Genomic DNA, 57013 nt, shown 5'->3' with positions numbered 1-57013 from the left:
TCCGGGGCGCGGCGATCGCCACCAGCACGCCGACCAGGACGCACGCGATCACCGTCGCCATCTGGATCATGACGCCGTGGTCGATGAGGTAGAGCCGCGCCGTGTTGGACACCATGCCGATGAGCGCGGCGGCGAGGGCCATGCGCCAGGGAGAGTTGAACATGAGCGCGAAGCCGAGCACGCCGATGAGGCTCGCCAGCGCCATCATCGTGTAGTGCTGCGCCGGTTCGAGCGCGATCGGCTCACGCGCGGTCGCATCGAGCGCGTCAATGAGCGTGAGCCCCCACACCGACAGCGCCGCGCCGACGATCATCATCGTCGCAAACACGAGTCTCGAGATGCCCGCGGAGAAGTCCAGCTTCGCGAGGTCGAGCGCCGAGGTGATGAGCGGGAACCCGGGCAGCAGGAAGAGGGTGCATGCGATGTAGCCCGAGGCGTGCACGTCGACCGAGAGCGAGAAGATCCCGTACAGCGCGACCGAGGCGAGGTAGAGCCCGCAGGCCAGCGCCGCGGCGACCATCGTCGTGCCGAACGGGTTGAAGCCGCGATGCGCGAGCGCGCGGCGCAGGAACTGCCCGCAGGTGGCGGCGACGAGCACCGCGAGCACCTCGAGCGGCCGGGCGTTGTTGAGCACGCCGAAGGCCGCGCACGCCGCCCCCGCCGAGAGCGCGTTCACCGCGGCGGGATAGAGCGCGGGCTTGTGCTCGATCCGGTCGAGCTCGGCGTGCACCTGCTCGACGGTGAGGGTCTCGGGCAGCCCCGAGCGGAAGTCGTCGAGAAGCTTGATGCGCTCCGCGTTGACGCCGAACTTGCGCACCTCGGTGACCTCGGTGCGGAAGATCGGTCCGCGGTGCGTGGTCGCGGTGATCTCCGTGAGGGTGACGGCCGCCGTGTGCCGATCGATGCCGAGGGCGTGCGCGACCGCCGCCATGGCCTCCTTCACCCGGTAGCTGGCGGTCCCGGCCGCGAGCATCATCCGGCCCATGCGCAGGATCGCGCCGGACTGCGCGATGAGCCCGACGGGTTCGAGCGAGTGCTCGGGATCCCGCTCATGCGCGTGTGCGTCTGCCATATCGTCCCTCGTATCGATGACGCGGCGGAGCCGCGAATGCTTCCGGGGACTTCATTGTGGCAAAGGTGGGGGCGCCCGCGTCCGAGGACGCGCGCACCCCGATTCAGCGCGGAACGCCCACGCGGCGGTGCCAGTCGCGGATCCGACGCAGCCGGGTCGCGACCGCGACCGCCTCGGCCCTGGCGATCGCGAGCACGCCGCCGGCGGCCACGATGCCCGTCGCGACGGCGGCGCCGGTCGAGGCGTCCGACAACGCGACCGTCACCGCGACCGCCGCGCCCGCGGCCGCACCGATCACGGTGGCGGGCCTGCCGTTCGCGGCGCGCTCGCGCACCCACAGCTCGTCGAGGAGGTCGAGCTCGCGCTCGGACTCCATGAGCTCCTCCTCGAGGAGCGCGCACCGGCGCGGGACGCCCAGCACCGAGGCGTCGCGGAACACGCGCGTGCTCCCGGCCTCGTTGACGCGCGGCTTGAGGTGGTAGCCGTACGGGTGGACGGGGCACGCGGGGGCGCCCTCGTGACGCTCGGGCGCCCGGGCGGGAAGGCCGCTCATGCGTCGATCCTCGAGCGGTCGAGCGACGCGGCGCCCTCGATGATGAAGTCGCGGCGCGGGGCGACGTCGTTGCCCATGAGCAGCTCGAACACGCGCTCGGCGGCCGCCGCATCGGCGCTGGTGACACGACGCAGCGTGCGCTTGGTGGGATCCATGGTGGTCTCCGCGAGCTGGTCGGCGTCCATCTCCCCCAGGCCCTTGTATCGCTGGATGTCGTCCTTGTACTTGCGGCCGGCCCGCTTCAGGTCGCGCAGGGTGTCCTGCAGCTCCTTCTCGGAGTACGTGTAGAGGTACTCCTTCTCGCGGCGCGCCGAACCCGACACCTCGACCCGGTGCAGGGGCGGCACCGCGGCGAACACGCGGCCCGCGTCGACCAGCGGTCGCATGTAGCGGAAGAACAGCGTGAGCAGCAGGGTACGGATGTGCGCGCCGTCGACGTCGGCGTCGGTCATGAGGATGATCTTGCCGTACCGGGCGGCGTCGAGGTCGAACGTGCGCCCCGAGCCGGCGCCGACCACCTGGATGATCGACGCGCACTCGGCGTTGTGCAGCATGTCGGTGACCGAGGCCTTCTGCACGTTGAGGATCTTGCCGCGGATCGGCAGCAGCGCCTGGAAGTCGGAGCGGCGCGCGAGCTTCGCGGTGCCGAGAGCCGAGTCCCCCTCGACGATGAAGAGCTCGGACTGCTCGACGTCGTTCGAGCGGCAGTCCGCGAGCTTCGAGGGCAGCGACGAGGTCTCGAGCGCGTTCTTGCGGCGCGAGATCTCCTTCTGCTTGCGAGCCGCGACGCGCGCCCGCATCTCCGCGACCACCTTCTCGAGCACGGTGTTCGCCTGCGCCTTGGTGTCGCGCTTGGTCGACGTGAGGATCGCGGTGAGCTCCTGGTCGACGACCTTGGCGACGATCGCGCGCACGGGCCCCGTGCCGAGCACCTCCTTGGTCTGACCCTCGAACTGCGGCTCGGGGATGCGCACCGTGACGACGGCGGTGAGGCCCGCCATGATGTCGTCCTTCTCGATGCGCTCGGCTCCGTCCTTGCCGGTGAGCTTGAGTCGGCGCGCGTTCGTGGTGATCTGCGCGCGCAGCACCTTGACGATGCCCTGCTCGAAGCCCGCGAGGTGCGTGCCGCCCTTGGGCGTGGAGATGATGTTGACGAAGGACCGCGTCTCGGTCTCGTAGCCGGTCCCCCAGCGCAGCGCGATGTCGACCTGGCACTCGCGCTCGATCTCCTCCGAGACGAGGTGGCCGTTGGCCTTGAGCACCGGCACGGTCTCCTTGTAGGTGCCCGAGCCGGTGAGCTCCCACGTGTCGGTGACCGCGGTGTCGGTGCCGATGAACTCGACGAAGTCCTTGGCGCCGCCCTCGTAGCGGAAGGTCTCCTCGGTCACGGCCTCGGGGTCGCGCTGGTCGCGGACCACGAGCGCGAGCCCGGGCACCAGGAACGCGGTCTGACGGGCGCGCGTGACGAGGTCCTCGTAGCTGAAGGACGCGCCCTTGTTGAAGATCTGGCGGTCCGCCCAGTAGCGGATGCGCGTGCCGGTGCGCGCCTTCGCGACCTTGCCCACCACCGCGAGCTCGGAGCCCGTGACGAAGGGCTCGAAGGTCGCGTCGGGCACGGGGCCGGACGCGGGGTCCTTGAAGTAGCCGGGCTCGCCGCGCCGGAAGCCCATGTGGTGGGTCTTGCCGCCACGGTCGACCCACACGTCGAGGCGCTCGGACAGCGCGTTCACCACGGAGGCGCCCACGCCGTGCAGCCCTCCGGACGCGGCGTACGAGCCGCCGCCGAACTTGCCGCCCGCGTGCAGCTTGGTCATCACGACCTCGACGCCGGTGAGGCCCGTCTTGGGCTCGACGTCGACGGGGATGCCACGGCCCTGGTCGCGGACCTCGACGGAGTCGTCGGGGTGCAGCACGATCTCGATGCGGTCGCCGTGGCCGCCGAGCGCCTCGTCGACCGAGTTGTCGATGATCTCCCACAGGCAGTGCATGAGGCCACGGGAGTCCGTGGTGCCGATGTACATGCCGGGTCGCTTGCGCACCGCCTCGAGGCCCTCGAGGACGGACAGATGCCTAGCGGAGTAGTCGTTCGCCACGGCGGACATCTTAGTTGCGACGGCAGACGCCGCCGCGCCGCCGCCCCGATGTCGTGCGGATCCGCGGCGGACGTGGGACCGTTGTGCCTGGCAACGAAGGGGGCACGATGACCGTGGCGGCGGAGCAGCGCATCACCGCAGGCGACATGATCGCGCGCGGGCTCGTGCTCGCCGCGACGCTGCTCGCGATCCTGGGCACCGCATGGGGCACGGGCTCGTTCGGCGGCATGCCGGTGGACGAGGCCGTCGACGGCGCCCTCGCCCCCGAGTCGACCTTCGTCGCGATGCCCGCGTCGGCCGATGCGATGAGGACGGCTGTGCTCATCGGGCTCGCGCTTTTCGCGATCGCGCAGGCGCTCCCGCGTCCCGGGTCGAGCCGCCGGGTGCGCGGGGCCTCGCTGCCGTTCCTGCTCGCGATGCTCGCCACGTTCGCGTGGTCGTACACCGTCCAGCACGAGTGGCTGGCCGCCGCCGTCGTGGTCGACGGGGTGCTCCTCGCGTGCCTGGGCTGGGCCGCCGCGATCCTCGTACGGAAGCCGGCCGACTCCGTGATCGAGGGCGTCGCGATCGACGTGCCCGTGGGCCTGTACCTGGGATGGGCGACCATCTCCGCCGTCTCGCATGTCACGGCGCTCGGATCCTGGTGGCTCGGCACCCCCGCGGACGCAGGCATGCCCGCGGCCGTCGGGGTCGCCATCGGCGCAGGCTTCCTCGGCGTCGCGATGGTCAAGGACCTCGCGGTGGTCGCGACCGTCGGGTGGTCGGCGACCGTGGGCTACGTCTGGGGGCTCGCCTGGATCGCCGACGCGCGCCTCAACGGCGAGCTGGCGGCGCCGGTGGTCGGCTGGACCGCGCTGATCGCGGCGGGCGCGGTCGTGGCGACCACCGCGATCGGCACCGTCGCGGCAGCCATCCGCCGCCAGCGGTGGGAGCGGCACGTCCGCGAGCGCGACGGCCTCGAGGACTAGCGCCGCGGGCGCAGACGCTGGGCCGTCATCGCGACGTTGTCGTGCTTGATGAAGAATCCGAGGTCCTGGTACAGGTGCAGGCCGGCGGGGCTCGCGTGGAGCTCGACCACCTCGATCCCCCGCCTGTCGGTCTCGAGCAGCAGCGCCTCCATGATGGCGCGCGCGTAGCCCTTGCGCTGGTGCTGCGGCGCGGTCGACACCCACTGGATGTAGCCCATCTCGCTCGCCTCGGCGCCGGGCCGCGCGAGACGCGGCGCGACGTTCACGAGACCGCACGCGGCGAGGCCGCCCTCCGGGGCGTCGATGACCATGCCGAAGAGGTCGCGGCCCAGGCGCTCGCGCACGGTGCGCGTCGACTCCGCGGCCCACGACGGGGTCGGCTTGGTGCCCACGGCCTTGTACATGAGGGCGCCCAGGTGGACGATCTCGGCGGCGTCCTCCGGGGTGGCGGGACGGACCTCGGTCACCTCAACGCCACGCGACGGCGACGATGACGTTGACGAGGGTGAGCGCGCCGACGAGCCAGAACTGGACCACCGGGTTCTCGCGCTTGCGGCTCGACTCGGCGATGCCCGCGATCGCGAGCGCGATCAGCATCTTCACGGCGATCTTCACGTGGTCGGGCTCGTAGCCGGTCTCGTCCGCGCGGGCGAACGCCAGGCCCGCGAGCGCGAGACCCGTGACGATCTGCGCGCGTGCGCCCCACACCATCACCATCGTGAGGCGCTTGGTCTCCGCGCGCAGCTGCTCGAGCACGGGGCCGAGGATCGCGGCGAGACCCACGAAGTGGAGCACCAGCAGGGCGTAGCGCAGGGCGTTCACGGGGATCTCCTCCGGTCGTCGGGTCGAACGGCACGATGCTATCGCCCCGCGCCGCACCTTCCTTCCGCCCACCTGGAGGGATACGCTCCGGACATACCCCTGGGAGGGCACCGTGTCCGAGACCGAGCTGAGCCGTGACGAGCGGCGCTGGCAGCGCGAGCGGGAGAAGCACGACGAGTACGAGCGCCGCATGCGCGACCGGGCCCGCGAGCGCGCGCTCGACGCGGCACGTCACGAGGCGCGCAGGGCCGCGCGGTCGACCGGCCCCGTCGACTTCGACGACATCGCGACCGCGCTCGAGGCGCTTCCGGAGGCCCACCGCGAGTTCCGCCGTCACGCGCGGGGCCTCGTGGTGACCGTGGACGGCGAGCCTGCCTTCCTGTGGGCCGGCCCCGCGGGCATCGAGGTCGCACCCGCGCTCGACAGCCCGGGCACCCTGCTGCCGTGGGACCAGATCACAACGCTCACCATCGACGGCGCCGAGGTGATCCAGGAGCGCGTGACAGCGGGACGGTTCGTGGCCCTCGGCTGGGCCGCCTTCGCCTTCCCGCACCGCGAGGGCAGCGCGTACGCGCTCATCGAACGGCGGGGCGGGGAGCCGCTGCTGTGCGAGGCGCCGCTCACGACCACCGGTGATCTGCGCGCCCTGGTCCTCCCGCATCGTACGCGCGCCGAGTCCGCTGGAGGCCGCCCCGACATGCTCGCGGTCGAGGCCCTCGAGCGGCTCGCCGCGCTGCACGCCTCGGGCGCGCTCACGGATGCCGAGTTCACGGCCGCGAAGGCGAAGGTCCTCGGCGGCTGACGCTCCGCCGTCGCCGAGAGACGCACCTTCCGCCCGTCGCGCCACGGTGCGACGATGACCCCATGGTGTCCGAAGCGCCGCGCCGGACCGGGCCGACACCGCCCGGGTCCTGGTCGCGCCGCCGCGACACCTGGGCCGCCGGGCCCGGTCGGGTCACCGGGCCCGCGGGGGGCCTCCCTCTGCGCGAGTCCCCCGTGCTCGTCGCGCGGGAGCGGGAGCTCTCGACGCTCGTGGACGCGCTCGACGCGGGAGCGGACGGCGCCCCGTCGGCCGTGATCGTGCGCGGGGAGGCCGGCATCGGCAAGTCGCGCCTGGTCCGCGAGCTGCTCGACCGCGCGAGGGCGATGCCGGACACCGTGATCGCCACCGGAACCTGCGTCGAGTCGGGACCGGTGGGAGCGCCGTACGGTGCGGTGCGTCGGCTGCTCCACGAGCTCGCGCTCGAGGTCGGGGTCGACGCGCTGGGCGACGCCGCGGGCAGCCCGCGGGTGCGCGCGACCCTCGCACGGCTGGTGCCCGAGCTCGACGACGGCGCCGACGCGCCGCCCGCCACGGGCGTCGACTACGTCGCCGAGGCCGTCGAGCGCGTCCTCGAGCGCCTGTCCGTCGACCACCACCTGGTGCTGGTGCTCGAGGACCTCCACTGGGCGGACGATGCGACGAGGGGCCTGGTGCGCACGCTGGGCGCGACGCTCCGCGGCAGCCGCCTCACGCTCCTCCTCACGTACCGCGCCGACGACGTCCGCACCGGCCATCCCCTGCGCGCGACGGTCGCCGAGCTCGAGCGCAACCGCGCGATCAGCACCGTCGACGTCGGCAGGCTCGACAGGCACGAGGTCGCCGAGCAGATACGCCGGCTCACCGGGGCGGAGCCGGACGCCGCCACCGTGCACGCGATCGAGGAGCGTTCCGAGGGCGTCCCGCTCTTCGTCGAGGAGCTGGTCCTCTCCCCCGATGCGCGGCTCACCGGCACCCTCGAGGACATCGTGCTCGCGCGGTACGAGCGGCTGGGCACCGCGGCGCGCGCCGTGGCCCGCCTCCTCAGCGTCGCCGCCGACGGCGTCGACGAGGAGCTGCTCGCACGCGCCTGGGCCGGGAGGCCCGCCGACTTCAGGAGGGGCCTCGAGGAGGCCCTCGGCGCGGGCGCGATTCGGGCCGACGGCACCGCGCTCGCGTTCCACCATGCGCTGCTGCGCGAGGCGGTCCAGGCGACGCTCATGCCTCGGGAGCGCGCGACCGCGCATGCGCGGCTCGCGCTCCTGCTCCAGGGGCTCGTCGACGACGGACGCCGCGACCTCGCGGCCGGCGCCGCACACCATTGGCGGGCGGCCGGCGAACCCGGTCGCGCGTTCGACGCGACGGTGCTGGCGCTCGCCGGCGCACGCGCGCAGTACGCGATGGCCTCCGCCGCGCGGCTCGGCGAGCAGCTGCTCGAGCTGTGGGACGAGGTCCCCGACCCCGAGGCGCGCGCCGACGCGTCGGCGCTCGCGATCCGCTGCCGGATCGCCGAGGACCTGCGCGACTCCGGCCAGATGCATGCCGCGATGCGGGCGATCGACGCGGCGCTCGCGACCGCTCCCGAGCGCGGGGCCGAGCTCGAGCGGGCGCGCCTGCACGCCGCCGCGATGTCCCTCGCCTCCGAGCATGTGGGCGCGGCGGCCGCCGCCGTGCACGTCGAGCCCATCGAGACGCTGCTGCGCGGCCGCACCGACGCGGCGGCGCTGCCCTACCTGGTGCAGGCGCGGGCGCTCAGCGCCCACCTCGTCGATCGCGTCACGGCCATGCGTGTCTCCGACGAGGTGGTCGACCTCGCGGCGACCTCCGGGGACCCGTCGATCCTCTCGATGGCGCTGTGCAAGCGCTCGACCGTCCGGGCGCGGGACGGCGAGTACGAGGCCGCGCTCGCCGATCTCGACCATGCGCTCGCGATCGACGAGGGCGCGATGCTGTGGGGCCGCTGCGCCACCGCCAACATCGTCGACACCCTCAACCGCCTCGGGCGCTACGACGACGCGGTCGAGGCCGGAGAGTCCGCGATCACCGATGCGATCGACGTCGGGCTCGAGCGCCGCATCGGCGCCCCGATCACCGCGAACGTCGCCGAGGCCCTCGTCAACGCCGGCCGCCTCGACGAGGCGCTGGTGCACGTGCGCCGCGCCTCCACGCTGCTGCGCGGGGAGTCGCCGCGGTGGGAGTGCTTCCTTCTCGAGATCGAGGCCGTGGCGGCGCTGTGGGACGGCCACCTCGACCGCGCGGCGGAGCTGCTGGCGGCGGAGGCGCCGCTGCTCCCGGATCCCGAGGACGACGCCGAGGGAGCGTTCAACGCGGCGGCGCTCACCGTCGACCTCGCGCTCGCCCGTCGGGCGGCCGCGCCGCCGGCGGAGGCGTCCCGGCTCCTCGACGACGCGTCTCGGGCCGCTGCGATGCTGCTCCACCCCGAGGCGGTCCGCGACCCGAGCGCGGCGGCGATGCTCCTCCTCGCGACGTGCCGCGCCATCGCGGCCGCGCGGGCCGCACGCGTCCCCGACGACGCGGCGCTGGTCGACCGCGCCGTCGCGCTGCGGGACACCCAGCCCGATCACCCCGCGACCGCCCATGTCCGCGCGCTCGTGGACGCGCTGCTCGCGGGGCCCGACGACGTCGACCGATGGCGGAGGGCGGTCGACGCGTGCGGCGCCGGCCGCTCGCCCCGCCGACTCGTCCACGAGTCGCGCCTGCGCCTCGCCCTCGCGCTGCGTCGCGCGGGCGACCGGCGCACCGCGGAGACGATGCTCGCCGAGGTCGCCAGGGACGCCGGCGCGGACGGCGCGTCGCTGGTCGGAGGCTGGGCGGCCGCCGCCCTCGTGCGCCGCGAGGAGACGCGCTCACCCCTCGACTCGCTCACGAGCCGCGAGCAGGAGGTCCTCGCACTCGTCGCGGGCGGCCTCACCAACCCGCAGATCGGAGCACGTCTGCACATCGCCCCCAAGACCGCGAGCGTGCACGTGTCCGCGATCCTCGCCAAGGTCGGGGCCGCCAACCGGGCCGAGGCCGCCGCGTGGTTCTCGGAGCACGGCAGGCGCTGACCGCGCGCGCCCCGGCTTCCTGGCGCTACCAGGCGCGCCGCCCCGCGAGCGCTTAGCGTGGGAGTCCTATGGACGCGCTCGAGGAGCTGGTCGCGACCTGGACCGACGGTCTGTGGTCGTGGGCGGTGGTGCCCGTGGTCGCCGTGCTCGGCGTGTACTTCACGGCCCGTTCGGGCGTGGTCCAGCTGCGGCTGCTGCCGCGCATGGTCAAGGGGCTCACCGACCGCACCCCCACGGACGCCGAGGGGAAGCCGCAGTCGCTGTCCGCGTTCCAGGCCTTCAGCGTCTCCGCCGCGTCGCGCGTGGGCATCGGCAACATCGCCGGCGTCGGCACCGCGATCGCCGTGGGCGGCCCCGGCGCGATCGCGTGGATGTGGCTCATGGCGCTCATCGGGGCGGCGACCAGCTTCGTCGAGGCGACGCTCGCGCAGCTGTACAAGCATCGCGACGCCTCCGGCTTCCGCGGCGGCCCGGCGTACTACGTCCAGCGTGGGCTCGGCCTGCGCTGGCTCGGCATCACGCTCGCCGTGGTGCTCATCGTCGCCGCGCCCTTCGCGGTCACGATGCTGCAGTCCTTCACCATCGCCGAGACCGTCACCGACTCCTTCACCGGGGGCGCACCCGGCTGGGTCGCACCGACCGTCACGGTGATCGTCGGCGCGCTCACGGCGGCGGTGATCTTCGGCGGCTCCCACCGCATCGCCCTGGTGACCGAGACCCTCGTGCCGCTCATGGCGTTCCTCTACCTCGGCCTCGGGGTCCTCATCGTGGTCCTGCACGCGGACGCCATCGGACCGGTGGTCTCGGCGATCGTGCACGATGCGGTGACGGGCGAGGCGGTCGCGGGCGGCGCGCTCGGCACGGTGATCCTCACGGGCGTCCAGCGCGGCATGTTCTCCAACGAGGCGGGCTTCGGCACGGCGCCCAACGCCGCCGCGAGCGCGGCGACCACGCATCCCGTCAAGCAGGGCCTCGTCCAGTCGCTGGGGGTCTACTTCGACACGCTGTTCGTGTGCTCGATCACGGCGTTCATCATCCTGGTGACGCGACCCGACCTCGAGACCGCCGAGCCGGGCGTCGCGCTCACGCATGACGCGGTGGTCGGCTCGCTCGGCGGCTGGGCCGGGATCCTGCTCTCGGTGATCGTGTTCATGCTCGCGTTCAGCACCATCCTGGGCCTGTACTTCTACGGGGAGTCGAACGTGGAGTACATCACGGGGCGCCGCACGGTGCTGGTGGGCTACCGCATCGCCGTGATCGCGCTCGTGGTGATCGGCGGGCTGGTGTCCGCGTCGCTGGTGTGGTCGCTGTCGGACCTGCTGCTCGGCTTTCTCGCGCTGCTCAACCTGCTCGCGCTCGCGCCGCTGTCGCGCCATGCCTTCGCCCTGCTCCGCGACTTCACGGCGCAGCATCGCGAGGGCCGCGACCCGGTGTTCACGCGGGACCGTCTGCCGGCGATCCCGCGGGTGGACGTGTGGGAGGACGAGGAGACCGTCACCGGGCTCCCCGGCCCCGGGACGCCGGAGGCCGAGCCGAAGATAGGGCATCCACCCGATGCCCCGCCGGGGCCTTAGGGGGCAACGTCGGTCCTGTCAGGACGCCGGAACCTCCGGCCCCGACGGGGAGGACCCTCATGAACGACTTCGGCATGAACGCCATGTACCGCCAGACCGAGCGCATGGACCTCGACCGTCGCGTCGAGGAGCGCCGCGCGCAGCTCGCCGCGATCGGCGCGGACACGCCCCGCGAGCCGCTCGCCGCGCGTCTCCGCGCCTGGCTCGCCCACCCCGTCCGCGCCGCGCGTCGCGCCTCGGCCATCCGCCGGGCGTACGCCTGACGCAGGCGCCTACCAGGCCTTCCGTCATCGAAGGCCTCGCCATCGGGGTGGCGCTCAGGCACCATGGGGGGATGAGCGCCGCCCCGATGTCCGCCGCGATGGTGGGAAGAGCCGCCGAGCTGGGCACTCTCGCGGACGCTCTCGCGGACGGCGCAGCAGGAGAGCCGCGCGCGGTGCTCGTGCGGGGCGAGGCGGGCATCGGGAAGAGCAGGCTCGTGCACGAGGCCCTGGCCCGGCCCGCGGCGGACGACGCCCCCCGGGTGACGGCGGTGAGCCACTGCATCGACCTCGGCCCGGTGGGAGCGCCGCTCGTCCCTGTGCGCCGCCTGCTGCGAGACCTGCATGCCGCGGTCGGCGACGCCGCCTTCCGTGCGGCCGCAGGCCGCGAGGTGACGCTGCACGCGCTCGCCGCCCTGGTCCCCGAGATCGGGGACGACGCGGCGGCGCCCCCGCCTGTCTCCGGCTCGGACTGGCTCGCCGACGCGGTCGAGCGTCTCGTCGAGGGCCTGACCGAGAGCACGCACGTGGTCCTCGTGGTCGAGGATATCCACTGGGCCGACGCGGCGACGCTCGCGCTGCTCCGGACGCTCGCGACCACGCTGCGCGGGTCTCGCCTCACCGTGGTCATGACCTTCAGGACCGACGACGTCGACCGCGGGCCCGCGTTGCGCGAGACCCTCGCGGAGCTGCAGCGCAGCCGCGCGGTCACCACCGTCGACATGGCACGCCTCGACCGTGCCTCGATCGCGGCGCACGCACGCCAGATCCTCGACCGCTCCCCCACCGAGGTCGAGGTCGACGTCCTCGAGCGCCGCTCCGAGGGCGTCCCGTTCTTCGTCGAGGAGCTGCTCGGGATCCCCGACGGCGAGCTGCCCCGCACGCTCCGTGAGGTGGTCCTCGCCGGGGTCGAGCGGCTCGGGCCCGAGGCGCAGGAGGTCGTGCGCGTCGCGGCCGTCGGCGGTGCGCGGCTGGACCATGCATCGCTCGCGGGCGCGTGGCACGGGACCGCGGCCGCTCTCGCGACCGGGCTGCGCGCGGCCCACGACGGCCATGTCCTCACCGCGGAGGCCGAAGGGTACGTGTTCCGCCACGCCCTCATCAGGGAGGCCGTGTACGAGCGTCTCCTGCCGCACGAGCGGGAGGAGACGCACCGGCGCTTCGCGGAGACGATGCAGGCGCGGGTCGAGCGGGGCGACGTCGCGGCGGCCGCACCGGCGGCCGCGCATTGGCTCGCGGCGCGCGACGTCCCCCGGTCCTTCGACGCGACGGTCGACGCCCTCGCGCACGCGCGGGCGTCGCTGCCCGTGGAGACCGCCGCCCGCCTGGGAGAGCGCCTCATCGAGCTCTGGCCCCAGGTGCCGGACGCCGCCGCGCGCGCCGGGACCGACGAGGCGGCGCTGCGTCTCCAGGTCGCGAAGGGCTACCACTCCGCGCACCGGCTGCGGGCGTGCCTGGCGGTCACCGCCGCCGCCCTCGCGGCCGCCCCACGCGACGACGCGGACACCCGGGTACCGCTGCTGCTCGTCGAGCTGAGCGCGGCGAGCGAGACGGAGCTGCGAGGCGACGCGGCCGTCCGCATCGATGAGATCGACCGGCTCCTCGCGGGGCGCGACGACGCGTCGACAGCCGCCTGGCGGGCCCAGGCGCGCGGATGGCGATCCGTGGTGTCCCGGGGCGCGCACCGCTCGGACGCGCTCGACGAGGCGGTGGCCCTCGCGGCGAGCACGGGCGACGACGCCGTGCTCGCCGAGGTGCTGGTGTGGCGCGCCCGCAACAGCTGGGCGATCGGCGCGGTCGCCGCGAGCATCGCCGACCTGGACCGCGTTCTCGAGCTGTGCCCCGAGCCCACCGACACGCGCCTCTTCGCGGTCAACAACCTCGTGTGCGACCTGCTCCAGGCGGGTCGCTACGACGACGCGATAGCGCTCGGCATGGCCGCCGTCGAGCAGACGGCCGATGCGGGACGCGAGCGGGCCGGCGCGCACATCCTGAGCAACACCGCCGAGGCGTTCATCAGCGCGGGTCGCGTGGAGGACGGGCTCGCGGCCGCGCGCCGCGCCGTGCGTCTCGCCCGGGGCGACTCGATCCAGGTGGTGCTCAACGCGGTGCAGATCGAGGGCCTCGGACTCATCTGGGCGGACCGGCGCGAGGATTACGAGGCGCTCCTCGCGCGCGAACCGGCGGTGGTCGAGCACGCCGAGCTGGATCTCCAATGGACGGGCGTGTGGAACATGATGCGGGTCGACGCCGCCGTGGCCGCCGCCAGGGACGCCCGCGCGGCCGAGGGGCAGCGCATCCTCGCGACCGCGCTGCCGCTGCTCGATCCGCTCGAGCGCGAGGCGGCGGAGGATGCGCCGGGCGACCTCGACGTCCTCATGGCCTCCGGAGCCGCGCTCGTGGAGGCGGCCCGCGAGGCGGGCGTCGAGCCGCGCCCGGAGCTCGCCGCCCGGCTGCGGCGGCTCGCCTCGATGCTCGACTCGGAGGAGGCGTACCTGCCGGTCACCACGCTCATCACGGCGCATCTGGCGGAGCCGGCGGATCGGGTGCGGCGATGGAACGACGCGTACGAGGCCTCCGCCGCTGGGCTCGCACCCCGCCGCTACGCCCATCTCGCGCGCCTGCGGCTCGGCGAGGCGCTGGTCGATGCGGGGCGCCGCGACGAGGCGATCGCGCACGTGCGCGGGGTCGCCGGCGAGGCTCCGTCCGACGGCGTCGACCTGGTGGCGAGGTGGGCGCGGGAGCTCCTCGCACGCCTCGGGCACGGCGATCGGAGCTCGCGCCCGGACGCCGGGCTGACCGCGCGCGAGGCCCAGGTGCTCGCGCTGGTGGCGGAGGGCCTCACCAACGTCCAGATCGGCGAGCGGCTGTTCATCTCGCGCAAGACGGCGAGCGTGCACGTCTCCGCGATCCTCGCGAAGATCGGCGCCGCGAACCGCACCGAGGCCGCCGCCTACTTCGCGGCGCTCCCTGCCCGCCACGACGAAGGCGCCCTCCCCCGCTGACGGGGAAGGGCGCCTGGCGTCGCTGCGGCGCGGGTGTCAGTCCAGGTAGTCGCGCAGCACCTGGGAGCGCGACGGGTGACGCAGCTTCGACATGGTCTTGGACTCGATCTGGCGGATGCGCTCACGGGTGACCCCGAACACGCGGCCGATCTCGTCGAGCGTCTTGGGCTGGCCGTCGGTGAGGCCGAAGCGCATGCCGACCACGCCGGCCTCGCGCTCGCTGAGCGTGTCCATGACCTTGCTCAGCTCCTCCTGGAGCAGCGTGAAGCCCACGGCATCCGCGGGGACCACGGCCTCCGAGTCCTCGATGAGGTCGCCGAACTCGCTGTCGCCGTCCTCGCCGAGCGGGGTGTGGAGCGAGATGGGCTCGCGGCCGTACTTCTGGACCTCGACCACCTTCTCGGGGGTCATGTCGAGCTCCTTGGCCAGCTCCTCCGGGGTGGGCTCGCGGCCCAGGTCCTGGAGCATCTGGCGCTGGACGCGCGCGAGCTTGTTGATGACCTCGACCATGTGCACCGGGATGCGGATGGTGCGGGCCTGGTCCGCCATCGCACGGGTGATGGCCTGGCGGATCCACCACGTCGCGTAGGTCGAGAACTTGTAGCCCTTGGTGTAGTCGAACTTCTCGACCGCGCGGATGAGGCCGAGGTTGCCCTCCTGGATCAGGTCGAGGAAGAGCATGCCACGGCCGGTGTAGCGCTTGGCGAGCGAGACCACGAGGCGCAGGTTCGCCTCGAGAAGGTGGTTCTTCGCGTGGCGCCCGTCGTTCGCGATCCACTCGAGCTCGCGGCGGAGCTTGGGGGCGAGCTTCTCTCCGGACGCGAGCTTCTCCTCGGCGAACAGGCCCGCCTCGATGCGCTTGGCGAGGTCGACCTCCTGCTCGGCGTTGAGGAGCGCGACCTTTCCGATCTGCTTGAGGTAGTCCTTGACCGGGTCGGCGGTGGCGCCGGCGGTCATGACCTGCTGGACAGGAGCGTCGTCGTCGCCGGTGCCGAGGACGAACCCGCGGTTCTCGTCCTCCTTGGCGGCGGGCTTGGTCTCGCCCTCGGTCGCCTCGTCTGCCTCGACGTCGACGTCCTCGAGCTCGCCCTCGACGGGCTCCTCGTCCGTCGCCTTCTTGGCCGGAGCCTTGGCGGGCGCCTTGGCGGCGTGCTTGGGGGCGGCCTTGCGCTTGGGGGCCGGCGAGGTCTCCTCGACGACCTCCGCGTCGTCGGCGACGGCGCTCTTGGGGGTCGCCTTGGTCGAGGCGCCGGAGGACTTGGAAGCGGCTGCGGTAGTCGTGGCCTTCTCCTTCTCGGTTGTGCCGCCCTTCGGGGGCAGCGAAGCGTCAGACGATGCTGGGGTTGCGCTGGCGGGAGCCGCCGGGCGGCGCCGCGCGTCGTCGGTGGGTGGACCTTCGGCGCGACTGCGCTGCTGTGGCGACACGGCTTCCCTCTCGACCTGTCACGGAGTGGATGGTGAGGCCCCGCTGATCGCCTCGCGCAAATCCATTAGATTGTAACGCCCATGTCAACGTCATCGTTCCCATCGGGCGGCGAGTCGTGGTCCGAATCTTGCGACCGTCCCCGATCACGTCTCCTGCGGGGCGGTCTCGATCAGCGCGAGCACCAGAAGCGCTAGACGATACTCCGGATCGTGGTCGAGCGCGATGGCGCACCACGCACGCGCGACGTCGACGGCCGACGACCACCACGCGATCACCGCCAGCGTCCCCGCCGCCGCGGCGCAGCAGCGCATCGGCGCATGCTCAAGCACGGAGAGCAGCACGCGACGGGCCTGGTCGACGCGCGGCTCACAGGGCGGCGTCGCGGGCGTGAGGCCGGCGTCGAACGCACGGGCGACGGCGCTGGAGTCGATGCCCGCGAGGGCGTCCTCGACCGCCCGCTCCGCGCCGGGGATGAGCATGAGCAGCACCGCGTCACGCACGCGCACGTCCGCGAGCGCCGCGCCGAGCGCACCGAGTTGCGCGGCCCCCGGCTCGTCCCCGTCGAGCGCCGCGCTCCAGCGGCGGGCCGAGGCGGCGCGCCATGCCGTGCGATCGCTCCCCGCGCGCTCCTCCCAGCGCCGCGCCGCGCGGGACGCGAGCCTTCGCTGCGCCGCGGGCGCCCGTGAGACGCCCGGATCCCGGCGGACCCTCACCGCACCCGGCCCGGGTGCGTCGAGCGACGGCAGCGGTCGCCCCCCGGGCGGACAGCACCGGGGGTCCTCGCAGCGCGGACAGAAGTAGCGGCCCTCCGCGACCACCCAGGGGTCGACGGTCGCGACCGTCTCCTCGAGCCCGGCGACCGCGACGTCGAGCGCCGCGCAGCCCGCCGCGGCGTCCCGTGTGTAGGCGAGGACGATCGCGCTGCGCGCCCCTTCCCGCATCGCGGCGACGGACAGCGCCTGCGCGGCGTCGGCGCCGGCATCCCCGAGGAGCTCCCGCTCGTCGAGCCGCAGGATGGCCCCGAGCTCGCCTCGCTCCCGCACGAGCACCGCGACCACCGATTCGAGCGGGGCGAAGCCGAGGAGCGTCGGGACGAGGGTGGCGAGCTGGCCGGGACCGGTGATCGTCGTCATGGCGCGATCGTGGCGCGAGCGGCGGCCTCCGACGACGACGCCGTCCGCCCGCGGTGGACCGCCGCCCGGCACGGCACGGCTGGGGACACCACCGCCCGGCACGCCCCTACGCTGAAGCCATGCATGGAACGCCCGCCGAGACCCGCACGCTCATCTCCGACAGCACCGCAGCGCTCCTGGCATGGGCGGGCCGGGCGATGGCGCCCGGCGGCGAGGCGGCATCCGAGCTCGCCGCGCAGCTCGCCGCCTCCTCCGAGGGCGGCAAGGCGTTCCGCGGACGCCTGATCCTCGCGACCTTCGACGCGTGCGGCGGCTCCGATCGCGAGGCGGCGGCCGGCGCCGCGGGCGCGCTCGAGCTGTTCCAGACCGCCGCGCTGCTGCATGACGACGTCCTCGACGACTCGGACACGCGCCGAGGGCGTCCTGCGGCCCACCGGGCCTTCGAGGCGCGGCACCGGGAGGCCGGCTGGCCCGGCGATCCGGCGGCGTACGGGCGCGCGGGCGCGATCCTCGCCGGCGACGTCGCCCTCGTGGCCGCGCTGCGCGGCGCGACCCTCGCGGCCCGCCGCGCGGGCGACGTGGTCGGGGATCTCTTCGACGAGATGGCCGCGCTGGTGACCGCGGGACAGCACCTCGACATGCGGGTCGCGGCGGCGCCTTGGGCGGACCTGGCGTCGCTCGAGCACGACATCACGGCGGTCATGCGCGCCAAGACGGCCTCGTACACCGCCGAGTTCCCCCTCGCCCTCGGGGCCGCGACCGCCGGCGCGCCCGCGGCGACCATCGAGGCGCTGCGCGCGGCGGGCCTCCCGCTCGGCTACGCGTTCCAGCTCCGCGACGATGTCCTCGGCCTCACGGGCAGCCCGGAGGTCACCGGGAAGCCGGTGGGCGACGATCTCCGCGAGGGCAAGCGCACGCTGCTCGTGTGGCACGTGCTCGCGCACGGCTCGCTGACCGAGCGGGACGCCGTGCTGGGGGTCCTCGGCGAGCAGGACGCCTCGCATGACGATCTCGAGACCGCGATCGCCGCGGTCGTGAGCTCCGGCGCGATCGCCGCGGCCGAGGAGCGCATCGCCCGGCACGCCTCCGAGGCGCGCGAGGCGCTGGTCGCGGCTCTCGACGACCCGGAGCCCGTGCTCGCGCTCGTCGACGCCGCCGTCCACCGCTCGGCCTGAGCGGCGCGACGGCGCCCGCCGCTCGCTAGAGCAGCGTCTGGGCGATGCGGCGCACGTGCGCGCGGCGGCCCTCGCGGAGCGCGGCGAGCGGCGCCATGCCGAGCTCGGGCTCGGGCGCGAGCAGCCAGTCCGCGGCCTCGGCGTCGTCCATGCCGGCGTCGCGCAGCAGCGTGAGGGTGCCGGTCAGCGTGGGCAGCACCTCGGGGCCGTGCTCACCGTCGACGATCACGTCGGCGGGGATCTGCAGGGTCTGGCGCTCGCCGCGGCGCACCGCGAAGAGGTGCCCCTCGCGGAGGAGCTCACGCACCTTGCTGGCGGTGGTGTCGAGGCGGTCGGCGAAGTCGGGCACGGTGAGCCACACGGCGTCTGTCATGCCACCAGGGTACTGACACGGCACGCAGGGCTTGCGGCCCGGGACGGCCTGGGGTTACCGTCACTTTTGTCACATCTGTCACACCGTCACCATCACTCACACTGGAGGCACGCATGGCAGCGACGTCCCCCCTGGTCCCCACGGGCACCGCCGCGACGACGGCCGCGATCGCGACCTTCTTCGGGCTCGCGACCGCCGCGCCGGCGGCCGCCGACGAGCAGCACCGCGTGCAGCCCGGCGACACGGTCTCGCATCTCGCGCACCGCTACGGCAGCACGATCCCCGCGATCGTCGCCGCCAACGACCTCGACAGCCGCGCCACCATCTATGTGGGGACCACCGTGACCGTTCCGTCGCACTCGTCCAAGAAGCGCACCTCCACGGTCACGACCCTCGCCGCGACCTACACCGTGAAGTCGGGCGACACCCTCTCCGCGATCGCGCAGCGCCACGGCACGACCGTCGCGGCCCTCGCGCGCGACAACAAGCTCGCCAACGCGTCCCTCATCTTCCCGGGACAGCGGCTCACCATCGGCGGGTCCGGCACCGCGGAGAGCACCACGTCCTCCACGAAGCGCACCGCCTCGTCCACGACGCGCACGAGCGCCACCTACACGGTCGAGGCGGGCGACACGCTGTCCGGGATCGCGCACCGCCACGGCACCACCGTGAGCGCGATCGCGAAGGCCAACTCGCTGGCGAACGCGTCCTTCATCCGCATCGGTCAGCGGCTGTCGATCCCCGGTGCCGCCAAGGCGACCCCCACCGCGAAGAAGCAGACCACGTCCACGTCCACGACCAAGAAGACGTCGGAGCGCACCGTGTACACCGTGAAGTCGGGCGACACCCTGTCCGCGATCGCGCAGCGCCACGGCACGACGGTCGCGGCCCTCGCGCGGGAGAACACCCTCGCCAACGCCTCCCTCATCCGGGTCGGCCAGCGGCTCTCGGTCCCGGGCGAGGCGTCGAAACCCCTCGTCGGCGACACGTTCGCGGGCCGCACGTACGCCTCGGACATCGTCAAGGCCGCGAACCTCAACAAGGCCAAGCTCCTCACCCGCACGGTCCCGTCGCGGGACAAGATGCAGGCCATCATCGTCGCGACGGCACGCGAGCACGGGGTGGACCCCGCGCTCGCGCAGGCGGTGTCCTACCAGGAGTCCGGCTTCGACATGCGTGCGGTCTCCCCCGCGAACGCGGTGGGCGTGATGCAGGTGATCCCCACCTCGGGCGAGTGGGCCTCCGACATGGCGGGGCGTCGCCTCGATCTGCTCGACCCGCGCGACAACGTCCTCGCGGGCATCCTCATCCTGCGCGCGCTGAACCGCACCTTCGACAAGGTGGACGATGCGATCGCGGGCTACTACCAGGGCGCCGCCGCGGTGCTCGACCACGGCTACCACTCGGACACCGTGGGCTACGTCGCCAGCGTCAAGGCCCTCATGGGGCGCTTCCGCTGAGCCGCCGCGCCGCGCGCCGACGCGGGGCGGGTGACGCGCCGCGCGAGGACCGTAGGAGCCCGGGTGGCGCGCGCCTAGAATGGGCGCTGTGTCCGACACCCTCACCGATCCCCTGCTCGGCCGCGTGATCGACGGCCGCTACGAGGTGCGCGAGCGGATCGCTGCGGGTGGCATGGCCACCGTCTACCTCGCGTTCGACCGCCGTCTCGAGCGGGACATCGCGCTCAAGGTCATGCACCGCCACCTCGAGGTGGACCCCAACTCCCGCGAGTTCGTCGCCCGCTTCCGGCGCGAGGCCAAGGCCGCCGCCCGGCTCACCCATCCCGGCATCGTGCGGGTGTACGACCAGGGCGTCGACGACGACGTCTCGTACCTCACGATGGAGTACGTCGACGGCGAGAACCTGCGCGAGGTGCTCGCGCATCACGGCACGCTGCCCCTCGGCGAGGCGCTCACCACCGTCGAGCACGTGCTCGACGCGCTCGCGTCGGCGCACCGGCTGGGCCTGGTGCATCAGGACGTCAAGCCCGAGAACGTGCTCATCGACTCGGAGGGCCGCCCGCGGGTCGCCGACTTCGGGCTCGCCCGCGCCGTCACCGAGGTCACCTCGAGCACGTCCGGCACCATCCTCGGCACGGTCGCCTACCTGGGCCCCGAGCTCATCTCGAACGGCGTCTCCGACGCGCGCACCGACGTGTACGCGGCCGGCGTGCTCCTCTACGAGCTCGTGACGGGCCGCCAGCCGCACACCGGCACCACCCCCATCCAGGTGGCGACCAAGCACGTCCACGACGACGTGCCCGCGCCCTCGAGCGTGGTCGCATGGCTGCCGCCCGAGATCGACGACCTGGTCGCCGCGCTCACCGCGCGCGACCCCGAGGTGCGCCCGCAGGACGCAGGCGCGGCCCTGCAGCTGATGCGCCGCACGCGCGGCCTGCTCGACGAGCCCACCCTCGACCGCCAGGCCGACCCGCCCTCGGGCTCGACGGCGGTGGTCGAGGACGGCGACGCCACGGCGGTCCTCGACGCGGCGTCCCCCGGCTCGACCGTAGCGCTGCCCATCGGCCTGGGGCACCCGTTCCCCGCCGTCGGCGCCGAGCTCGAGACCATCCCCGACGACGACCCCGAGGCGCGCGAGCCCCAGAGGAACGAGCGCCGCGCCGGCTGGTGGATCGCCGCCGTGCTGGTGGCGCTGCTGGTCCTCGGCGGCGGCGGCCTGTGGTGGTACAACTCGATCGGCCCCGGCGCGTACACCACGGTCCCGTCGGTGGTGAACGAGAGCGAGGCCAACGCGACGGCCATCATCAAGGGCGTCGGGCTCACCCCCGAGGTCGAGCGCACGTTCGACGACGAGGTCCCCGAGGGCTTCGTGATCTCGGCGGATCCGGGAGCGCAGGAACGCGTGCTCAACGACGCCGTGGTGACCATCACGGTGTCCGACGGGCCCCGCATGACCGACGTCCCGACCCTCGTCGGGAGCACGCAGGACGATGCCGAGGACAGCCTCAAGGAGCTCGAGCTGCCGCTGGGCGACGTGACCGAGACGTACTCCGACACCGTGCCGGAGGGCGAGGTCATGTCGACCTCCCCCGAGGCCGGCGAGACGGTCCGCCACGACACCGCGGTATCCCTCGAGGTCTCCGGCGGCCCCGCACCGATCGACTTCCCCGAAGTCACGGGGATGACCGAGGAGGAGGCGACGGCGCAGCTCGAGGACGAGTACGCGCTCACCGTCGAGGTGGTGCGGGAGCGCACCGACGCGGCGGACAAGGGCATCGTCTTCGCCCAGTCCCCCGAGGCGGGCGCCGGCGGCCACCGCCTCGACACCGTGACCATCACCGTGTCGGACGGCCCGCCGCTCGTCACCATCGAGGACTACGTGGGCATGGACTACGAGGCGGGCGTGTCCGCCGCGCGGAGCGCGGGGCTCACCGTGTCGACGTCCGGCCGCTGGGGCATCCTCAGCGCCCAGGACACCATCGTCGACCAGTCGCTCAACCCCGGACAGCAGGTCGAGCGCGGCACCACCATCGTCCTCATCTACAACTGACACGCAGAACGCCCCCGACCCGGAGCTCCGGGTCGGGGGCGTTCTGCGTGAGCCGCGTCTCGCGCTACGCGAGCTCCTCGAGCTCCTGCGGCCTGCCGGCGTTGTGCTTGGCCAGCAGGTCGGCCACGAGGAAGGCCATCTCCAGCGACTGCTGGTGGTTGAGGCGCGGGTCGACCTTGGTCTCGTAGCGCCGGGCCAGGCCCTCGTCGTCGATCTTCTCGGTGCCGCCCATCACCTCGGTGACGTCGTCGCCCGTGAGCTCCACGTGCAGGCCGCCGGGGACGGTGCCCAGCGCCTCGTGCACCTCGAAGAAGCCGGTGACCTCGTCGAGGATCGTGTCGAACTTGCGGGTCTTGTAGCCCGAGTCCGACGTGAACGTGTTGCCGTGCATGGGGTCGGTGAGCCACGTGACCGCGACGCCCGAGTCCCGCACGCCCTCGACGATGCCCGGAAGCGCGTCGCGCACCTTGTCCGCGCCCATGCGGGCGACGAACGTGAGGCGGCCCGCGACGTTCTCGGGGTTGAGGCGCTCGGCCAGCGCGACCGCATCGGCGGCCGTCGCGGTCGGGCCCAGCTTCACCGCGAGCGGGTTGTGCACCTTCGACAGGAACTCGACGTGCGCGCCGTCGAGCTGGCGGGTGCGCTCCCCGATCCACAGGAAGTGGGCCGAGCAGTCGTACGCGAGACCCGACCGCGAATCGATGCGCGTGAGCGCCCGCTCGTAGTCGAGCAGCAGCGCCTCGTGGCTCGAGAACAGCTCCACGGTGCGCAGCGCGTCGAAGTCGCCGCCGGCGGCACCCATGAAGCGCACCGCACGGTCGATCTCGCCCGCGAACTGCTCGTACTTGGCGTACGCCGGGTTGGCCGCGAAGCCCTTGTTCCACTGGTGCACGCGGCGGAGGTCCGCGAAGCCTCCCTGCGTGAACGCCCGGATGAGGTTGAGCGTCGACGCGGACACGTGGTACGCGTCGAGCAGCCGCTCCGGGTTCGGGATCCGCTCCTCCTCGGTGAAGCCCGAGGAGTTGACGATGTCGCCGCGGTACACGGGCAGCGTCACGCCGTCACGGGTCTCCGTGTCCGACGAGCGCGGCTTCGCGTACTGACCGGCCATGCGACCGATCTTCACCACCGGCGTCGAGGCGCCGTACGTGAGGATCACGGCCATCTGGAGGATGGTCTTGATCTTGTTGCGGATGCGGTCGGCCGTGGCCTCCGCGAAGATCTCGGCGCAGTCGCCTCCCTGCAGCACGAATGCCTCGCCGCGCGACGCGGCGGCGAGCTGCGCGCGCAGCCCGTCCGCCTCGCCGGCGAACACCAGAGGGGGGACCTGCGTGAGACGGTCGGTCGTGCGTCGCAGCGCAGCGGCGTCGGGCCACTGCGGCTGCTGCCTCGCCTCCTTGGAGAGGTACGAGTCGACGCCCGCCGCCGCCAGGGCAGCCTCGGTCATAGGATCACGCCTGCCCGATCGCCTCGAGGGTCTCGACGTACCACGGGGTGGCGGTGTCGAAGGGCTTGTGGCCCGCGATGCGCGGGAACGGGATCGCCTTGAGGCGGTCGCCGTCCTCCTCGTCGTGGCCGATCACGCCGGGCTCGCCGCGCAGGGCGCACTCGACCGCGTAGTCGGTCATCGACTTGATGAGGCGGAGGTCCTCGGCGTTCGCCGCGGCCGAGCGCGAGAAGTAGCCCGACTTCTGGACCATGACCTTCTCCGCGCCGAGCTTCTCCGCGAACTGCTTGGCGAACCACTGGCCGGGGTTGATCTCGTCGAGGCGCACGTGGCCGAACGGGTCGCGCTTGACCTCCTGGCCCGAGGCCTCCATCTCCGCGATGATCTCCGGCACGCCGGCGCCCTCCGACAGGAAGATGTTGACGTTGCCGATCTCGTCCATCACGGCGCGCAGGCGCGTGGCCTCGGCGTCGATGTCGAGCTTCTGCTCGGGCACGTAGACCGCGTGGATGTCCCAACGCTCCTTGGTGAGGCCGATGCCCGGGAGGAACGTGCGGGTCGCGAGGTCCTCGCGGTACTTCATCGCCGCGGCGGCGGTGAGCCAGCCGCAGGCACGGCCCATGACCTCGTGGATGATGAGCATGCGCGGGCCCGAGCGGTGCTCGCCGATGACGTTGCGGCCGAACTTCGCGGCCTCCTCGGCGGCGGTCCAGGCGCCCAGCGACTGGCGGATCGGCACCACGTCGTTGTCGATCGTCTTGGGCAGGCCCACGACGGTGAGGCCGTAGTCGTTGTCCGCGAGGTAGGCGGCCAGGTCGGCGGCCGTCGTGTTGGTGTCGTCGCCTCCGATGGTGTGGAGGACGTCGACGCCGTCGGCCTTGAGCTGCTCGGCCGCGACGGCCAGCGGGTCCTGACCCTCCTGGACGAGTCCGCGCTTCACGCAGTCCGCGACGTTGGTGAGCTTGACGCGCGAGTTGCCGATGGGCGAGCCGCCGAACTCGTGCAGCACACCCGCGTGCTTGCGCACCTCGTCGTCGATGACGGTCTTCTTGCCCTGCAGCAGGCCCCAGTAGCCGTGCTCATAGGCGATGATCTCCACCTCGGGAGCGATCTCGGTGTAGCGCTCGATCAGGCCTCCCACCGCGGAGGAGAGGCAGGGGGCGAACCCACCGGCGGTCAGGAGTGCAACGCGGCGAACCGACATGACGGACCTTTCGTTCTGTGTCTTGCGGATTTCGTGGTCATTCTAGGCGCGTGACGAGGCACGCGGAGCCGGGACGGGGGACCTACTCCCCCGTCTCCGAGGGCTGATCCTTCGCGAGCTCGCGCTTGACGAGCGCGGCGTCCCGGTCGACGTACTCCTGCCCCGACAGCTCGGCGATCGCGGCCATGATGCGGTCGGTCGCCTCGCGCAGCGCGGCGCGGTCCTCCTGGCGGCCGGCGAAGTCGGAGAGGTCGATGGGCGCGCCGATCCGCACGCCGATGGGATGGCGCTTGGGGACCTTCTGGCCGATGGGCTGCGCGATGTGGGTGTCGATCATCGCGACCGGGATCACCGGGGCGCCGGACTCGATCGCGAGGCGCGCCACGCCGGTCTTGCCCCGGTAGAGGCGTCCGTCGGGGCTGCGCGTGCCCTCGGGGTAGATGCCGAGCAGCTCGCCGCCCTGCACCACCTGGAGGCCCGTGCGCAGCGCCGCCTCGGAGGCCCGCCCGCCGCCACGGTGCACCGGGATGGTGCCCACGCCCTCCATGAAGGCCTTGGTGGCGTAGCCCTTCACGCCCTTGCCGGTGAAGTACTCCTCCTTGCCGAGGAACACCACCTTGCGCTCGATCACGACCGGCAGGAACACCGAGTCGGAGAACGAGAGGTGGTTCGACGCGAGGATCGCCCCGCCGCTCGCGGGGATGTGCTCCTCGCCCTCGACCCAGGGCTGGTAGACGCCCTTGAGCGCAGGCCCGAGGAGGACATGCTTGAACAGGCGGTAGTACGTGTCGCTCATGGTGTCCGGGGCTTCCTAGCGGTCGGCGGCGGCGATGCGGGCGAGGTCGGCGGCACCGACGATACCGGCATCGTTGCCCATCTGGGCGGCCACGATGGGGACGATGGGACGGTGGCCCCGCGCGGGCAGGTTCGCCTCGAACGCCTTGCGGGCCGGGTGGAGCAGGAGGTCGCCGGCGGCGACCACGCCGCCGCCGATGACGAAGAGCTCGGGGTCGAGCGCCGCGGCGAGCGAGGCCGATCCCTCGCCGATCCAGCGACCCAGCTCGGCCAGCAGCTCGAGACCGAGCTCGTCGCCGTCCATCGCGACCTGGGTGACCTGGGGGCCGGTGATCGCCATCGGGTCCCCGCCGGCGAGCTCGAGCAGGGCCGCGGCGCGCACGGGGCGGTCCACGGCGGCGCGGCGGGCCTCGCGCGTGAGGGCCGACCCGGAGGCGTACTGCTCCCAGCAGCCGCGCAGCCCGCAACCGCACGAGTGGCCGTTCGGGACCACCCGCAGGTGACCGAGCTCGGCCGCGAAGCCGTACGCGCCGCGCACGAGCTTGCCGTCGACCACGAGCGCGGCGCCGAGCCCGGTGCCGATGGTGAGCAGCGCCATGTGCTTGACGTCGCGCGCCGCACCGAAGGCGAACTCCGCCCACCCGGCCGCGTTCGCATCGTTCTCGACCACCACCGCGACGTCGTCGCGGCCGATGAGCGCGCCGACCTTGGCCGCCAACGGGTAGTCCCGCCACGCGATGTTCGGCGCGAAGAGCACGTTCTCCTGGTCCGAGGACACGAAGCCCGCCGCCGCGAGGCCCACGGCATGGAACTCGTGATCGGCAGCGAGCTCGGCCACGGCGTCGGCGATCGCGGCGTCGATGCTCGCGGGATCCTGCGGCTTGGTCTTCCGCTTGGTCTTGGCAACGATGGCGCCGTCCTCGTCGACCACACCGACCGCGATCTTCGTGCCGCCGATGTCTACGCCGATTGCATGCATTCTCTGTGGCCTTCCGCTACCTCGCTGGGACTCCGTCAAGGCTATCGTCTGACGCGTCCCTCCTACTGCCACAGGAGTCCTACCGATGATCCAGCCTGCTCCCACCGACCTCGCACCCAACATCGTCGCCATGATCGCGGCGCGTTGGCGCACCCGTGCCGACGAGGTGGTGATGAGGTACACCGACGACGACGACCGCTGGATCGACGTCACCGGCGCCGAGGCGCAGGCCATGGTCGACGCGGTCGCCAAGGGCCTCATCGCGCGCGGCGTCCAGCCCGGGCAGAGCGTCGGCATCATGGCGCGCACGCGCATCGAGTGGACCGTGCTCGACCTGGCGATCTGGACGGCGGGCGCGCTGCCGGTCCCCATCTACGACACCTCCTCGGCGTCGCAGATCGACTGGATCACCTCGGACGCCGAGGTCTCGCTGCTCGTCGTCGAGACCGAGGCGCACGCCGCGCTCGCCCACCAGGTCGCGAGCGACCCCGAGAGCCCGCTGCGCGACGTCCTCGTGATCGACCGGGGCTGCATGGACGACCTCCGCGCGGCCGGCGCCGGGATCCCCGACTCGGTGGTCGCCGAGCGCGCCGCGCTCGCGACGCTCGACTCCCCCGCGACCATCGTCTACACGTCGGGCACCACCGGCCGGCCCAAGGGCGCGGTGCTCACCCACTTCAACTTCGTCCGGCACACCGCCGGCATCCAGCAGCAGATCCCCGAGGTCGTCCTGCGTGAGGGCGGCAGCACGGTGCTGTTCCTCACGCTCGCGCACTCGCTCGCGCGCCTCGTCGAGGTGGTGCTGCTCGCGTCCGGCACCGTGATCGGCTTCTGCCCCGACTCGAAGAAGCTGGTGCCGTACTTCGCGAGCTTCCAGCCCACGCTGGTGCTCGCCGTGCCCCGCGTCTTCGAGAAGGTCTACAACGCCGCCGAGCAGAAGGCCGCGGCGGGCGGCAAGGTGAAGATCTTCCGCTGGGCCGCGCAGCAGTCGATCGCGTACTCGCAGGCGCTCGACACGCCCGAAGGGCCGTCGCTCGCGCTCAAGGCGAAGCACGCCCTCGCGGACCGCCTGGTGCTGGCGAAGATCCGCGCCGTGCTCGGCGGCCGCGCGGTCCACGCGATCTCGGGCTCCGCGCCGCTCGGCGACCGGCTGGGGCACTTCTACCGCGGGCTCGGCCTCCTGGTGCTCGAGGGCTACGGCCTCACCGAGGTCACCGCGGCCGCGCACGTCAACGTGGTCGAGCGCTCCAAGATCGGCTCGGTGGGACCCGCGCTGCCCGGCTTCGACGTGACGATCGCCGACGACGGCGAGATCCTCATGCGCGGCGACATGCTCTTCCAGGGCTACCACCGCAACCCCGAGGCGACGGCCGAGGCCATGCAGGACGGCTGGTTCCGCACCGGCGACATCGGGCGCCTCGACGAGGACGGCTACCTCTACATCACCGGTCGCAAGAAGGAGATCATCGTGACCGCCGGCGGCAAGAACGTCGCGCCGGCGACTCTCGAGGACCGCCTCCGCGGGTACGCGCTGGTGAGCCAGTGCGTCGTCGTCGGCGACGGCAGGCCGTTCATCGGCGCGCTCCTCACGCTCGATGCGGAGGCGCTGCCCGGGTGGCTCACCAGCCACGGCCTCCCCGACATGCCCGTGGCCGAGGCCGCGGCGCACCCGGTGGTCCGCGAGCACCTCGAGAAGGCCGTCACCAGGGCGAACGCCGCGGTCTCGCGCGCCGAGTCGATCCGGCGCTGGGAGATCCTGGCCGACGACTTCACCGTCGAGGCCGGCCACCTCACGCCGTCGCTCAAGGTCAAGAGGGCCCAGGTGCTGCGCGACTTCGCGGCGGACGTCGACGCGCTCTACGCGCCCTCCCCGCGGTAGTCCGTCCGGCATCCCTGGGGGCATGGTGCACCGCGTGCCCTATGCCCCCAGGGGTAGTGGCACCACAAGTCGGGGCTGTCCGGTTCGCACGGTCGGTCGGAATCTGGAGCCACAACCGACCCGGAGGAACACCATGCCTTACCTCATCAGCAGCACCGCAGCATCCGACACGATCCCCGCGACCGTCACCGCCGAGCCGCCCGTGATCCGCGAGAGCGTGCGACCCGCACCCGTGGGCGCCCGCTTCCCGCGCGGCGCGTGGACCCCGACCCGCATCGTCCGGGTGTACCGCCGGGCGCTGCGTCCGCTCCACCCGGTGGGCGCCCGCTTCCCGCGGCTCTCGCCCGAGCAGCGGGCGGCGCTCACGGTCGCGCTGGTGCCGGAGCTCGCCGTGCGGCCGCGACCGGTGGGCGCCCGCTTCCCCCGCTGACACGCGCGGACCTGCGTCCGCCCTCACGATGCCCGCAGCCCTCTCGGGGGCGGCGGGCATCGTCATGGTCGGCGGCATCGCGTGCCCTTTGCCCCCCGCGCGGGTGGCACCACAACTCGGGTCTGGCGGGACGAATCGGACAGGGACAGCATGATCTCGAATCCGACCCGGAGGTTCCCGACATGTCCCTGTCCACCGATGCGCCCGACCTGCCCGAGCCCGCGCTCACCACGCTCTCCAACCCCCGCCGCACGACGCTCGCGAGCGGGGTCGTCGGCACGGCGCTCAGCGCCGCGCTCGACGAGCTCACGCTCCTGCTCGACGGCGACCTCGTCCGCCCGGCGGACCCCGACTGGGACGCGGCTCGCGCCGCGTGGCAGCTCGGCGTCGACCAGCGCCCGGTCGCGGTGGTGCTCGCCCGCAGCGAGTCCGACGTCGCCCGCACGATGCGGCTCGCGACCCGCCTGGGCCTCAGGGTCGCGCCGCAGTCGTCCGGCCACGGGGCCGTGGCGCTCGGGGACCTCGACGGGGCGATCCTGCTGCGCACGAGCGCGCTCGCGTCGGTCACGCTCGACGTGTCCGCGCGGACGGTGACCGTCGGCGCGGGTGCGACCTGGGGCGACGTCGCCGACGCCGCCGCGCCGCACGGGCTCGCCGGTCTCGCCGGCTCCTCGCGCACCGTCGGGGTCGTGGGCTACTGCCTCGGGGGCGGGCTCGGCTGGCTCGGCCGTCTCCATGGCCTCGGGGCGGGCTCGATCCTCGCCGCGCGCGTGGTGCTGCCCGGCGGCGCTGTGGTGATCGCCTCCCCCTCGGAGCACGCCGACCTGTGGTGGGCGCTGCGCGGCGGCGGCGGCGCGGGCGTGGTCACGGAGCTCACGCTCCGCCTGGTCGAGGTCCCCGAGCTGGTCGCGGGCTCCCTGTGGTGGCCGCACGAGCGCGCCGCTGAGGTGCTCAAGGCCTGGGCACGCCTCCTCCCCTCCCTGCCGCGCGAGATCACCACGGTCGCGCGGGTCCTGCGCTTCCCCGACATCGCCGACCTCCCGCCCCACCTGCGCGGGGCCCGGATGGTGCTGGTGCAGGTCGCGGCGGTCGGCACGGCCGCGTTCGCGGACCGCCTGCTCGCGCCGCTGCGGGCGCTGGACCCCGTGATGGACGATCTCGCCGAGGCCGGTCCAGAGGCGCTCGGTCATCTCGCGATGGACCCGCCGGACCCGTCGGCGGGCGCTGCGGAGGGCCTGCTCCTGCGCTCGCTCGACGACTCCGCCATCGACGCCTGGATCGCCGCGCTCGACAGCGCGCCCTGCGCGGGCGTGGTGGCCGCCGACCTCCGCCAGCTCGGCGGCGCGCTCGACCCCTCCGCGGGTTCCGACGCGGCGCTCACCGGCCTCGCGGGCGCCGTCGCCGCGGTCGCGGTGGCCCCGGTCACACCGGTCGCGGATCTCGACGCCGCGGGCACGATGGTCGGGCTCGCCCTGGGCGCGCTCGCACCGTGGACCGGCGCGCAGCAGTACGCGAACTTCGTCGAGCACCCGGTCGACGAGGAGTCCCTCGTGGGCACCGCGCACGACCGGCTCGACACGATCCGGATGTCCTACGACCCCGACGGCACGGTGCTGCGTCGCCACGGCGCCGCCCGCTGACAACGGGAGACAAGGGCGCTGCGGGACTCCATTCCTCCCGCGGCGCCCGCTCACGAGGCGCGCGGCGGCTGCACCAGCCGGAGCGGTGGGACGAGGCCGCCGGCGGACAGCGCGTCGAGCGCGTGCGCCTGCTCCTCGTCCAGCTCGACGGTCGACCGGTCCGTCGGTCGCACCTCGATGGTGAGGAACGAGACGACGCAGTCGCCGCAGCTCTTCCCGCGCATCTCGCACGAGTCGCAGTCGATCAGCATGGCTGCTCCCTTCTCTCCGGCCCTGCCCTGGTGAGGGATCCGTGTCGATCCCTATGCCTCCGACGGTAGGGACGGGGTCTGACATCGCAACGTCATGCCTGGTGCGCCGGGCGCCGCAAGCCGATGTCGGAGGCGCGTCGTACCGTCGTCGGGTGACCTCCCCCGCCGAGACCGTCGAGCAGCTGCTCCACCAGCAGCGCACCCTTGAGGACGTCGGCGAGCCGCTCCACCGGACCACGTTCGTGGTGGTCGACCTCGAGACCACCGGCACGTCGCCTGATCGCGCCGGGATCACGGAGATCGGCGCGGTCAAGACGCGCGGCGGCGAGGTGATCGGCGAGTTCCAGACGCTCATCGACCCGGGCTCCCCGATCCCCCCGTTCATCGTCGCCCTCACCGGGATCACCGACGCGATGGTGGTGGCGGCCCCCCGCATCGAGGAGGTGCTGCCGTCCTTCCTCGAGTTCCTCGGGGACGCGGTGCTGGTCGCGCACAACGCGCCGTTCGACACCGGGTTCCTCCGGGCAGCGTGCCGCGCGCACGGCTACCGATGGCCCGGCAACCAGGTGGTCGACACGGTCACCCTCGCGCGGCGCGCGACCACCAAGGAGGAGGCCCCGAACAAGAAGCTGTCGACGCTCGCGCGCGTGTTCGGCACCGTGGTCGAGCCGAACCACCGTGCGCTCGAGGACGCCCGAGCGACCTCGGAGATCCTCCACCGCATGCTCGAGCGCGTCGCGGCCTTCGGCATCACGCACCGCGAGGACCTTGAGGCGCTCCGCAACCCCATGCCCGAACGCATCCGCAAGAAGGCGTCGATGGCCGACCGCGTGCCGGCCAAGCCGGGCGTCTACGTCTTCCGCGGACCACGCGGCGAACGGCTCTACGTCGGCACGTCGAAGAACCTGCGGTCGCGGGTGAAGTCCTACTTCACCACCGGCGAGCAGCGTCGCTCGGTGCGCGACATGCTCGAGCTCGCCGTCGACGTCGACACCGTCGTGTGCGCGACCGAGCTCGAGGCCAACGTGCGCGAGGTCCGCCTCATCGCCGAGCATCGTCCCCGGTACAACCGTCGTTCCGCGCGCCCCGAGCGCACCCCCTGGGTCCGGATCACGGACGAGCGCTACCCGCGGCTGGCCGTGTCACGCGCCGTCACGGGGCCCGAGGGCTCGCTCGGGCCCATGCGCTCGGCCTCCGACGCCCGGCTCGCGATCGAGGCCGTGCAGAGCGCCCTCGGGGTGAGGACCTGCACCACGCGCCTGCCGATCACCCCGCGCGCCAACGCCCGCGCATGCCTGCTCAAGGACCTCGGCGCATGCGCCGCACCATGCGTGCTCGGCGCGGAGTCCGGCTACGACGCCACCGCCGCCGCGATGCGCAGCGCGCTCCACGAGGACCCGAGCCCCGTGGTGAGCGCCCTCGCGCGTCAGATCGCGGAACGGGCCGAGGCGCTCGACTACGAGCGCGCGGCCGAGCTCCGCGACGGCGTGAGCGCCGTGGTCGACGGGGCCATGCGGGCGCAGCGGCTCGCCTCGCTCACCCGCTGCTCGATCGTCGCCGTACGCCGCGACGGCGACGTGTGGGACGTGGCCGCCTTCCGCCGCGGCACGCTCGCGGGCAGCGCACGCGTCGGCGAGAAGGTGTGGGACGCGGCCGACCGGCTCCGCGGGCTCACCGCGGCGCTCGACGTCGACGACGACGTGCTCGTCGAGGAGCGCGAGCTGGTCGCACGATGGATCGAGGACCCGCGCACACGGTTGCTCTACGTCGACGGCGAATGGTCGAGCCCCGTCGCGGGCGCGGGGCGGCACGCCCGCTGGGTCGAGGCCCGTCGGGCGGATCGCGACGCGCGGCCGCTCACCCGCCGCGAAGCGGGCTGAGCGCGACGGCCGTCAGGCCTGGGTCGCGGTGATCCAGCGGTCGAGCACGTCCGCCGCCGCTCCGGAGTCGACGGCACGCGCGGCGTGCTCGAGGCCCGCCTCGAAGCGCTCGACCAGGGTCCCGCTCGACGTGCCCGCGAGCGTCGCATCGGCCACCAGGCCGGACGCCGCGTTGAGCAGCACGGTGTCGCGCACCGCCCCGCCGCCGCCGGCGAGAACATCGCGGACCACCGCGGCGTTCTCCTCGGCCTCGCCTCCGCGCAGGTCGTCGATAGTGATGCGCGAGAGACCGAGGTCGCTGACGGGGTCGAGGCGCAGCTCGGTCACTCCCCCGCCGCGCACCTCCCAGACGGTGGCCGCACCCGTGGGCGCGAGCTCGTCGAGACCGTCGTCGCCGTGGAACACGAGCGCCTCGCGGCCCTGCGACGCGACCACGCCCGCGAGCACCGGCGCGACGCGCAGCGACGAGGAGCCGATGGCCGTCGCCTGCGGCTGGGCCGGGTTGGTCAGCGGCCCCAGGATGTTGAACGTGGTCGGGACGCCGAGCTCCTTGCGGATCGGCATCGCGAAGCGCATCGAGGGGTGGAAGACCTGCGCGAAGCAGAAGGTGATGCCCACCTCGGTCGCGAGCTCCTTCACCCGCTCGACCGGCAGGTCGAGACGCACGCCCAGCGCGGCGAGCACGTCGGCGGACCCGGACTTCGAGGTCGCGGCGCGGTTGCCGTGCTTCACCACCGTCGGGCCGGCGCCCGCGATGACGATCGACGCCATCGTGGAGATGTTGACCGTGTGCGCGCCGTCGCCTCCCGTGCCGACGATGTCGACGGTGCGCCCGGGCACCTCGAAGCGGAGCGCGTGGCTGAGCATCGCCTGCGCGAGGCCGGCGACCTCCGCGGGCGTCTCCCGCTTGACACGCAGCGCAGCAAGGAACGCGCCCATCGCGACGGGCGAGGCGGAGTCGGTGAGGACCGAGTCCATGACCGCGGCCGTCTCCTCGGACGTGAGGTCCTCGTGCTCGACGAGGCGCGCGAGCAGGTCCTGGAGCGTCGCCATCGTCCCGGGCCTCAGGCGGTCGCGGGCGCGAAGAACGAGTCGACCGCGTCGCGGACGACGAACGGGTCGAGCGGGTGCGACACGGCGGCGTCGGCCTCCGACCACGTGGCGAGCCACGCGTCGCCCGGGCGTCCCACGAGGAGCAGGATCGGCGGGCAGGCATAGAGCTCGTGCTTCATCTGGCGCGCGACGGCCATGCCGCCGACCTTCGCCGCCTCGCCGTCGAGGATCACGAGGTCGAACGTGCCGTTGTCGAGACGCTCGGTCACCGCCGCATGCGTGGCCGTCTCGGTCCACTCGATCGGCTGACCGTGCGTCGTCGGCCCCACGGCGAAGCGCACCTTCTCGCGGACGTTCCGATCGTCGCTGTAGAGAAGGATGCGGGCCTTGCGGACGGAGACGTCCCCTGACTCGTGCTTGACCACGTCGCTCATGGCGCCCATTCTGGCACGACACCGGGACGTTTCCTCCCGGCGCCGCGCCTCATCCGGGCATACCGGCACGGGTACGGGAACACGCCTCGAGGCTCGCGCGTTGGATGGTGAGTCCCGGGTGCTCCGTACGCTTTAATGGGACCTATGTCCCACGCCACCACTGCGCCGTCGCCCATCCACGCGACCAGGCCCAACCAGGTAGCCGTCGGCACCATCGTGTGGCTGAGCTCCGAGCTGATGTTCTTCGCGGGTCTGTTCGCGATGTACTTCACGCTGCGCGCTCAGGTTCCCGAGGTCTGGGCCGACAAGACCGAGCTGCTGAACATCCCCTTCGCTCTCGCGAACACCACCGTCCTGGTGCTGTCGTCCTTCACCGCCCAGGCGGGCGTGTGGGCGGCAGAGCGCTATCAGCGCCGCCGCACCGGGAAGCTGTACCAGCTCAAGGGCTGGGGCATGCACGAGTGGTTCGTGCTCACCTACATCATGGGCTCGGTGTTCATCGCCGGCCAGGTGTACGAGTACGCGATGCTCATCTCGGAGGGGCTCACCATCTCGTCGAGCCCCTACGGCTCGGTCTTCTACCTCACGACCGGCTTCCACGGCCTGCACGTCCTCGGCGGCCTCATCGCCATGCTGTTCGTGCTCGCCCGCTCCTTCGCAGCCAAGAAGTTCGGCACGCACGAGGCCACGACCACCATCGTCGTCTCGTACTACTGGCACTTCGTCGACGTGGTGTGGATCGCGCTGTTCTTCGTGATCTACGTGATCCAGTAAGGGACCGGCAGATCATGAACGCACTCGCACGCCACCGCTACCACCGCGCGGCCCCGGTCGTCCTCGTCCTGCTGCTGCTCGCGCTCGTCACCGGCATCGCCGCCGCCGTCTCGACCGCATCGTCCGCCGACGCGGCCACCACCACCGCCGACGACGCCGCGGAGGGCGAGAAGCTCTTCGCCGCCAACTGCGCCTCCTGCCACGGCCTCGACGCCACCGGCACCGACGGCGTCGCGCCCTCGCTCGTCGGCGTGGGCGCCGCCGCCGTCGACTTCCAGGTCGGCACCGGCCGCATGCCGATGCAGGCCTCGGGCCCGCAGGCCCCCGCCAAGCGCACGCAGTTCTCCCAGGAGGAGATCTCGCAGCTCGCCGCGTTCGTCGCCTCGCTCGGCGCCGGCCCTGCGATCCCCACCGCCGAGCAGGTCGACCCCGAGCTGGGCGACGCCGCCAACGGCATGGAGCTCTTCCGCACCAACTGCGCCATGTGCCACGGCTCGGTCGGCGGCGGAGGCGCCCTCACGCAGGGCAAGTTCGCCCCCAGCCTGTGGGAGACGACCCCCACGCACATCTACGAGGCCATGCTCACGGGACCGCAGTCGATGCCCGTCTTCAACGACGCGAACATCACCCCCGAGGGCAAGCGCAACATCATCGCCTACATCGAGGCTCAGGACGCCGGCTCGCCGGGCGGCCTCCGCCTCGGCGCCATCGGCCCCGTCGCCGAGGGCATGTGGGGGTGGCTCGTCGCCCTCGGACTCATCATCGCCAGCACCGTGTGGATCGGAGCCCGTTCTTCATGAGCACCACTGAGAACCCGACCTCGCACGAGTCGGAGCAGAACCCCGAGTCCTTCGAGGACCCGGGCGTCCCCTATCACCGTCCGCGTCGCGCGGACGTGGACCCCAAGGCCGAGAAGAAGGCCGAGCGTCAGGTCGCCGCGCTGTTCGGCGTCTCGATCGTGGGCACCATCGTCGCCGTGGGCGCGTACATGGTGCTCGACATGACGGACGAGATCGAGTCGATCCGCTTCACCAACATGGTGATCGGCCTCGGCATCTTCCTCGCGATGATCGGCATCGGCCTCGGAGCGATCCACTGGGCCAAGACGCTCATGCGCGACCACGAGATGGTCGAGGAGCGCCACGAGCTGCGCTCGTCCGACGAGGCGCGCGAGGGCGCGATCCAGAACCTCAAGGACGGCGCCGAGGACTCCGGCATCTCGGGCGTCAAGCGCCGCCCCCTGCTGGTCGGCACGGGCGTCCTCGCCCTCCTCGCGGCTCCGCTCGCGGTGCTGTGGCCCCAGATCGGCAACATGGGCGCCGACTGGAACACGTCCAACTTCGGGCACACGATGTGGCGCAAGGGCACCCGCCTCGCCCGCGACCCCGACGGCACGCCCATCAAGGCGTCCGACGTCACCATCGGTTCCGCGTTCCACGTCATCCCCGAGGGCCTCAACGAGCTCGAGCACCACAAGATCGAGGAGAAGGCCAAGGCCGTCGTCCTCCTGCTCCGCCTCGACCCGCGCGACCTCAAGATCCAGGAGGGCCGCGAGGACTGGTCCTTCGACGGCATCGTCGCGTACTCGAAGATCTGCACGCACGTCGGCTGCCCCGTGGCGCTCTACGAGCAGCAGACCCACCACCTGCTGTGCCCGTGCCACCAGTCGACGTTCGACGTCGCGGACGGCGCGAAGGTGGTCTTCGGCCCCGCCAAGCGGCCGCTCCCGCAGCTGCCGATCGCGGTCGACGAGGAGGGCTACATCGTCGCCCAGAGCGACTTCCACGAGCCGATCGGCCCGTCCTACTGGACGCGCCTCAAGGACACGTCCGACGGCCTTCACGCCGATGAGACCGAGGAGGGCGGCCACTGATGGGCGCACGTCTGGACGCCGCTGCCGCCGGCACCGCCAACTACGTCGACGAGCGCACGTCGATCGGCGGCTTCGTCAAGTTCTTCGCGCGCAAGCTGTTCCCCGACCACTGGTCGTTCATGCTCGGCGAGATCGCGCTGTACTCGTTCGTGGTGCTGCTGCTGTCGGGCGTGTTCCTCACCGCGTTCTTCGTGCCGTCGATGACCATCGTCACCTACGACGGCCCGCTCGCGACCATGCAGGGTGTGGAGATGTCCGAGGCCTTCGCCTCGACGCTGCACATGTCCTTCGAGGTCCCCGGCGGCCTCCTCATGCGCCAGATCCACCACTGGTCGGCGCTGCTGTTCACCGCGGCGATCGTCACGCACATGGCGCGGGTGTTCTTCACCGGCGCGTTCCGCAAGCCGCGCGAGCTCAACTGGCTCGTCGGCTTCACGCTGATGATCCTGTCGCTGGCCGCGGGCTTCTCCGGCTACTCGCTCCCCGACGACGTGCTCTCCGGCAACGGCCTGCGCATCATCGAGGGCGTGTTCCGCTCGATCCCGATCGTGGGCGAGTACGCCTCGTACTGGGTCTTCGGCGGCGAGTTCCCGGGTGAGATCCTCATCCCCCGCCTGTTCACCATGCACATCCTGCTGGTGCCCGGCCTCATCCTCGTGCTCATCGCGCTGCACCTGTTCCTGGTGTTCCTGCACAAGCACACCCAGTACCCGGGCGGCGGCCGCACCCACAAGAACGTCGTGGGCCTGCCCCTCTTCCCCGTGTACACCGCGAAGGCCGGCGGCTTCTTCTTCGTCGTGTTCGGCATCGTCGCGCTGGTCGCGGCCGTCTTCACCATCAACCCGGTGTGGAACTACGGCCCCTACGACCCGTCGCCGGTGTCCGCGGGCACCCAGCCCGACTGGTACATCCTGTTCGTCGACGGCGCTCTCCGCCTCATGCCGGGCTGGCTGTTCGACATCATCCCGATGGAGTGGGAGCTCTGGGGCTACACGCTGTCGCTCAACATCCTCATCCCCGCGGTCATCCTCCCGGGCCTGTTCTTCGGCTTCGTGGCGCTGTACCCGTTCATCGAGGCGTGGGCGACCGGCGACCGCGGCGAGAAGCACGTGCTCGACCGTCCGCGCAACGCGCCGGTCCGTACCGGCATCGGCGTCGCCACGATCACCTTCTACGTGATCCTGGTGATGGAGGGCTCGAACGACATCATCGCGAACCTGTTCCACCTGTCGCTCAACGACCTCACGTACTTCTTCCGGATCGGCATCTTCGTGCTGCCGGCCCTCGCGTTCTGGATCACCCGTCGCCTGTGCTTCGGCCTCCAGCGCAAGGACCGCGAGCTGGTGCTGCACGGCAAGGAGACCGGTCGCATCGTGCGTCACGAGCACGGCGAGTACCAGGAGGTCCACGAGCCCCTCACCGACGACGAGCGCTGGATCCTGGTGTCCTACGAGGACATCGCCCCGCTCGAGATCGAGCCGGAGTTCAACGACCGCGGCGTGCGTCGCAAGGGGTACCGCTGGGACCGCTTCAAGCAGCAGCTCTCGCGGATCTACTTCGAGAAGCGCATCTCCCCCGTCACCCCGGAGGAGCTCGCGGAGGCGCAGCACTCGCACCACTGACATCCCGTCATCGCAGGGGCGTCCGGCATCGGCCGGGCGCCCCTGCGGCGTCTCCAGGGGACGATGCCCGGGCGGCACCCCGCCCCCGGCGCCGAGCCCCGCCCGCTCCCGACCCGGTGTCGCGCCCCGCCTCCCTGGAATGGGGCGCTCACCGTCGCTTTGCGGCGGTCTAGGCCTCCCATGGGGCATCGACGGTCGCACCCATCCCAGACCGACCACCGATGCCCCATGGCGGACACCGCACGGCGGGAAGCGACCGTGGACGCCCCATTCCGCGAACGAGCGCGGGCGGCAGGCGCGGGCGGGGCCCGCCCGGAATTCCCTGGCACGGCCGCCGGTTGGAGTGGGTGTCCCACTCGCTCCGCACCCGGCCCTGTCGCTAGAGTCGGAGCGTTCCCGGAAACCCGGTCGCGACGCCCCCACGCGGGCCGCGGCCCGACAATGGAGGAAGAATGGCCGACTACACGCTGCCGGACCTCAGCTACGACTACGGCGCTCTCGACCCGCACATCGCGGGCGAGATCATGGAGCTCCACCACAGCAAGCACCACGCCGCCTACGTCGCCGGCGCGAACACCGCGCTCGAGAAGATGGCGGGAGCGCGCGAGTCGGGCGACTTCGGCGCCATCGCCGGCCTCGAGAAGGCCCTCGCGTTCAACCTGGGCGGTCACACCAACCATTCGGTGTTCTGGACCAACATGTCCCCCGACGGCGGCGACAAGCCCGAGGGCGAGCTCGCCGCGGCGATCGACGAGCACTTCGGCTCGTTCGACGGCTTCCGCGCGCACTTCACCAACAACGCCATGACGATCATGGGCTCCGGCTGGTCGATCCTCGCGTGGGACACCATCGGCAAGAAGCTCATCATCGTCCAGCTCTACGACCAGCAGGGCAACGTGCCGGTCGGCATCGTCCCGCTGCTCATGCTCGACATGTGGGAGCACGCGTTCTACCTGCAGTACAAGAACGTCAAGGCGGACTACGTCAACGCCTGGTGGAACGTCGTGGACTGGGCCAACGTCCAGCAGCGCTTCATCACGGCGACGGCCACGCAGGGCCTCATCGTCGCGTAGGCGTCTCGTCACGTCCGAAGGGCGGTCTCCCCTGGGGAGGCCGCCCTTCGCGCGTCCGAGGCCCGTTCATGCCCCGGCAGCAGGCCTGACGCTACGGTGGGAGCATGTTGACCGCCGGCGCGCACCACGAGGAGACCGCTGAGGACGAGGCCGCGCACCGCCCCATGATGTGGCTGCTGCTCGTCACGCTGGTCGTCCTCCAGTTCGGCTACCCGGTGACGTACGAAGGCACCGGCTGGACCCTCGCGTACCTCCTCACGTACGTCGGGATCGTGGTGTTCAGCGTGCGCCGCGCGAACACCGACCGACGCCGGTACTGGCCCCTGCTGGTCGCGTCCGCGGGCCTCGTGGTCGGCACCACGTGGTACGCCTTCCAGCAGCAGGACGACACGGCCGAGGCCGCGATGCTCGCCAGCATGGGCGTGCTCCAGCTCGCGCTCGTGGTGACCCTCGCACGCTCGCTCGTCAGCCCGCCCCGCGGCGCCCGCACCATCGACCTGCTGCTCGTCGCCGTCTGCACCTATCTGCTGCTCGGCGGGGTCTTCGGGGTGGTGTCGGGACTCATGGAGCTCGGCTCGCCCGGGAGCTTCGCGGATCCCAACGCCGGCGCGCTCACGTGGCAGGGGCTGCTGTACGGCAGCTACGTCACGCTCGCGACGCTCGGCTTCGGGGACATCGTGCCGGTGTCCCCGTGGGCGCGATCGCTGTGGTCGTTCGAGGCGGTGCTCGGCACGCTCTTCGTCGCAGTCGTGATCGCCCGCCTGGTGGGGGTGGCAGGCTTCGCACCTCGCGACACGCGCGACGACGGCGCCTGACCGAGCGCCGGCCCTAGCCCCCGACGTAGTCGGCGAGGTGCTCGCCGGTGAGCGTCGCCCGCGACGCGACCAGCTCCGCCGGGGTTCCCTCGAAGACGATGCGCCCGCCGTCGTGACCGGCCCCCGGACCGAGGTCGATGATCCAGTCCGCGTGCGCCATGACCGCCTGGTGGTGCTCGATCACGATGACCGACTTGCCGGAGTCCACCAGCCGGTCGAGCAGCCCCAGGAGATGCGCGACGTCGGCGAGATGGAGTCCTGTGGTGGGCTCGTCGAGCACGTAGACGCCGCCCTTGTCCGCCATGTGCACCGCGAGCTTGAGACGCTGGCGCTCGCCGCCCGACAGCGTGGTGAGCGGCTGGCCCAGGCTCAGATATCCCAGCCCGACGGCCTCGAGCCGCTCGACGATCGCGTGCGCCGCCGGGGTGCGGGCCTCACCGTCGGCGAAGTAGCCGACGGCCTCGCTCACGGGCATCTCCAGCACCTCGGCGATGTTGCGCCCGCCGAGCGTGTACTGCAGCACCTCAGCCTGATAGCGGCGCCCCTCGCACTCCTCGCACGTCGACGAGACCGTGGCCATCGGCCCCAGCTCGGTGAAGATCACCCCGGCGCCGTTGCAGACCGGGCACGCGCCCTCGGAGTTCGCGCTGAAGAGCGCAGGCTTGACGCCGTTGGCCTTGGCGAAGGTTTTGCGCACCGGCTCGAGCAGCCCCGTGTACGTGGCCGGGTTCGAGCGCCGTGAGCCCTTGATCGCCGTCTGGTCGACGTAGACGACGTCCTCGCCCGGTGGGATCGAGTCGCGGATGAGCGAGCTCTTGCCCGAGCCGGCGACCCCGGTCACCACGCAGAGCACGCCGAGCGGGATGTCGACGTCGACGTCCTTGAGGTTGTGGGACGAGGCGCCGCGCACCTCGATCGCGCCGCTCGGGGTCCGCACGGCCTCCTTGAGGCGCGCGCGGTCGTCGAGGTGTCGTCCGGTGAGGGTGTCGCTGGCGCGGAGCCCCTCGACCGTCCCCTCGAAGCACACCGAGCCGCCTCCGGACCCGGCGCCCGGACCGAGGTCCACCACGTGGTCCGCGATGGCGATCGCCTCGGGCTTGTGCTCGACCACGAGCACGGTGTTGCCCTTGTCGCGCAGACGCACCAGGAGCTCGTTCATGCGGCGGATGTCGTGGGGGTGGAGGCCCACGGTGGGCTCGTCGAATACGTACGTGACGTCGGTGAGCGACGAGCCGAGGTGGCGGATCATCTTGACGCGCTGCGCCTCTCCCCCGCTCAGCGTGCCCGACGGGCGGTCGAGCGAGAGGTAGCCGAGCCCGATCTCCACGAAGCCGGCGCACAGGTCCGCGAGCGAACGCAGCAGCGGCGCCACGGTCGGCTCCGCGAGGCCGCTCACCCACGCCGCGAGGTCGGTGATCTGCATCGCGCACGCGTCGGCGATGCTCACGCCGCCGATGCGCGACTCCCTCGCACCCTCCGCGAGCCGCGTGCCCGCGCACTCGGGACACGTCTGGAACGTCACAGCCCGCTCGACGAAGGCCCGGATGTGCGGCTGCATCGAGTCGACGTCCTTGGACAGCATCGACTTCTGGATCTTGGGGACCAGCCCCTCGTACGTGAGGTTGATCCCCTCGGCCTTGACCTTGCGCGGCTTCGCGTAGAGGAAGTCCTCCCGCTGCTTGGCCGTGAAGTCCTTGACCGGAACGTCGCCGGGCACCACGTTCGCGATGAGGCGCACGGCCCAGCCGTCGGCGGTGTAGCCGGGCACCGTGATCGCGCCCTCCTTGAGCGCCAGCGACTCGTCGACCAGCTGCGCGAGGTCGATGTCGGAGACGCTGCCCATCCCCTCGCACCGCGGGCACATCCCTCCCAGCTGCGAGAAGGTGCGCACCTCCTTCTTCGCCCCGCCGACGGAGATCGCGCCCTGCCCGGACACCGACGGCACGTTGAACGAGTACGCCTGGGGCGAGCCGAGGTGCGGGTCACCGAGCCTGCTGAAGAGGATCCGCAGCAGCGCGTTGGCGTCCGTCACCGTGCCGACGGTCGACCGCGCGTTCGCCCCCATCCGCTCCTGGTCGACGATGATCGCGGTGGTGAGGCCCTCGAGCCGGTCCACGTCGGGACGCGCGAGCGTGGGCATGAAGCCCTGGACGAAGGCGCTGTAGGTCTCGTTGATCATGCGCTGCGACTCGGCGGCGACGGTGTCGAAGACGAGCGAGCTCTTGCCGGAGCCCGACACTCCCGTGAACACCGTGATGCGCCGCTTGGGGAGCGTGAGCGTGACGTCCTTGAGGTTGTTCTCGCGCGCGCCCTCGACCCGGATGAGGTCGTGGGCGTCGGCGGCGTGCACGGGCTGGGTCATGGGGGCTCCCGACGGTGGGGACGATGCGTCGGTGACCATTGTGCCGCCCGCCGCCGACAACGGGCGGGAGCAGCGAAGCGGCCCGCCCCCACCTGGGGACGGGCCGCTTCAGAACGGTTGCAGCGTCAGTGCGCGTGCTGTCCGTGCGAGAACTCCATGACCCAGCCGACCAGGCCGATCACGCCGACCACGGCCGCGGGGACCATGATCCACCAGCCGACGGCGAGCGCGACGAACGCGAGAGCAGCGCCGAGCCCGGCGACCAGCGGCCACCAGCTCCACGGGGCGAAGGTGCCCTGCAGGCCCGCGTCCTCCGAGATCTCGGCGTCCTCGCGGTCCTCGGCGCGCTGGCCGTGGCGCTTCTCCAGCATCTTGAAGTACACCGCGACCATGGCGAACATGCCGCCGGTCAGCAGGATCGCGGTGAACCCGACCCACTCCGACCAGTGCGTGAAGATCCCGTAGGCCGTGCCGGCGATGAAGAAGAACACGCCGGGGACGATGAAGATGTTGGCTTCAGTACGCATCGTGCATTCTCCTTACGCGACCGGCGCGTGGTCGGTGGCGTCACGCTCGGCCTGGTAGTGGTCGCGCGCGGCCGCACCGGGGTGGTGCAGGTCGAACGCGGGCCGCTCCGAGCGGATGCGCGGGATGGACGTGAAGTTGTGGCGCGGCGGCGGGCACGAGGTGACCCACTCGAGCGAGTTGCCGAAGCCCCACGGGTCGTCCACGGTGACCTGCGGCGCCTTCTTCGACGTCACGTACACGTTCCACAGGAACGGCAGGGTCGACAGCGCGAGCACCACGGCGCCGATGGTCGACAGCTGGTTCATCCAGGTGAAGCCGTCCTCGGGCATGTAGTCGACGTAGCGTCGCGCCATGCCGTGGGCACCCAGCCAGTGCTGGACCAGGAACGTCGTGTGGAAGCCCACGAAGAGCAGCCAGAAGTGGATCTTGCCCAGGCGCTCGTCGAGCATCTTGCCGGTGAACTTGGGCCACCAGAAGTAGAAGCCGGCGAACATCGCGAACACCACGGTGCCGAAGACGACGTAGTGGAAGTGCGCGACCACGAAGTACGAGTCCGACAGCGGGAAGTCCAGCACCGAGGAGCTGAGGATGATGCCCGTGAGGCCGCCGAAGAGGAAGGTCACGAGGAAGCCGATCGACCACAGCATCGGCGTCTCGAAGGTGATCTTCCCTCGCCACATCGTGCCGATCCAGTTGAAGAACTTCACGCCGGTCGGGACCGCGATGAGCATCGTCATGAACGAGAAGAACGGCAGCAGCACCGCGCCCGTGACGTACATGTGGTGCGCCCAGACGGTCACGGACAGCGCCGCGATCGCGATGGTCGCGTACACGAGGCCGTGGTAGCCGAACAGGGGTTTACGCGAGAAGACCGGGAAGATCTCGGAGACGATGCCGAAGAACGGCAGCGCGATGATGTACACCTCGGGATGGCCGAAGAACCAGAACAGGTGCTGCCACAGGATGGCGCCGCCGTTGTCCGGGTTGAAGACCTGCGAGTGGAGCACGCGGTCCGAGCCGAGCGCGAACAGCGCCGAGGCGAGCGGCGGGAAGGCCAGCAGCACGAGCATCGACGTCACCAGGATGTTCCAGGTGAAGATCGGCATGCGGAACATCGTCATGCCCGGCGCGCGCATCGTCACGATGGTCGTGATGAAGTTGACCGAGCCGAGGATGGTGCCGAAGCCGCCGAGCGCGAGGCCGAAGACCCACAGGTCGCCGCCGACTCCGGGCGAGTAGATCGAGTTCGACAGCGGCGCGTACGCGAACCAGCCGAACGAGGCCGCGCCCTGCGGCGTGAAGAAGCCGGCCATCGCGATGACGCCGCCGAAGAGGTACAGCCAGTACGCCAGCATGTTGAGGCGCGGGAAGGCGACGTCGGGCGCGCCGATCTGCAGCGGCATGATGAAGTTCGCGAAGCCCGCGAACAGCGGGGTGGCGAACAGCAGCAGCATGATCGTGCCGTGCATCGTGAACAGCTGGTTGTACTGCTCGGCCGACTGCACCACCTGCATGCCGGGCTCGAAGAGCTCGGCGCGGATGAGCAGCGCGAGCAGACCGCCCACGATGAAGAAGAAGAACGACGTGATCAGGTACATGTACCCGATGGTCTTGTGGTCGGTGGAGGTGATCCACTTGATGACCAGCGAGCCGCGACGCGTGTGCGTGGACGGCAGGACGGCGGTGCGCGGAGCGTCGCCGCTCTCGTACGGAAGTGTCGTGGCCATCAGGACTCGGCCTCCTCGTGGTCCTCGGTGAGCTGGACCACCTGGTCGCGGCTGTACTCGTCGACGCCGATCTGGCCGTCGTAGCCCGCGGCGCGGAGCTCCTCCATGTGGGCGTCGTACTCCTCTCGCGACACGACGGCCACGTTGAAGAGCATGGACGCGTGGTACTCGCCGCAGAGCTCGGCGCACTTGCCCTGGTACAGGCCCTCCTCGGTCGGGATGACCTGGAAGGTGTTGGTGCGGCCGGGGACCGCGTCGATCTTGTACAGGAACGCCGGGATCCAGAACGAGTGGATGACGTCGCGCGAGTCGATGGTGAACTCGACGCGCTCGTCGACGGGCAGGTACAGCGTCGGGAGCGTCTCCTCGACGCCCTCCTCGCCGGTGAGCGTCGCCTGGACGCCCGGGTCGTAGACGTCGTCGTCGATGTAGTTGAAGTCCCAGCTCCACTGCTTGCCGACCACGTTGATCTGGACGTCCGGGGTCTCGGACGTGTCCGTGATCGCGGCGATGTCCTCGGCCGTGTACTTGAAGAGCACGCCGATCATCAGCAGCGGGACGATGGTGTACATCAGCTCGAGCGGAACGTTCGCACGCGTCTGCACGGGGAGCTTGTTGTCCCCCTTGCGCTTGCGGTACACCGCCACGCACCAGAGGATCAGGCCCCATGTGATCACGCCGACGACGAGCGCGGCGATCCATGAGCCGTTCCAGAGCGTGATGATCCGCCCGGTCTGGTTGGTGATGTCAGGGGAACTGGGAAGGGCGCCGTTCTCGATGCCGTTGGCGCATCCTGCCAGGAGGGACGTCAGTCCCAGGACAGCGATGCCTGCCAGGGCTTTTCCGGGCACGCGGGGACGTGAAAGCAGGGACACACGGGCAGTGTAGCGCGCTGTACGGTGATGCCATGCAGGCCGCACGCATGTTCCTGGACGCCTCGGGGTCCGCACCTATGACGAACAGGACGCTCGAGGCGTTCCACGCCGGGCTGGCCGACGGGTGGGCCGATCCGTCCCGTCTGCACACCGAGTCGCGTCGTGCCAGGCAGCTCGTCGATGCGGCCCGCGAGGCCTTCGCCGACGTGCTCGGCACGCGCCCCGAGCACACCCACCTCAGCCACTCCCCTCACACCGGTCTCGAGCGCATCATCGCGGGCATCTTCGCGGCGCGCCGCGGACGCGACCGCATCGTCGGCACCGCGATCGAGCGCGACGCGACCCTGCTCGCCGCCCACCACCTCGCGGGCGGCAACGTCACCACCGTGCCGGTCGACACCCTGGGGCACGTCGACCTCGACGCGCTGGCCGCGGAGCTCGCGGTCCCCGACGTCGCGCTCGCCGCGGTCCAGCACGGCAACCACGAGATCGGGACGCTCCAACGTCTCGATCAGGTCGCGGAGGTCACCCGGAGCGCGAACGTCCCCCTCGTGGTCGACGCGACCGCGAGCATCGGCCACGGCGCAAGCCCCGAGCACTGGGACGCGCTGGTGGCGAACCCCGCCGACTGGGGCGGCCCGTCGGGCCTCGGGATCGTCGCGTTGCAGCCGCGCACCCGGTGGCTCCCCTCGTGGCCCGAGGGCGACGACTGGGCGCCCGGCGGCGTGTTCGTCCCATCGGTCCTCGCCGCGGCCGTCGCGCTGCAGGAGCGCACGGAGCAGCTCGAGTCCACCACCGAGCGCCTCCGCGGCCTGGTCGCGCGGGTCCGCGCCACCGCCGCGACGTGGCCGGGCGTCGACGTGGTCGGCGACCCCGACGAGCGTCTCCCCCACATCGTCACGTTCTCGTGCCTCTACGTCGACGGCGAGTCGCTGCTGAGCCGCCTCGACCGCGAGGGCATCGCCGTCGGTTCGGGCTCGGCCTGCACCACGAGCACCCTCGAGCCGAGCCGCGTCCTCGCGTCGGTCGGGGCGCTCAGCCACGGCAACGTGCGCCTGGGCCTCCACCCGGGCGTCACCGAGGAGCAGATCTCCCGCCTGCTCGCGCTCATGCCCCGCGTCATCGCGGACCTGCGCGCCGAGGCCGGCGCCCCGGAGCTGTGACGTGAGCGCGGATCAGGCGGCCGCCGCCGACGCTTCGGACGTCACCGTCGACGCGACCGGGCTGCTGTGCCCGTTGCCGATCATCGAGCTGGCGAAGGCGGCGAAGGGTCTGCCGGCCGGCACCGCGATCACGGTGCTGTGCACCGACCTCGCCGCACGCATCGACGTGCCCGCGTGGGCGCGCATGACCGGCCACGAGTTCGTCGGGGAAAGCAGAACGGACGGCGAGGGCGTGGCCCTCACCGTCCGTCTGCGCTGAATCAGATCAGCTGAAGGAGTCTCCGCACGCGCAGGAGCTCGAGGCGTTCGGGTTGTCGATGGTGAAACCCTGCTTCTCGATGGTGTCCGCGAAGTCGATCGTCGCACCGTCGAGGTACGGGACCGACATCTTGTCGACAACGACCTCCACGCCGTCGAAGTCGCGAACCGCGTCCCCGTCCAGCGTGCGCTCGTCGAAGTAGAGCTGGTAGATGAGACCCGAGCAACCGCCGGGCTGCACCGCGAGGCGCAGTCGAAGGTCGTCGCGGCCCTCCTGCTCGAGCAGGCTCCTGACCTTCGCCGCCGCAGCATCGGTGATGACGACGCCGTGGGACTTGGTCTCGGTCGCAAGATCAGCCATGTGCGCCTCCTCTCTCTCGGTGTTCTCTCAAGCGTACGCCCGTCCGGATGTATTCCGAACCCCCGCGCGCAGATGTCGTGGACATGTCACCGTCCGGGCGTCCAGGTCTGGGCCACGCGACGGATCTGGTCGGCGAGCCCGGCCTCCCCCGGCGCGCCCTCGTGCGCGGACGCGATGCCCGCCGCCATGAGGTCGCGCTTCCCCACGCCCAGGTCGGCCGTCACCACGACGCACGGGACCCCCCGACGTGCGGCGAGGGACGATGCGGCGGCGGCCACGCCGTGGTCGAGATCGGCGGCGCGCAGCCGCGCGGTCACGGCGACGACGACGTCGGCGGTCGCGGCCTCCTCCTCGAGACCGGCGAGCGCGGCGAGCGCGGACGATGCGGGGACCAGCCGGGCGCCCAGCGCGGCCAGCGCGTACGCGAGACCCCCGGCCGCGCCCGTGCCCGGCTCGTCGGACAGACGCGCCGGTCCGAGCAGCGTGCGACGCGATGCGAGCGGGTCCGCCTCACGCGCGATCGCGGTCCACCGCTCCTCCTGAGCCTGGGCCGCGGCGGCGAGCGCCGCATCGTGCTCCCGGCCGTCGCGCACGGCCGCGCTCATGCCGGAGAAGCCCAGGAGCGGGCGGTCGGAGCCGACGAGCGCCACGATGTCGAGCGTGGCGACGCCGGCGCGGGCCGCCTCGAGGCCGCCTCCCCAGAGGTCGACCGCGTCCCCGGCCGGAGGCTCGTCGCCGAGCGGCACCACCACTGTCGCGCCCTCCCCCGCCGCCGCCAGGCCGAGCAGCGCGGAGCCGAGGGCCGCGGGCTCCCAGCGGGCACCGGTCGCGGGCGCGAGCACCACGGTCGTGCCGACGCGACGCGCGATCGCACCGCCCACCGGGGCCTCGTCTCCGGACAGCGCGTCGGCGCTCCGCGGCGCGCCCGAGGGTGCCGCGACGACCGCGAGGTCGACGTGCGGCGAGGTGGCCTCCCAGGCATCTCGGACGAGTCGGGCGGTGTCCGCGGGAGCGAGGCTCCCGGCGTCCTGAAGGGGCCAGCTCTGGGCGGCGATGACGGCTCGCATGGCCTCAAGTGTGCCCTGCTCGCCATGCGACAATGGCCAGATGACCCAGACCTTCTCTGAGCCCTCGCCGTCTGCGCTGATGCTCCTGGGCGAGCGTCGCGACCCGCTGTCGGAGCGCGGCGTCGACTGCCCTGGCACCCTGCCCTCGCCGTCGGATCCCGGCCTGGTCGAGCGTGCCCGCGCCGCGAAGGAGGCCCTCGGCGACCGCGTGTTCATCCTGGGCCACCACTATCAGCGCGACGAGGTGATCCAGTTCGCCGATGTCACCGGCGACTCGTTCAAGCTCGCGCGCGACGCGGCCGCGCGCCCCGCCGCCGAGTTCATCGTGTTCTGCGGCGTCCACTTCATGGCGGAGTCCGCGGACATCCTCACCTCCGACGACCAGCAGGTGATCCTCCCGGACATGGCCGCCGGCTGCTCGATGGCGGACATGGCGAACATCAACCAGGTCGACGACGCGTGGGCGCAGCTCGAGGAGGCCGGCATCGCCTCCCGCACCGTCCCCGTGACCTACATGAACTCGACCGCCGCCATCAAGGCGTTCTGCGGCGAGCACGGCGGCGTGGTCTGCACGTCCTCCAACGCCGAGGTCGCGCTCCACTGGGCCTTCGACCAGGTCGGCGGCGTCGAGGGCGACGGCAAGGTGCTGTTCCTGCCCGACCAGCACCTGGGCCGCAACACCGCGGTGCTCCAGCTGGGCCTCTCGCTCGACGACTGCATCGTCTGGGACCCCCGCAAGCCCCTCGGCGGCAACACCCCCGAGGCGGTCGAGGCGGCGCGCATGATCCTCTGGAAGGGTCACTGCTCGGTGCACGGCCGCTTCCGCAAGGCGCACATCGACCGCTTCCGCGAGCAGATCCCCGGCATCAACGTCCTGGTGCACCCCGAGTGCGCCAACGACGTCGTCACCGCCGCGGACATGGTCGGCTCGACGGAGTACATCATCAAGGCGCTCGACGCCGCCGAGCCCGGCTCGTCGTGGGTGATCGGCACCGAGCTCAACCTGGTCCGCCGCCTCGCGAACGCGCACCCCGACAAGGACGTCCACTTCCTCGAGGACACGGTCTGCTTCTGCTCGACCATGAACCGCATCGACCTCCCGCACCTCGTGTGGGCGCTCGAGTCGCTGGTCGCGGGCGACGTGCCCAACGTCATCGTCGTGGACGACGAGACCCAGCGCCTCGCGAAGATCGCGCTCGACCGTATGCTCGCGCTGCCCGCCAAGAACCCCGCCAAGGACTGATCAGAACAACATGAGCGACAACACCACCCCCGAGACCGACGTCGAGGTCTCCGGCAAGAAGAACAAGCCGACCCCCAAGCGCAAGGACCAGGAGGCCGCGCGTCGGCGTCCCGTCATCGCCGACACCAAGGCCGCGAAGAAGCAGCAGCGCGACCAGCAGCGGGCGGTGCGCGAGAAGGAGTGGCAGGCGATGCGCGAGGGTGACGAGCGCCACATGCCGCTCGAGCACCGCGGTCCCGAGCGCCGATTCCTGCGCGACTACGTCGACGCGCGCACGTCGCCCGGCGAGTTCCTGCTGCCGGCGTCGATCGTCTTCGTGATCCTGTCCCTCCTGGTGAACACCGGCTGGGCGGGGGTCGCGCTCATCGCGCTGTTCTACTTCATGGTGCTCGTGGTCGGCCTCGAGACGTTCCTCATGACGCGCCGCCTCAAGAAGCGCTTCACCGCCAAGTTCGGCGCGCACAAGCTGCCGCGCGGCTGGACGTTCTACGTCATCGCGCGCCACCTCAACATGCGCCGCTTCCGCGCGCCGAAGCCGAAGGTCAAGCGCGGCGAGTACCCCGTCTGACCCGCGCCCGCATCGTCCTCGGAGGCCCCGGACCGTCACGGTCCGGGGCCTTCGTCGTCCCGCGGAACGCGCCCTCGCTGCGGCCCTAGGGTGGAGGGCATGGTCAACTATCGCTACCTCGGAAACTCCGGCCTCAAGATCACCGAGCTCACCTACGGCAACTGGATCACCCATGCGTCGCAGGTCGAGAACGACCAGGCGAAGGCGTGCGTGCGCGCCGCGCTCGACGTCGGCATCTCGTCCTTCGACACGGCGGACGTGTACGCCAACACCGGCGCCGAGGTGGTCCTCGGCGAGGCGCTCAAGGGCGAGCGGCGCGAGAGCCTGGAGATCTTCACCAAGGTCTTCTGGACCACCGGCCCCGGCGGCGCCAACGACATGGGGCTGTCGCGCAAGCACATCATGGAGTCGATCAACGGCTCCCTCACTCGCCTCCAGACCGACTACGTGGACCTCTACCAGGCGCACCGCTACGACTACGACACTCCGCTCGAGGAGACGATGAGCGCGTTCGCGGACATCGTGCACGCGGGCAAGGCGCATTACATCGGCGTGAGCGAGTGGACCGCGGACCAGATCCGCGCGGGCGCCGCCCTCGCGAAGGAGCTGCGCATCCCGTTCGTGTCCTCGCAGCCGCAGTACTCGATGCTGTGGCGCATCATCGAGGAGGAGGTCGTGCCCGCGTCGAAGGAGGTGGGCGTGGGCCAGATCGTGTGGTCGCCGGTCGCGCAGGGCATCCTCACGGGCAAGTACAAGCCTGGCCAGCCTGCGCCCGCCGGATCTCGCGCGACGTCCGACGCCGGCTCTCGCTTCATCGAGCGGTTCATGAAGGACGACATCCTCACGCGCGTCCAGAACCTCCAGCCCATCGCCGACGAGCTGGGCCTCACGATGGCGCAGCTCGCGATCGCGTGGGTGCTGCAGAACGACAACGTCTCGGCCGCGATCATCGGCGCCTCGCGCCCCGAGCAGATCGTCGACAACGCCAAGGCCTCGGGCGTGGTCATCCCGGCCGACCTCATGACCCGGATCGACGAGGCGCTCGGCGACATCGTCGAGCGCGATCCCTCCCGCACCGTCGAGGCCGGGCCGCTCTCGCGCTGACCCCTCCGCACGACGAAGGCCCCGGGATGATCCCGGGGCCTTCGCTGCATCAAAGGAGAAAACAATGCTTGTACGCCTGGCAGGTGCGTACAGGGGGTGAACGCACGATGCCGGGCGCGTGTTCCCGGGCGGGCGCACACTGGAGGCGTGGACGTCCTACGGAACCGGGACGATGCGGGTGCGCGCCTCACATGGCTGCTCTCGCCGCTCGTCAACCCGGGCGCTCCCCGCACGTCGGTGGTGCTCGGGCTGCCGCGCGGCGGCGTGCCCATCGGTGCCGCGATCGCGCGCGGGCTCGGTCTTCCCCTCGACGTGTGCGTGGTGCGCAAGCTCGGTGCGCCGGGCAACCCCGAGTACGGCTTCGGCGCGATCGGCGAGGGCGGGGTCAAGGTGCTCGACGAGGACGCGATGCGCATCCTCGGCATCACCGAGGAGGACGTCACGCGGATCGAGGAGCGCGAGCGCGCCACCCTCGATGCGGCGGTCGCCCGTTACCGCGAGGTACGCGAGCGGGTCCCGCTCGCCGGACGCACCGCGATCGTGGTCGACGACGGGATCGCGACCGGGGGCACGGCTCGGGCCGCGGCCCGGGTCGCGCGGGCGGGCGGCGCGTCACGGGTCATCGTCGCGGTCGGTGTCGCCGCGCCCGACGCGCTCCACGCGCTCATGAAGGACGGCTCGGCTGATCTCGCTCTCGCCGCGCTCATCCCCAACCGCCTCCAGGCCGTGGGCCAGTGGTACCTCGACTTCTCGCAGACGCCCGACAGCGAGGTGCTGCGGCTGCTGAACGAGGCGGGGTCGGCGTCGGCCGCGAGCTGAGCGCTCAGCGGTGCGCGGTGAGCGCGGCGTTGAGGCGCGCCACCCACCAGGGGCCCTGGTAGACGAACGCCGTGTAGACCTGCAGCAGGGTCGCCCCCGCCGCGAGGACCGCCCGCGCGTCCGCCTCGGAGGAGATCCCGCCCACGCCGATGATGCAGAGGTCGGGACCGACCCGGCCGCGCAGCCGCGACACGATCTCGAGCGCGCGCGGCAGCAGCACGGGGCCGGACAGGCCCCCGGGACCACGGTCGTGCGCCACGGTCGTGTTGGACGCGACGATGCCGTCGAGGCCGAGCTCGAGCGCGAGGTCAGCGACCGCGTCGACGTCGTCGTCCGCGAGGTCCGGCGCGATCTTCACCAGCAGCGGCACGCGGCGGTCCGTCACGGCCTCGTCGGCGGCGGCACGCGTCGCCTCGAGGATCGGACGCAGCGTCTCGACCGACTGGAGGTCGCGCAGCCCCGGGGTGTTGGGCGACGAGACGTTGACCACCAGGTAGTCGGCGTACCGCGCGAGCAGGCGCGCCGAGTACGCGTAGTCGTCGGCCGCGCCCTCCGGCGGCGTCACCTTGTTCTTGCCCAGGTTGACGCCGAGGACGATGCGCTTGCCGGCCCTGGTCGAGCGCAGCGCCGCGAGGCGCTCCGCCATCGCATCGGCCCCCGCGTTGTTGAAGCCCATCCGGTTGCGCAGGCCGGCGACGTCCTTCTCGCGCCACGACCGCGGCTTCTCGTTGCCCGGCTGACCCTTCGGGGTGACGGTGCCCACCTCGACGAAGCCGAAGCCCGCCGCGGCGAGCCCGGCGACCGCCTCGGCGTCCTTGTCCATGCCCGCGGCGAGGCCCACGGGCGCGGGGAAGGTGAGACCGAGCGTCTTCACGGCGCCCGCGCGATGCGGCGTCGCGACCAGACCGACCCGACGCATGGCACGGAAGGCCCAGGCACCTCGGCCGATGGCGGTCACACCGAGGCGGTGGGCGCGCTCGGCATCTACGTGGGACAGGACGTGGCGATAGAAGGGGACGTACACGGGTCCAAAATACCGGGGCTAGGCTCGTCGGCATGACCTCCATCACCACCACCCAGGATCAGGTCGCGTCCCTCGAGGCCGACGCCATCATCGTCGGCTGGACCGCGGACGACGCCGTCGCAGCGCACCCGCTGCTCTCCGACGAGGCGCGCGAGACCATCGCCGCGGGCGCCTCGCTCCTCGACGCCTCCTCGAAGGCCGGCAAGGTCACCGTCGTGCCGGGAGCCGGCACCGAAGCCCGCCGCGTCGTCGTCGTCGGCATCGGCTCGGGCTCGGACGCGGACCTCCGCACCGCCGCCGGAGAGGCCTCGCGCCAGGTCGGCAAGAAGCCGTCGACCGTCATCGTCGCGCTCCCGATCTCCTCCGACGAGGACGCGATCGCGATCACCCAGGGCGCCGTGCTCGGCGCCTACGCCTTCACCGACTACAAGTCCGCCGAGGACGCCGCCACCGACACCGCATGGGTGATCGCCGGCGCGTCGGACGCCGCGCTCGCGCGCGCCGAGGTCCTCGTCGCCGCCGCCGCAGGCATCCGCGACCTCGTCAACACCCCGCCGCTCGACCTGTTCCCCGGGTCGTTCGCCGAGATCGCCGAGCAGCTCGGCGCGCAGGTCGGCATCGAGGTCGAGACGTGGGACGCCCAGCGCCTCGCCAACGAGGGCTTCGGCGGCATCCTCGCGGTCGGCATGGGCTCGGCCCGCCTGCCGCGCCTCGTGCGCCTGTCCTACAAGCCCGAGGGCGCGTCGCAGACCGTGGCGCTCGTGGGCAAGGGCATCACCTTCGACACCGGCGGCATCTCGCTCAAGCCGTCGAAGTCGATGGAGACCATGAAGTCCGACATGACCGGCGCCGCCACCGTGCTCCACACCGTGGTCGCGGCCGCCCGCGCCGAGCTGCCCATCGCCGTCACCGGCTGGCTCTGCATCGCGGAGAACATGCCCTCGGGCACCGCGCAGCGCCCCTCCGACGTCATCCGCATCTACGGCGGCCAGACCGTCGAGGTGCTCAACACCGACGCCGAGGGCCGCCTGGTCATGGCCGACGGCCTCGTCAAGGCGCGCGAGGAGAACCCCGACGTGCTGCTCGACGTCGCGACCCTCACGGGCGCGCAGGGCGTCGCGCTCGGCACCCGCACCTCGGGCGTCATGGGCACCGCGGAGATCCGCGACGAGATCGTGGCCCGCGCGAACGAGGTCGACGAGGCCATGTGGGCGATGCCCCTGCCCGAGCACCTGCGCGAGTCGATCGACTCGAAGATCGCGGACCTGCAGAACATCGGCGACCCGCAGGGCGGCGGCATGCTGTCGGCCGGCATCTTCCTGCGCGAGTTCGTGGGCGACACCCCGTGGGCGCACCTCGACATCGCGCGCCCGTCGTACAACGAGGGCAAGCCGTGGGCCGAGAACGTCGCCGGCTCGACCGGACACTCGCTCCGCACCCTGTTCCGCTTCCTCGAGGAGCGCGCGCAGGCGTAAGCGCCCTCAAGCGACGACGAAGGCCCGGTCACCGTTCGCGGTGGCCGGGCCTTTCTCGACTCCCAATGACACAGGTGACACGTGTGGCAACTGTGAACGGCGGCAAGCGCGAAGGCCCGCCACACCCGCTCCGCCCTCGTCCCACCTGTCACCTATGTCATTGGGAGTCGTCCTAGCCGTGGCTCTTGCGCTGCTGCTCGTTCCACTCGCGCATGCGCGACGGGTAACCGGAGAGGTTGACGTCGAAGGCCGGGATCGCGAGCTGCTGCGCGAGCTTCCGGGCCGCCGACTCGTCGGGGACGCGGCGACGCGTCCACTCCCCCGTGTCCGCGACGATCACCATCGTGGTCTGCGTCACGCGCGTGGGCGGTTCGATGAACACCTCGCATCCGGTGTGCGACGCGACGAACTGCTTGAGGTGAGCGACGGTCTCCGCCTTCGCGTCCCGACCGGCGCCTTGCGGCGACGATGCGCTCTTCGACCTCGACATCCACGAGAACAGACCCATGGTCCCAGCGTAGTCACCGGGTGTCGGCGTAGCATGCGACGCGCACGGTTCGCGGCTCACCCGCACCGTGGCAAGATGAAGCGGTACCGACATCCCTTACAAGGAGATCCCATAGTGTCCGAGTCCACCCCACGCTCGTTTGATGTCCTCATCCTCGGCGGCGGGTCGGGCGGCTATGCCGCTGCCCTGCGCGCCTCCCAGCTCGGTCTCACCGTGGGCCTGGTCGAGGAGTCGAAGGTCGGCGGAACCTGCCTGCACAACGGCTGCATCCCCACCAAGGCGCTGCTCCACGCCGCCGAGCTCGCCGACAACGCCCGCGAGGGCGAGAAGTACGGCGTCAACTCGCAGCTCCACGGCATCGACATGACCAAGGTGAACTCGTACAAGCAGGGCGTCATCGACCGCCTCTACCGCGGCCTCCAGGGCCTGGTGAAGTCGCGCAAGGTCCACGTCATCGAGGGCCACGGCCGCCTGGTCGGGCCTGACACCATCGAGGTGAACGGCGAGCGCTACACCGGCTCGAACATCATCCTGGGCACCGGCTCGTACGCCCGCTCGCTCCCCGGCCTCGAGATCGGCGGACGTGTCATCACGTCCGACCAGGCGCTCGGCATGGAGTGGGTCCCGCAGCGCGCGATCGTGCTCGGCGGCGGCGTCATCGGCGTCGAGTTCGCGTCCGTCTGGAAGTCCTTCGGCGCCGACGTCACCATCGTCGAGGCGCTCCCCCACCTCGCGCCCAACGAGGACGAGGCGCTCTCCAAGGGCCTCGAGCGCGCGTTCCGCAAGCGCGGCATCAACTTCAAGGTCGGCGTCCGCTTCCAGGGCGTCGAGCAGAACGACAGCGGCGTGAAGGTCACCCTCGAGGACGGCACGGTCCTCGAGGCCGACGTCATGCTGGTCGCCGTGGGCCGTGGCCCCCGGACCGCCGACCTCGGCTACGAGGAGCAGGGCATCCGCGTCGACCGTGGCTTCGTGCTCACCGACGAGCGCCTCCACACCGGCGTCGCGAACATCTACGCGGTCGGCGACATCGTCCCCGGCCTGCAGCTCGCGCACCGCGGCTTCCAGCAGGGCATCTTCGTCGCCGAGGAGATCGCGGGCCTCGCGCCCCAGCCGATCGTCGAGGCGAACATCCCCCGCGTCACCTACTGCGACCCCGAGGTCGCGTCGGTGGGCCTCACCGAGGCGAAGGCCAAGGAGGAGTACGGCGACGACAAGGTCCAGACGCTCGAGTACAACCTGGGCGGCAACGGCAAGAGCCAGATCCTCGGCACCACCGGCTTCATCAAGCTCGTGCGCGTCGAGGACGGCCCCGTGGTCGGCGTCCACATGCTCGGCGCCCGCGTGGGCGAGCAGATCGGCGAGGCGCAGCTCATCGTGAGCTGGGAGGCTCACCCCGAGGACGTCGCCCCGCTCATCCACGCCCACCCCACGCAGAACGAGGCTCTCGGCGAGGCGCACCTCGCGCTCGCCGGCAAGCCGCTGCACGCCCACGACTGATCCGATTCGACTGAGGGAGAACCTTTCATGAGCAACGACGTCACCCTTCCCGCTCTCGGCGAGTCCGTCACCGAGGGCACCGTCACCCGCTGGCTCAAGGCCGTCGGCGACACCGTCGCCGCGGACGAGCCCCTCCTCGAGGTCTCGACCGACAAGGTCGACACCGAGATCCCCTCGCCCTTCGCCGGCGTGCTCCTCGAGATCCTCGTCCCGGAGGACGAGGAGGCCGAGGTCGGCGCGATCCTCGCGCGCATCGGCGAGGCCGGCGAGGCCGGCGAGGCCCCCGCCGCGGCGCCCGCCCCCGAGGCTGCCGCTCCGGCCCCCGAGGCTGCGCCTGAGCCCGCTCCGGCCCCCGAGGCTGCCCCGGCACCTGCCGCCGCCCCCGCGGGCGGCGGTCGCGACGTGACCCTCCCCGCGCTGGGCGAGTCCGTCACCGAGGGCACCGTCACCC

At 72.0% G+C, this 57013-nt stretch carries 51 protein-coding genes (1 of these 51 cut by a window edge); 28 read left to right on the top strand and 23 right to left on the bottom strand.

Going from position 1 to position 57013, the window contains the following annotated elements; genetic code table 11:
• The 3 genes from TR42_RS00255 to TR42_RS00245 form a co-directional block, all read right to left on the bottom strand.
• Positions 1-1072 carry the 5' portion of a threonine/serine exporter family protein gene (locus TR42_RS00255; RefSeq protein WP_042211955.1) on the bottom strand. 215 nt of this gene lie to the left of the window's left edge, so only the first 1072 of its 1287 coding nucleotides appear in the window; its start codon is at positions 1070-1072; the stop codon falls past the left edge of the window.
• Between the two features lie 103 nt (positions 1073-1175).
• A complete protein-coding gene (locus TR42_RS00250; RefSeq protein WP_042211954.1) occupies positions 1176-1625 on the bottom strand; it encodes a hypothetical protein in 450 nt (149 codons plus the stop codon).
• Positions 1622-3727 (bottom strand): DNA gyrase/topoisomerase IV subunit B, encoded by a 2106-nt coding sequence (locus tag TR42_RS00245; RefSeq protein WP_042211952.1) that lies wholly within the window; start codon positions 3725-3727, stop codon positions 1622-1624. Before TR42_RS00245 ends, TR42_RS00250 begins: the two co-directional genes overlap by 4 nt.
• Before the next feature lie 98 nt (positions 3728-3825).
• Between TR42_RS00245 and TR42_RS00240 the strand changes: the two genes are divergently transcribed.
• Positions 3826-4686: a TspO-related membrane protein gene (locus TR42_RS00240; protein WP_042211950.1), complete on the top strand. Its 861-nt coding sequence runs from the start codon at positions 3826-3828 to the stop codon at positions 4684-4686.
• Here TR42_RS00240 and TR42_RS00235 read toward each other — a convergent pair.
• Together TR42_RS00235 and TR42_RS00230 are read right to left on the bottom strand one after the other, a co-directional pair.
• A complete protein-coding gene (locus tag TR42_RS00235) occupies positions 4683-5153 on the bottom strand; it encodes a GNAT family N-acetyltransferase (RefSeq protein WP_042211949.1) in 471 nt (156 codons plus the stop codon). The genes TR42_RS00240 and TR42_RS00235 overlap by 4 nt on opposite strands.
• 1 nt (position 5154) lies before the next feature.
• Positions 5155-5508 (bottom strand): hypothetical protein, encoded by a 354-nt coding sequence (locus TR42_RS00230; RefSeq protein ID WP_042211947.1) that lies wholly within the window; start codon positions 5506-5508, stop codon positions 5155-5157.
• 112 nt (positions 5509-5620) lie between these two features.
• Here TR42_RS00230 and TR42_RS15255 point away from each other — a divergent pair, with 112 nt between their 5' ends.
• The 5 genes from TR42_RS15255 to TR42_RS00205 all read left to right on the top strand — a co-directional run bounded on the left by TR42_RS15255 (position 5621) and on the right by TR42_RS00205 (position 14214).
• Positions 5621-6310 (top strand): SHOCT domain-containing protein, encoded by a 690-nt coding sequence (locus tag TR42_RS15255; RefSeq protein ID WP_042211945.1) that lies wholly within the window; start codon positions 5621-5623, stop codon positions 6308-6310.
• 194 nt (positions 6311-6504) lie between these two features.
• Positions 6505-9375, top strand: coding sequence for an ATP-binding protein (locus TR42_RS00220; RefSeq protein WP_161786600.1), 2871 nt, complete (start codon positions 6505-6507; stop codon positions 9373-9375).
• A gap of 68 nt (positions 9376-9443) precedes the next feature.
• Positions 9444-10949 carry an alanine/glycine:cation symporter family protein gene (locus TR42_RS00215; RefSeq protein ID WP_074789075.1) on the top strand — a complete coding sequence of 502 codons (1506 nt, stop codon included), beginning with the start codon at positions 9444-9446 and terminating at the stop codon, positions 10947-10949.
• 59 nt (positions 10950-11008) lie between these two features.
• Positions 11009-11212, top strand: a complete 204-nt coding sequence (locus TR42_RS14910; RefSeq protein WP_042211941.1) for a hypothetical protein — start codon at positions 11009-11011, stop codon at positions 11210-11212.
• A 71-nt stretch (positions 11213-11283) separates the two neighbouring features.
• Positions 11284-14214: a helix-turn-helix transcriptional regulator gene (locus tag TR42_RS00205; protein WP_042211939.1), complete on the top strand. Its 2931-nt coding sequence runs from the start codon at positions 11284-11286 to the stop codon at positions 14212-14214.
• Positions 14215-14250: 36 nt separating this feature from the next.
• Here the strand turns inward: TR42_RS00205 and TR42_RS00200 are convergent, their stop codons facing one another.
• Positions 14251-15639, bottom strand: coding sequence for an RNA polymerase sigma factor (locus tag TR42_RS00200; RefSeq protein WP_074789077.1), 1389 nt, complete (start codon positions 15637-15639; stop codon positions 14251-14253).
• A gap of 144 nt (positions 15640-15783) precedes the next feature.
• Entirely contained in the window at positions 15784-16773 is a 990-nt protein-coding gene (locus tag TR42_RS00195) for a DUF4192 family protein (protein ID WP_042211938.1), read from the bottom strand.
• A gap of 119 nt (positions 16774-16892) precedes the next feature.
• On the opposite strand from TR42_RS00195, the gene TR42_RS00190 reads away from it, so the two are divergent.
• Entirely contained in the window at positions 16893-17948 is a 1056-nt protein-coding gene (locus TR42_RS00190; protein ID WP_052405460.1) for a polyprenyl synthetase family protein, read from the top strand.
• 25 nt (positions 17949-17973) lie between these two features.
• Here the strand turns inward: TR42_RS00190 and TR42_RS00185 are convergent, their stop codons facing one another.
• Positions 17974-18321 carry an Rv2175c family DNA-binding protein gene (locus tag TR42_RS00185; protein WP_042211936.1) on the bottom strand — a complete coding sequence of 116 codons (348 nt, stop codon included), beginning with the start codon at positions 18319-18321 and terminating at the stop codon, positions 17974-17976.
• 113 nt (positions 18322-18434) lie between these two features.
• Here TR42_RS00185 and TR42_RS00180 point away from each other — a divergent pair, with 113 nt between their 5' ends.
• Both TR42_RS00180 and pknB read left to right on the top strand, forming a co-directional pair.
• Positions 18435-19781, top strand: a complete 1347-nt coding sequence (locus tag TR42_RS00180) for a lytic transglycosylase domain-containing protein (RefSeq protein WP_081953080.1) — start codon at positions 18435-18437, stop codon at positions 19779-19781.
• 88 nt (positions 19782-19869) lie between these two features.
• Positions 19870-21831, top strand: coding sequence for a Stk1 family PASTA domain-containing Ser/Thr kinase (gene pknB, locus TR42_RS00175; RefSeq protein ID WP_052405459.1), 1962 nt, complete (start codon positions 19870-19872; stop codon positions 21829-21831).
• A 64-nt stretch (positions 21832-21895) separates the two neighbouring features.
• Here pknB and TR42_RS00170 read toward each other — a convergent pair whose 3' ends face one another.
• The 4 genes from TR42_RS00170 to TR42_RS00155 form a co-directional block, all read right to left on the bottom strand.
• Complete coding sequence (locus TR42_RS00170) at positions 21896-23278, bottom strand: class II 3-deoxy-7-phosphoheptulonate synthase (RefSeq protein ID WP_042211932.1); 1383 nt, start codon at positions 23276-23278, stop codon at positions 21896-21898.
• Between the two features lie 4 nt (positions 23279-23282).
• Positions 23283-24482 (bottom strand): pyrophosphate--fructose-6-phosphate 1-phosphotransferase, encoded by a 1200-nt coding sequence (locus TR42_RS00165; RefSeq protein WP_042211931.1) that lies wholly within the window; start codon positions 24480-24482, stop codon positions 23283-23285.
• Between the two features lie 82 nt (positions 24483-24564).
• Positions 24565-25278 (bottom strand): lysophospholipid acyltransferase family protein, encoded by a 714-nt coding sequence (locus TR42_RS00160; RefSeq protein WP_042211929.1) that lies wholly within the window; start codon positions 25276-25278, stop codon positions 24565-24567.
• A gap of 15 nt (positions 25279-25293) precedes the next feature.
• The gene (locus TR42_RS00155) at positions 25294-26256 is read right to left on the bottom strand and encodes an ROK family glucokinase (RefSeq protein WP_042211928.1); all 963 of its coding nucleotides are present in this window, start codon (positions 26254-26256) and stop codon (positions 25294-25296) included.
• Between the two features lie 85 nt (positions 26257-26341).
• Between TR42_RS00155 and TR42_RS00150 the strand changes: the two genes are divergently transcribed.
• The 3 genes from TR42_RS00150 (at position 26342) to TR42_RS00140 (ending at position 30205) form a co-directional block, all read left to right on the top strand.
• A complete protein-coding gene (locus tag TR42_RS00150) occupies positions 26342-28135 on the top strand; it encodes an AMP-dependent synthetase/ligase (protein WP_042211926.1) in 1794 nt (597 codons plus the stop codon).
• A gap of 133 nt (positions 28136-28268) precedes the next feature.
• A complete protein-coding gene (locus TR42_RS00145) occupies positions 28269-28565 on the top strand; it encodes a hypothetical protein (RefSeq protein ID WP_042211925.1) in 297 nt (98 codons plus the stop codon).
• A gap of 182 nt (positions 28566-28747) precedes the next feature.
• Positions 28748-30205, top strand: a complete 1458-nt coding sequence (locus TR42_RS00140) for an FAD-binding oxidoreductase (protein WP_052405458.1) — start codon at positions 28748-28750, stop codon at positions 30203-30205.
• A gap of 50 nt (positions 30206-30255) precedes the next feature.
• Here TR42_RS00140 and TR42_RS00135 read toward each other — a convergent pair whose 3' ends face one another.
• Entirely contained in the window at positions 30256-30456 is a 201-nt protein-coding gene (locus TR42_RS00135; RefSeq protein WP_042211923.1) for a hypothetical protein, read from the bottom strand.
• A 152-nt stretch (positions 30457-30608) separates the two neighbouring features.
• On the opposite strand from TR42_RS00135, the gene TR42_RS00130 reads away from it, so the two are divergent.
• On the top strand, positions 30609-32336 hold the full coding sequence (locus TR42_RS00130) for a DEDD exonuclease domain-containing protein (RefSeq protein WP_042211921.1): 1728 nt from the start codon (positions 30609-30611) through the stop codon (positions 32334-32336).
• A 12-nt stretch (positions 32337-32348) separates the two neighbouring features.
• Here the strand turns inward: TR42_RS00130 and trpD are convergent, their stop codons facing one another.
• Both trpD and TR42_RS00120 read right to left on the bottom strand, forming a co-directional pair.
• Positions 32349-33389 carry an anthranilate phosphoribosyltransferase gene (trpD, locus tag TR42_RS00125; RefSeq protein ID WP_042211920.1) on the bottom strand — a complete coding sequence of 347 codons (1041 nt, stop codon included), beginning with the start codon at positions 33387-33389 and terminating at the stop codon, positions 32349-32351.
• A gap of 11 nt (positions 33390-33400) precedes the next feature.
• Entirely contained in the window at positions 33401-33823 is a 423-nt protein-coding gene (locus TR42_RS00120; protein WP_042211918.1) for a response regulator, read from the bottom strand.
• A gap of 144 nt (positions 33824-33967) precedes the next feature.
• Here TR42_RS00120 and ctaE point away from each other — a divergent pair, with 144 nt between their 5' ends.
• From ctaE to TR42_RS00090, 6 genes are all read left to right on the top strand, one after another.
• Complete coding sequence (ctaE, locus tag TR42_RS00115; protein WP_042211916.1) at positions 33968-34597, top strand: aa3-type cytochrome oxidase subunit III; 630 nt, start codon at positions 33968-33970, stop codon at positions 34595-34597.
• A 14-nt stretch (positions 34598-34611) separates the two neighbouring features.
• Complete coding sequence (qcrC, locus tag TR42_RS00110; protein ID WP_042211914.1) at positions 34612-35397, top strand: cytochrome bc1 complex diheme cytochrome c subunit; 786 nt, start codon at positions 34612-34614, stop codon at positions 35395-35397.
• Positions 35394-36470, top strand: coding sequence for a cytochrome bc1 complex Rieske iron-sulfur subunit (gene qcrA / locus TR42_RS00105; RefSeq protein WP_042211912.1), 1077 nt, complete (start codon positions 35394-35396; stop codon positions 36468-36470). Before qcrC ends, qcrA begins: the two co-directional genes overlap by 4 nt.
• Entirely contained in the window at positions 36470-38092 is a 1623-nt protein-coding gene (gene qcrB, locus TR42_RS00100; protein ID WP_042211911.1) for a cytochrome bc1 complex cytochrome b subunit, read from the top strand. Before qcrA ends, qcrB begins: the two co-directional genes overlap by 1 nt.
• A 452-nt stretch (positions 38093-38544) precedes the next feature.
• The gene (locus tag TR42_RS00095; RefSeq protein ID WP_042211909.1) at positions 38545-39165 is read left to right on the top strand and encodes a superoxide dismutase; all 621 of its coding nucleotides are present in this window, start codon (positions 38545-38547) and stop codon (positions 39163-39165) included.
• A gap of 104 nt (positions 39166-39269) precedes the next feature.
• On the top strand, positions 39270-39980 hold the full coding sequence (locus TR42_RS00090; RefSeq protein ID WP_052405457.1) for a potassium channel family protein: 711 nt from the start codon (positions 39270-39272) through the stop codon (positions 39978-39980).
• 13 nt (positions 39981-39993) lie between these two features.
• On the opposite strand, the gene TR42_RS00085 is transcribed toward TR42_RS00090, so the two are convergent.
• The 4 genes from TR42_RS00085 to ctaC all read right to left on the bottom strand — a co-directional run bounded on the left by TR42_RS00085 (position 39994) and on the right by ctaC (position 45472).
• Positions 39994-42342, bottom strand: coding sequence for an ATP-binding cassette domain-containing protein (locus TR42_RS00085; RefSeq protein WP_042211907.1), 2349 nt, complete (start codon positions 42340-42342; stop codon positions 39994-39996).
• A gap of 125 nt (positions 42343-42467) precedes the next feature.
• Complete coding sequence (locus TR42_RS00080) at positions 42468-42869, bottom strand: cytochrome c oxidase subunit 4 (RefSeq protein WP_042211905.1); 402 nt, start codon at positions 42867-42869, stop codon at positions 42468-42470.
• 12 nt (positions 42870-42881) lie between these two features.
• A complete protein-coding gene (gene ctaD / locus TR42_RS00075) occupies positions 42882-44597 on the bottom strand; it encodes an aa3-type cytochrome oxidase subunit I (protein WP_081953078.1) in 1716 nt (571 codons plus the stop codon).
• Positions 44597-45472 (bottom strand): aa3-type cytochrome oxidase subunit II, encoded by an 876-nt coding sequence (gene ctaC / locus TR42_RS00070; RefSeq protein ID WP_169742199.1) that lies wholly within the window; start codon positions 45470-45472, stop codon positions 44597-44599. Before ctaC ends, ctaD begins: the two co-directional genes overlap by 1 nt.
• 32 nt (positions 45473-45504) lie before the next feature.
• On the opposite strand from ctaC, the gene TR42_RS00065 reads away from it, so the two are divergent.
• Both TR42_RS00065 and TR42_RS00060 read left to right on the top strand, forming a co-directional pair.
• Positions 45505-46635: a cysteine desulfurase family protein gene (locus tag TR42_RS00065; protein ID WP_042211904.1), complete on the top strand. Its 1131-nt coding sequence runs from the start codon at positions 45505-45507 to the stop codon at positions 46633-46635.
• A 1-nt stretch (position 46636) separates the two neighbouring features.
• Entirely contained in the window at positions 46637-46894 is a 258-nt protein-coding gene (locus TR42_RS00060) for a sulfurtransferase TusA family protein (RefSeq protein WP_042211902.1), read from the top strand.
• Between the two features lie 6 nt (positions 46895-46900).
• Here the strand turns inward: TR42_RS00060 and erpA are convergent, their stop codons facing one another.
• Positions 46901-47254: an iron-sulfur cluster insertion protein ErpA gene (gene erpA, locus TR42_RS00055; protein WP_042211900.1), complete on the bottom strand. Its 354-nt coding sequence runs from the start codon at positions 47252-47254 to the stop codon at positions 46901-46903.
• A gap of 86 nt (positions 47255-47340) precedes the next feature.
• A complete protein-coding gene (locus tag TR42_RS00050) occupies positions 47341-48321 on the bottom strand; it encodes a glycerate kinase (protein ID WP_042211898.1) in 981 nt (326 codons plus the stop codon).
• A 40-nt stretch (positions 48322-48361) separates the two neighbouring features.
• On the opposite strand from TR42_RS00050, the gene nadA reads away from it, so the two are divergent.
• From nadA to TR42_RS00030, 4 genes are all read left to right on the top strand, one after another.
• On the top strand, positions 48362-49564 hold the full coding sequence (gene nadA / locus TR42_RS00045; RefSeq protein WP_042211896.1) for a quinolinate synthase NadA: 1203 nt from the start codon (positions 48362-48364) through the stop codon (positions 49562-49564).
• A gap of 10 nt (positions 49565-49574) precedes the next feature.
• Entirely contained in the window at positions 49575-50132 is a 558-nt protein-coding gene (locus tag TR42_RS00040) for a DUF3043 domain-containing protein (RefSeq protein ID WP_042211895.1), read from the top strand.
• A 99-nt stretch (positions 50133-50231) separates the two neighbouring features.
• Complete coding sequence (locus tag TR42_RS00035; RefSeq protein ID WP_042211893.1) at positions 50232-51236, top strand: aldo/keto reductase family protein; 1005 nt, start codon at positions 50232-50234, stop codon at positions 51234-51236.
• 147 nt (positions 51237-51383) lie between these two features.
• Entirely contained in the window at positions 51384-52055 is a 672-nt protein-coding gene (locus tag TR42_RS00030; protein ID WP_052405456.1) for a phosphoribosyltransferase, read from the top strand.
• Between the two features lie 4 nt (positions 52056-52059).
• On the opposite strand, the gene TR42_RS00025 is transcribed toward TR42_RS00030, so the two are convergent.
• The gene (locus TR42_RS00025; RefSeq protein ID WP_042211892.1) at positions 52060-53079 is read right to left on the bottom strand and encodes a quinone-dependent dihydroorotate dehydrogenase; all 1020 of its coding nucleotides are present in this window, start codon (positions 53077-53079) and stop codon (positions 52060-52062) included.
• 32 nt (positions 53080-53111) lie between these two features.
• On the opposite strand from TR42_RS00025, the gene TR42_RS00020 reads away from it, so the two are divergent.
• Positions 53112-54554, top strand: coding sequence for a leucyl aminopeptidase (locus TR42_RS00020; protein WP_042211890.1), 1443 nt, complete (start codon positions 53112-53114; stop codon positions 54552-54554).
• 172 nt (positions 54555-54726) lie between these two features.
• Here TR42_RS00020 and TR42_RS00015 read toward each other — a convergent pair whose 3' ends face one another.
• Entirely contained in the window at positions 54727-55062 is a 336-nt protein-coding gene (locus TR42_RS00015) for a hypothetical protein (RefSeq protein WP_042211889.1), read from the bottom strand.
• A 114-nt stretch (positions 55063-55176) separates the two neighbouring features.
• On the opposite strand from TR42_RS00015, the gene lpdA reads away from it, so the two are divergent.
• Together lpdA and TR42_RS00005 are read left to right on the top strand one after the other, a co-directional pair.
• The gene (gene lpdA, locus TR42_RS00010) at positions 55177-56562 is read left to right on the top strand and encodes a dihydrolipoyl dehydrogenase (RefSeq protein WP_425305725.1); all 1386 of its coding nucleotides are present in this window, start codon (positions 55177-55179) and stop codon (positions 56560-56562) included.
• Positions 56563-56589: 27 nt separating this feature from the next.
• Positions 56590-57013, top strand: a 424-nt coding sequence (locus TR42_RS00005) for a biotin/lipoyl-containing protein (protein ID WP_042211885.1), incomplete at its 3' end; no start/stop codon positions are given.

Origin of the sequence: Demequina mangrovi (genome assembly GCF_000759715.1) — a bacterium.
GTDB classification, from domain to species: Bacteria; Actinomycetota; Actinomycetes; order Actinomycetales; family Demequinaceae; genus Demequina; species Demequina mangrovi.
Note: the sequence above shows the minus strand (reverse complement) of the source record. Positions and strands in the feature narration are given on the sequence as shown.

What these genes read in the sequence shown, in the direction of transcription:
- TR42_RS00160 (WP_042211929.1), bottom strand. Translation starts at nt 25,278, where the DNA reads ATGAGCGACACGTACTACCGCCTGTTCAAGCATGTCCTCCTCGGGCCT.
- TR42_RS00080 (WP_042211905.1), bottom strand. Translation starts at nt 42,869, where the DNA reads ATGCGTACTGAAGCCAACATCTTCATCGTCCCCGGCGTGTTCTTCTTC.
- TR42_RS00050 (WP_042211898.1), bottom strand. Translation starts at nt 48,321, where the DNA reads ATGCGAGCCGTCATCGCCGCCCAGAGCTGGCCCCTTCAGGACGCCGGG.
- erpA (WP_042211900.1), bottom strand. Translation starts at nt 47,254, where the DNA reads ATGGCTGATCTTGCGACCGAGACCAAGTCCCACGGCGTCGTCATCACC.
- TR42_RS00145 (WP_042211925.1), top strand. Translation starts at nt 28,269, where the DNA reads ATGCCTTACCTCATCAGCAGCACCGCAGCATCCGACACGATCCCCGCG.
- ctaE (WP_042211916.1), top strand. Translation starts at nt 33,968, where the DNA reads ATGTCCCACGCCACCACTGCGCCGTCGCCCATCCACGCGACCAGGCCC.
- TR42_RS00195 (WP_042211938.1), bottom strand. Translation starts at nt 16,773, where the DNA reads ATGACGACGATCACCGGTCCCGGCCAGCTCGCCACCCTCGTCCCGACG.
- TR42_RS00120 (WP_042211918.1), bottom strand. Translation starts at nt 33,823, where the DNA reads ATGAGCGACGTGGTCAAGCACGAGTCAGGGGACGTCTCCGTCCGCAAG.
- TR42_RS00240 (WP_042211950.1), top strand. Translation starts at nt 3,826, where the DNA reads ATGACCGTGGCGGCGGAGCAGCGCATCACCGCAGGCGACATGATCGCG.
- qcrB (WP_042211911.1), top strand. Translation starts at nt 36,470, where the DNA reads ATGGGCGCACGTCTGGACGCCGCTGCCGCCGGCACCGCCAACTACGTC.
- TR42_RS00205 (WP_042211939.1), top strand. Translation starts at nt 11,284, where the DNA reads ATGAGCGCCGCCCCGATGTCCGCCGCGATGGTGGGAAGAGCCGCCGAG.
- TR42_RS00155 (WP_042211928.1), bottom strand. Translation starts at nt 26,256, where the DNA reads ATGCATGCAATCGGCGTAGACATCGGCGGCACGAAGATCGCGGTCGGT.
- TR42_RS00040 (WP_042211895.1), top strand. Translation starts at nt 49,575, where the DNA reads ATGAGCGACAACACCACCCCCGAGACCGACGTCGAGGTCTCCGGCAAG.
- TR42_RS00135 (WP_042211923.1), bottom strand. Translation starts at nt 30,456, where the DNA reads ATGCTGATCGACTGCGACTCGTGCGAGATGCGCGGGAAGAGCTGCGGC.
- TR42_RS00065 (WP_042211904.1), top strand. Translation starts at nt 45,505, where the DNA reads ATGCAGGCCGCACGCATGTTCCTGGACGCCTCGGGGTCCGCACCTATG.
- TR42_RS14910 (WP_042211941.1), top strand. Translation starts at nt 11,009, where the DNA reads ATGAACGACTTCGGCATGAACGCCATGTACCGCCAGACCGAGCGCATG.
- TR42_RS00180 (WP_081953080.1), top strand. Translation starts at nt 18,435, where the DNA reads ATGGCAGCGACGTCCCCCCTGGTCCCCACGGGCACCGCCGCGACGACG.
- TR42_RS00185 (WP_042211936.1), bottom strand. Translation starts at nt 18,321, where the DNA reads ATGACAGACGCCGTGTGGCTCACCGTGCCCGACTTCGCCGACCGCCTC.
- TR42_RS00170 (WP_042211932.1), bottom strand. Translation starts at nt 23,278, where the DNA reads ATGACCGAGGCTGCCCTGGCGGCGGCGGGCGTCGACTCGTACCTCTCC.
- TR42_RS00015 (WP_042211889.1), bottom strand. Translation starts at nt 55,062, where the DNA reads ATGGGTCTGTTCTCGTGGATGTCGAGGTCGAAGAGCGCATCGTCGCCG.
- nadA (WP_042211896.1), top strand. Translation starts at nt 48,362, where the DNA reads ATGACCCAGACCTTCTCTGAGCCCTCGCCGTCTGCGCTGATGCTCCTG.
- qcrA (WP_042211912.1), top strand. Translation starts at nt 35,394, where the DNA reads ATGAGCACCACTGAGAACCCGACCTCGCACGAGTCGGAGCAGAACCCC.
- TR42_RS00090 (WP_052405457.1), top strand. Translation starts at nt 39,270, where the DNA reads ATGTTGACCGCCGGCGCGCACCACGAGGAGACCGCTGAGGACGAGGCC.
- TR42_RS00035 (WP_042211893.1), top strand. Translation starts at nt 50,232, where the DNA reads ATGGTCAACTATCGCTACCTCGGAAACTCCGGCCTCAAGATCACCGAG.
- qcrC (WP_042211914.1), top strand. Translation starts at nt 34,612, where the DNA reads ATGAACGCACTCGCACGCCACCGCTACCACCGCGCGGCCCCGGTCGTC.
- TR42_RS00165 (WP_042211931.1), bottom strand. Translation starts at nt 24,482, where the DNA reads ATGTCGGTTCGCCGCGTTGCACTCCTGACCGCCGGTGGGTTCGCCCCC.
- TR42_RS00215 (WP_074789075.1), top strand. Translation starts at nt 9,444, where the DNA reads ATGGACGCGCTCGAGGAGCTGGTCGCGACCTGGACCGACGGTCTGTGG.
- TR42_RS00190 (WP_052405460.1), top strand. Translation starts at nt 16,893, where the DNA reads ATGCATGGAACGCCCGCCGAGACCCGCACGCTCATCTCCGACAGCACC.
- ctaD (WP_081953078.1), bottom strand. Translation starts at nt 44,597, where the DNA reads ATGGCCACGACACTTCCGTACGAGAGCGGCGACGCTCCGCGCACCGCC.
- TR42_RS00140 (WP_052405458.1), top strand. Translation starts at nt 28,748, where the DNA reads ATGTCCCTGTCCACCGATGCGCCCGACCTGCCCGAGCCCGCGCTCACC.
- TR42_RS00085 (WP_042211907.1), bottom strand. Translation starts at nt 42,342, where the DNA reads ATGACCCAGCCCGTGCACGCCGCCGACGCCCACGACCTCATCCGGGTC.
- TR42_RS00250 (WP_042211954.1), bottom strand. Translation starts at nt 1,625, where the DNA reads ATGAGCGGCCTTCCCGCCCGGGCGCCCGAGCGTCACGAGGGCGCCCCC.
- TR42_RS00095 (WP_042211909.1), top strand. Translation starts at nt 38,545, where the DNA reads ATGGCCGACTACACGCTGCCGGACCTCAGCTACGACTACGGCGCTCTC.
- TR42_RS00245 (WP_042211952.1), bottom strand. Translation starts at nt 3,727, where the DNA reads ATGTCCGCCGTGGCGAACGACTACTCCGCTAGGCATCTGTCCGTCCTC.
- trpD (WP_042211920.1), bottom strand. Translation starts at nt 33,389, where the DNA reads ATGGCGACGCTCCAGGACCTGCTCGCGCGCCTCGTCGAGCACGAGGAC.
- TR42_RS00150 (WP_042211926.1), top strand. Translation starts at nt 26,342, where the DNA reads ATGATCCAGCCTGCTCCCACCGACCTCGCACCCAACATCGTCGCCATG.
- TR42_RS00020 (WP_042211890.1), top strand. Translation starts at nt 53,112, where the DNA reads ATGACCTCCATCACCACCACCCAGGATCAGGTCGCGTCCCTCGAGGCC.